We start from the raw sequence: 48897 nt of genomic DNA, 5'->3' as shown, positions 1-48897 counted from the left end.
CACCCGCTACGCCAAACGGGCATCCCTCTACCGAGCCAGCCTGGTCCTCGTCGCCGCTGTCATCTGGCTTCCATGATCGACAGGACAGGCCCTAGGCGTCGCGCCCGCCGGGGCAACCGTCGTGTCGGTTCGGCGCGTAGATGAGGTGCAGGCCCGACGGAGGAGGACGGTTGGCCGACCGCACCGAGTACGACCAGTTCGTGGTCGACCGATCGCCCCGGTTGCTGCGCGTCGCCTATCTGCTCACCGGCGACTGGGCGGCGGCCGAGGACCTGTTGCAGACCGCCCTGGTCAAGGTCTGGTTCGCGTGGCCGCGGGTACGCGGCGACGCCGAGGCGTACGTCCGCCGGACCATCGTCAACACCTACCTGTCATGGCGTCGCCGTCGCTGGACCGGTGAGATCCCGCAGGCGGTGCCGGAGCGCGTCGAGGCGGCCGACCGGGTCACGCAGTACGTCGAGCGGGACGCACTGTGGCGGATGCTCGCCGAGCTTCCCCGGCGGCAGCGAGCGGTGCTCGTGCTGCGCTACTTCGAGGATCTCACCGAGGCGCAGATCGCCGAGACGCTCGGCATCAGCGTCGGCACCGTCAAGAGCCAGGCCAGCAAGGGCCTGGCGAAGCTGCGGACGCACCCCGCACTGACCGCCAGCCGGGACGAGAAGGAGTTCATCCATTGACCGCCGAAGAGGAGCACCTCCGCCGTCTCCTGACGGCGACGAGCGCCGAGGGTCCGACCGGTGAGGACCGCCTGGTGGTGCTGCACCGTCGCATCGCCAGGCAGCGGCGGGTACGCGCCGTCGGCGTCGCCGCCGCCGTGGTGCTGGCGAGCACCGCGACCTCGGTGGGCCTGGTCGTCCGTCAGCCCGCCGACTCGACGCCGTCGCCGCTCGGCAGCACGTCCTCGACGGCGCCGGCCCCGACCGTCGCCCCGGCTCCGACACCGACCGCCGCCGGTGACCTGCTCCCCGAGTACCTGCGCGGGCATCGTCGCGTGCTGGTGCGGGAGATGGTCCTGCCGAGTCGACCGACAGTCACCCTGACGTTCACCCCTGATTCGGCGGACTTCCGGCTGGGCCTCAACTGTGACGACCGCCTGCGCGCGGGCGCGGTTCCCGGTCGACCCGACCATCTGATCCAGGTCACGGTCGCCGGGAAGGTCATCGGCACCGGAGACTGCGGCTCGTCGGGTGCGCCCGGTCCGGCGCTCGTCGACGCCGGGATGAACGGGCACTACTCGCGGTGGAGCGACCTGGGGGTCCGGGCGGGGAAGCCGGTGACGGTCGTGGTCAGGATCGGCAAGCCGCTGGCGACCCCCGACGCGGATGCCCGGCCGGGCGCCGCGACCCACCTCGCCGGCGCGATGGCGGTCGGGGTCTACACGCCGGTGCCGTTCGAGAGTTTCCCGCTCCCGTCCCGGCCCGCCGAGCTGGTCGATCTGGACACCGTCGCGAAGTCGGCGACGGGGAACCCGGGTGAGCCCTTCCCGAACGAACTCGGGGAGGTCGACGCCCGCACCGCCTCGTCGCCGAACGGGTCGTACCGGCTCGACCTGGCCATGCCACTGCAGTTGGACATCGTCGTCTGCGCCGTGGCGCCCGGTCGGATCCGCGTGCTGGTGGACGGGAAGGAGGTGGAGCGGCGGGCGTTCTACGACTGGTCCGGCGAGTGCGGGACGGGAGGCGCGCTGGCCTCCGAATACGATCTTCCGCCCAGGTTCAAGGTGCCGGTCCACACCGGCGAACGGGTCACGGTCACGGTGGTCACGGACAGCTTCACCGTGGCCGGTTGGCGGGTCGGCTTCGCGCCGGGCCCCGGTTGACCGATGAGTCCGGGCCGGTCGCCCGGTCCATCTCGGTGACAGCCTGTTCCGCACAGACCTGGAGTTGCCGCCATGGCCGATCCGACCGTGACAGTCAGCCTGCCGATCGCCGACCGGGTGACGTCACACCGCTTCTACGTCGACGCCCTCGGCTGGACGGCGTTCGGCGAGCCGGCGGCGGACGGGATTCCCGAGCCGCTCCAGTTCGCCGTGAACGACGGCCTGCGGCTGATGCTGGTGCCGAGCGGGGGGTTCGGGTGGGTGATCGGCGACCACGAGGTGGCCGAGCGGGGGCGCAGCGAGTGCGTGCTCAGCTGGGACGCCGGGGATCCCGCCGAGGTGCGGCGGATCGTCGAGCGGGCCCGAACCGCGGGCGCCCGGGTGGTGACGCCGCCGGCCGAGCAGCCGTGGGGCTACACCGCCACGTTCGCCGACCCGGACGGCCACCTCTGGATGGTCACGGCGTCCTGACCCCGATCCGGGGTTCCCGGACGAAGAGGGCCCGGCGGGCACGACCGCATCGGTCGGCCCGCCGGGCCCACTCCGGCAGGGAGGCAGGTCTAGCGGGGCGGTGCGTACTCGGGTTCGGTCTCCGGCGGCGGTTCCTCGTCGGTGTCCGCGCGGTGCCGGGCCACCGGCTCCGGCAGGACGGCGTCCACGGACGGGTCGGGGATGCCGCCGGGGGCGATCGTGCCGCGCCAGCCGCCCGACTCCACCTGCCGACCCTCGATGAAGTCCTTGAACCGCTTCAGATCCGACTCGGCCTGGTGGTTCACCAGGTTCAGCCGGTCGCCGGCCTGCTCGACCAGTCCCTCCGGCTCGTACTCCAGCAGGAGCTGGACCTGGGTGTGGCCGGCGTCGATCGGCGCGAAGCGGACCATGCCGGCATTGGGGGTGCCGCCGGTGGCCGCCCACGCCACCTGCCGGTCCGGCACCTGCTCGACGATTGTGGCGTCCCACTCGCGCTGCACGCCGGCTATCTCGGCCACCCAGTGCATCCGCCTGTCGTCGAGCTGGCGCACCTCCCGCACGCCGCCCATGAACCGCGGAAAGTCCTCGAACTGGGTCCACTGGTTGTAGGCGGTGCTGACCGGCACGTCGACGTCGATGGACTTCTCGACCTTCCTGGTCATGACCACTCCTTGTCTTCCCGTCGTCTGCACCGGAACCGGTACCCCGCCGGAACCGGCCTAACCGGGCGTCGCTCAGACGTAGAGCTTCTTGGCGTAGTCGGGGCCGTAGTGCCGCTCCAGGTCGGCCAGGCTCTCCGCCGGGGCCTCCACCTCCTTGACCAGCCGGGGCCGCGGCGGCAGCACGTCCGGCCGCCAGGTCTCCGGCTGCCACAGCTCGGAGCGGAGGAACGCCTTCGCGCAGTGGTAGAAGATCTGCTCGACGGCCACCTCGACGGCGAGCACCGGGCGGTGACCCTTGACCTCCATGTCGGCGAACCAGGGCGCGTCGCGGAGCAGCCGGGCCCGGCCGTTGATCCGCAGCGTGTCGGTGCGACCGGGGATCAGGAAGACCAGGCCGACGTGCGGGTTGGCCAGGATGTTGCGGTAGCCGTCGGCGCGCCGGTTGCCGGGCCGTTCCGGGATGGCGATGGTGGTGTCGTCCAGCACCAGCGCGAAGCCGGGCGGGTCGCCCTTGGGGGAGACGTCGCAGCGGCCGTCCGCGTCGGCGGTGGCGACCAGGCAGAACGGCGAGGCGGCGAGCCACTCCCGGTCGCGCTGGTGCAGCGTGCGGCGTTCCTTGGCCACCGCCCGGCCGGTCGGTGCGCCCAGCAGGTCGCGTAGCTCCTCCGGGCTGGTGATCTCGTGTGTCGTCACGTCTGCCTCCCCCGTCCGTTGACCTTGACGACGGTTCCGGCCCGCGACGGCTCCGGATCCGTCATGGTCAGTGTAGGAGAGCGCCGGTCGCCGGGTTTGCCCCCGATGACGGCGGGTAGGGACCGGATCGCGGCGCGTGTCCGGACACGACGGTTGGAGGCGGAGATGGAGAGCCGACTCAAGGTGCTCGGCCATCCCGTGCACCCGATGCTGGTGATGTTCCCGGTGGCGCTGCTGGTCACCGCGGTGATCTTCGATCTGGTCGACACCGTCGGCGGGCCGGACTTCCTCGGCGAGGTCGCCTACTGGAACATCACCGTCGGCCTGATCGGCGGTCTGCTGGCCGCCGCGGCCGGCGCGTTCGACCTGCTCGCCCTGCCGGCCGGCACCCGCGCCAAGCGGGTCGGGCTCCTCCACGCCGCCGCGAACATCGCGGTGATCCTGCTCTTCGCCGCCGTCTGGGTGGTGCGGCTCAACGCCGAGTCGCGGGCCGCCGGCGGCGCGCTGATCGCCATCGAGGTGGTCGCCGTGGCGATCCTCGGGATCAGCGCCTGGCTCGGCGGCGAACTGGTGGACCGGCTCGGCGTCGGCGTCGACCCGGAACACGACCTCGACGCGCCCAGCTCGCTGCGACCCGGGCCCCAGCGGATCGGAGACGCGCGATGACGGACCCGAAGGGCTGGCGGGGCCGCCAGCAGGGCTGGGACCCGATGGGCGAGCTGCAGTCGCTGCGTGCCGAGCTGAGCCGCCTGGTCGGCGGTCGCTCCGGCACCCCCGACGTGGAGGTGTCCGAGGTGGCCGACGGCTGGGAGGTGCTGGTCCGGCTGCCCGGCGTGGCGCCGGAGGAGGTGGCCGTCGAGCTGGACGACCGGGAACTGTGCGTGCGAGCCCGGTCGGAGGCCGAGGTCAACGCCGACCACGGCATCCCCGGCGGGTTCACCACCCGGGGCTTCGAGTACCGCGTCGACCTGCCGTCGCGCGTCGACCCCGAGCGGATCGACGCGGTGATGGACCACGGCCTGCTCCGGGTGCGGCTGCCCCGGGCGGTCCGGCCCGCGCCGCGCACCATCACCGTCGGCCGCACCGGCCCGCGCGCCGCCACCGGTCGTACGCCGAGTCAGGCCGACCCGGCCGCGGACCGGGAGCTGCACCACCCGGACACCACGGCCGACGAGATCGACCGTCCGTAGTCCCGGTGACCATCCCGTCTCACGACTCCAGCTCGGCGCGTCCGTCGTCGTCGGCGCTCGGCCCGATCGGCGAGCGCGTCGCCGACGTCGAGCGGATCGCCGTGCTGCGGGCCAACGCGCTCGGCGACTTCATCTTCGTGCTGCCCGCGCTGGAGGCGCTGCGGGCCGCGTACCCGGTGGCGGAGATCGTGCTGCTCGGCGCGCCGTGGCACGCGGCGCTCTGGCGCGACCGGCCCGGCCCGGTGGACCGGGTGCTCGTGGTGCCGCCGGGCCCCGGCATCCGCGAACCCGGCCCGGACGAGTCGCCGGGCGACCCGGCCGACTTCCTGGCCGCCGCCCGCGCCGAACGGTTCGACCTGGCGGTGCAGGTGCACGGCGGCGGCGCCAACTCCAACCCGTTCGTCGCCGGTCTCGGCGCCCGGGTCACCGCCGGTCTGCGGGCCGACGACGCGCCGCCGCTGGACCGCTGGCTGCGCTACGTCTACTACCAGCACGAGGTGATCCGCTATCTGGAGGTGGTCGCCCTGGTCGGCGCGCCGGCCACCACGATCACCCCGGCGCTGGCGGTGACCGACGCCGACCGGGCCGAGGCCGCCGCCGTGCTCGGCGCGCCCACCCGGCCCCGGGTGGCGCTGCACCCGGGCGCCACCGACACCCGGCGACGCTGGCCGGCGGAGAGCTTCGCCGAGGTGGCCCGCGCGCTCGTCGCCGACGGGTACGAGGTGCTGGTGACCGGCACGCCTGTCGAGCGGGAGACGGTCGACGCGGTGGTCGCCGCCGCCGGCGTGCCGGTCCGTCCGCAGGTCGGCACGCTGGGTCTCGGTGCGCTCGCCGCCGCGTACGCGGACTGCGCGCTGGTGGTCTCCAACGACACCGGGCCGTTGCACCTGGCCGCCGCGGTCGGCGCGCCCACGGTGGGGATCTTCTGGGTCGGCAACCTGATCAACGGGGCGTCGCCGCTGCGTGGCCGGCACCGGCCGATCGCGGCCTGGACCACCCGGTGCCCGGTCTGCGGCGTCGACTGCACGCCCGGGATCTATCCGCACCGGCCCGGCGACGGCAACTGCCCGCACCGGGTGTCGTTCGTGGCCGACGTGCCCGCCGTCGAGGTGGTGGAGGCGGCCCGCGAGCTGCTCACACCTCCGCGTTCGACTCGCTGAGCACGACCTCCCACGCCTCCACGTCCCGTTCGGTGACGGTGGTCGGCGACTCCAGGTGGTAGGCCCCGCTGGGCAGCACGCCGGCGCCGCCGTGGCGCTCCAGCACGGCGAGCTGGGCGGCCACGTCCTCGCCCTGGTGCCGCTCGGGCAGCCGCTCCCAGAAGTCGAAGCCGCCGGCGTCGACCAGCTTGGCCCGGTCGTAGAGCACGCAGCCGCCGATCCAGGACACCTTGTACGCCCGCCACGCGCCGGCCGGCAGGTCCAGCTTCTCGGTGACGTGCAACAGGTTCGCCGCCGGGTGGATCGACGCCCGGTGCCACTCCGGCGTGCCGGGGCGGATCCGCTCCGGCTCCGGCCGGCCCGGCCACTCCTCGTAGTGCCGGTGCGTGTCCGGGCGCACGTCGTCGGTGTAGGAGAGGCCGTGCACCGCGTTGCCGACGAACCCGCAGCCCAGCTCGTCGAGCGCGCCGACCAGCCGGGACAGGCTGCCCGGCTCCAGCCACACGTCGTCGTCGAGGCAGAGCACCGCGTCGGCGGCCGACCGGCCCAGCAGGTAGGACCGGTGCTCGGCCAGCCCGCGCCGGGGCAGCCGACGGGTCAGCAGCACCGGGTGTCCCCGGTGGCGCAGCGCCCGGACCATGGTGGCGGCCGCCGGGTGCGCGTACGCGGGCTCGCCGTCGGACTGGTCGCTGACCACCACCCCGAACCCGGGTACGCCCTCCTGGGCGGCCAGCCCGGACAGCGTGACCGCCAGCTCCGCCGGCCGGTTGCGGGTGGGGATGAGCACGTCCACCCGCCGGGGGCGGCGGAACTCGTCGGGGGTGCCGGGGTCGAGCGGTCGGGTCACGCGGGCCTGCTCTCAGTGACCGACTGGGCGCGGATCCGGTCGATGATCGCCGAGGTGGACCGGTCCGGCACGTAGCCGAGCGTGCGCACCTGACCGCCGAGGCGGCGGACCAGCGGCGCCTCCGGCACCATCTCCGGCGGGTAGTCGCCGCCCTTGACGTAGACGTCCGGGCGGACCGCCTCGATCAGCCGGGCCGGCGAGTCCTCCTCGAAGATCACCACGTGGTCCACGCAGGCCAGCGCCGCCAGCAGCGCGGTGCGGTCCTCGACCGGGTTGACCGGCCGGTCCGCGCCCTTGAGCCGCCGGACGCTGCCGTCCGAGTTGACCGCCACGATCAGCAGGTCGCCGAGCGCGCGGGCCTGGGTCAGATAGCGGACGTGCCCCGGGTGCAGCACGTCGAAGCAGCCGTTGGTGAACACCACCGACCGGCCCGCCGCGCGGTGCTCGGCGACCAGCGCGGTCAGCTCGTCCGCGCCGACCAGGGCCGGGTGCCCGGCCTCCTCGCCACCGGCGCCCAGCGCGACCAGCAGGTCCTCGCGCCGGCAGACGCAGGTGCCGGTGTCGGCGACGGTGATGGTGGCGGCGAGCTGGGCGAGCTGCGCGGCGGTGGGCAGGTTCGCCTCGGCGGCGAGCGCCAGCGTCATGGCCGCCAGGTACGCGTCCCCGGCGCCGACGGCATGGCTGGCCGGGACCGGGGTGCTGTGGCTGCGCCGGGGCGAGCCGTCGACGCCGCCGACCACCGCGCCCTCGGTGTCCAGCGTCACCGCGACCACGTCCGCGCCGGTGTGCGCCCGCAGCTCGGACAGGCGCGACTCGGCCAGCACGGCCCGGTCCACGCCCTCGCCGGCCGCCGCGCTCACGGTCACCCCGGTGCCGGTGACGCTGAGCCCGTTCCCGGTCAGCGCCACCCGCTCCTCGCCGGGGGTCGGCTCGCCGGTCGGCCCGGACGTCGCCGCGGGCCCGGCCGCCCCGCCGGTGGGCGCCCCGGACGCCGGATGCGGGGTGCCCGCGACCCGCCCGCCGGCCGGGTCGCCGGTCACGCCCGCCGGGCGCTCGCCGGACCCGCCGGGCGCGGCGCCGACCACCAGCTCGGACGGGCCGTCGGGGTCTGCCTGACGGTCCAGGTGCAGGTCGCCGCCGCCGCGGACGGTGCCGCGCTCGGCGTGCGCGAAGCCGGCGGCGGCGCGGGCCAGCAACCGGGTCGCCTCGGCGAAACTCGGGGTCACCACGGTCGGGTTGAGTCCACGCCAGTCGGCCAGGTCATGCGCGTCCAACGCGACGGTGCCGTACCGGTCGCGGTTGGCGACCAGCCAGGCGCGCACCGCCGAGGGCAGCGCGCCCAGGCCGTAGTCGCAGACCACAAGCGTGACCGGCCCCCCGGCGGCGACGGCCCGCAGCTCCTCGGTGGCGCAGTGCAGCGCGGTCAGCAGGCGGGCCACCCCGTCGGAGTCGAGCGGGTCGTCCGGGCCGCCGGAGTCCTCCCGGAGCAGGATCTGGTTGCCGGCGAGCATCCGCCGTTTGACCGGGGTGGGCCGGCCGGGCTGGCTGACCGTCCGGTCCCAGACCGAGGCCCGGTCCAGGCAGTCGTGCAGCTCGTCGCCGGCGACGTCCGCGCCGACCGGGGCGACAAGCGCGGCCCGGCCGCCGAGGGCGGCGACGTTGACCGCGGTGTTCGCGGCGCCGCCGGCGGCGGAGATCCGGCGGCGCAGGGTGAGGACCGGCGCGGGCGCCTCCCGGCAGAGCCGCTCCGACTCGGCGAACCGCCACTCGTCGAGCATGGCGTCGCCGACGACAAGCACGGGACGTTCCTGCCAGCTCGCCACCACGGTGGCCAGCCGGCGCTCTTCCGCCGCTGCTCCTGCCATGCCCCTCCGGGTCCCCCGGCGCCGACCCGCCAAACCTGGCCGCGGGGCGGCCAGGTGGGACGGGGACCACCCGGCACGTCCGGTTTCGGGGCATCCGCCGGGGGAACCGTCCAGACACACCCCGGAGAGGAGAAGCAGCATGGCAGCGACACTTCAGGGCAAGCGGATCGCCTTCCTGGCCGCCGACGGCGTCGAGGAGGTCGAGTACACCAAGCCCCGCGAGGCGGTGGAGAACGCCGGTGCCCAGGTGGAGCTGGTCTCCATCGAGTCCGGCTCGATCCAGGCGTTCAACCACCTGGACCACGGCAAGCAGTACCAGGTCGACGTCACCACCAAGGAGGCGGACGCCGGGGCGTACGACGGGTTGGTGCTGCCCGGCGGCGTGGCGAACCCGGACTTCCTGCGGGCCGACCCGGACGCGGTCCGGTTCGTGAAGTCGTTCTTCGACGCCGGCAAGCCGGTCGGGGTGATCTGCCACGGCCCGTGGACGCTCGTCGAGGCGGACGTGGTGCGCGGCCGCACGATCACCTCCTGGCCGAGCCTGCGCACCGACCTCACCAACGCCGGCGCCAACTGGGTGGACCAGGAGGTCGTCACGGACAACGGGCTGGTCAGCAGCCGCAAGCCGGACGACCTGCCGGCGTTCTGCGCCAAGATCGTCGAGGAGTTCGCCGAGGGGCGGCACACCGCCGGCTAGAAAACTCATCCGCCCACCGGGGGCATGATCCGCCCCCGGTGGGATAGGAAGCGGGATGACCGCCCAGGCCGCCCGTCCCGCCCTGCCCGCCCGCCAGATCCGCCTGCTGATGTTCGGTCTGATGACCGGCATGCTGCTGGCCGCGCTCGACCAGACCATCGTCGGCACCGCGCTGCCCACCATCGTCGGTGAGCTGGGCGGGATCGACCACTACTCGTGGGTGGTCACCGCCTACCTGCTGGCGTCGACAGCCTCCACGCCGCTCTACGGCAAGATGGCCGACCTGTACGGCCGGCGGCCGGTCTTCCTCTTCTCGATCGGCGCGTTCCTGCTGGGCTCGCTGCTGGCCGGGTTGTCGCAGGACATGACCCAGTTGATCGTCACCCGGGGCGTGCAGGGCCTCGGCGCGGGCGGCCTGATGACGCTGGCGTTCACCATCATCTCGGACGTGGTGCCGCCCCGGGAGCGGGGCCGCTACCAGGGCCTGTTCGGCGCGGTGTTCGGCCTCTCGTCGGTGGCCGGGCCGCTCGTCGGCGGCTACTTCGCGGAGACGAACTGGCGCTGGATCTTCTACATCAACGTGCCGCTGGCGATCCTCGCCATCGTGGTCTGCTGGCACGTCATGCGGCTGGTGCCGTTCCAGCGCCGCGAGCACACGGTGGACTGGCTCGGCGCCGCGCTGCTGGTGGCCGGCGTGAGCTGCCTGCTGCTGGGGCTGAGCTGGGGCGGCACCTCGTACGCCTGGGGCTCCGCGGTGATCGTCGGGCTGTTCGTGGCCGGCGCGGTGCTGGGCGTGGCGTTCCTGCTCCAGGAGGCCCGGACCCGGGAGCCGATCCTGCCGCTGCGGCTGTTCCGCAGCCGCACGTTCGCGCTGGCCAACTCCGCCGGCTTCGTGCTCGGTCTGGTGATGTTCGGGTCGATCATCTTCATCCCGCTCTACCTGCAGATCGTCAAGGGCGCGTCGCCGACCCGCAGCGGTCTGCTGATGCTGCCGATGATGGCCGGCATCATCGTCACGTCGATCCTGACCGGCCGGGCGATGAGCCGGATCGGCCGGTACAAGTGGTTCCCGGTGGCCGGCTCGGCGGTGCTGGTGGCCGGCATGCTGCTGTTCCGCCAGCTCCAGGTGACGACGTCGCTCTGGCTCGCGTTCGGCTACATGGTGGTGATCGGCGTCGGGCTGGGCCTGTGCATGCAGTCGCTGATCCTGGCGGTGCAGAACGCGGTGGACGTCCGCGACCTCGGCGCGGGCACCTCGTCGGCGACGTTCTTCCGGTCGCTGGGCGGCTCGTTCGGGGTGGCGATCCTGGGCGCGGTGCTGTCCACCCGGCTCAGCTCCGCGCTGGCGGACCGGCTGCCCGGCGCGCTCGCCCAGCTCCCGCCGCAGCAGCGGGCGGCGGTGGCGGCCGGCGGCACCGAGAACATCTCGATCAACGATCCGGCGACCATCCTCGCCCTGCCCGGGCCGGTGCGCGCCGCGATCCAGTCCTCGTTCGTCGAGGCGCTGCACCTGGTCTTCCTGACCACCGGGCTGGTCGCGGTGCTGGCGGTGCTGGTCACCCTGCTCATGCCGAACCACCAGTTGCGTGGCGCCGGCCCGCAGGGCGCCACCGGCGGGGCCGACCCGCTGGGCGGGAAGGCCGCCGCGCCGGGCGGCAAGCCGCTGCCGAAGGAGTCGAAGGACGAGGCCGCCGCCGAGATGGAGGCGAAGTCGCAGACGATGCTCTGAGCCGGCCCGCTCGGGATGCCGCCGGCGGAGCCGGCCTATTTCAGGATCAGGCGGTTGGTCTGCTCGAAGACGTCCAGGTCGGCGAGCGTCTCGTGCACGCTGGACGAGAGCGGGGCGGGGAACTCCTCCGGGTGGAAGAAGCCCGCGTCGGTGGTCTCGTCGGTGAACCGGGACAGCTCGCCGTCCCACTCGTCGACCCGGAACGCGGTGGTGAAGACCTGGTAGGTGTGCCCGTACATGTTGGTGTGGGTGCGATCCGGGCCGGTGTAGAGCGCGAACGCGCTGACCCGCAGCGCGCGCAGGCCGGTCTCCTCGCGCACCTCGCGGACGGCGCAGTCGGCGATCGACTCGCCCAGTTCCATGGCGCCGGCCGGCAGTGCCCACTGGCCGTTGTCGGAGCGCTGGATCAGCAGCACCCGGGCGGCGTTGTCGCGCACCACGGCGCGGGCGCCGACGAACATCAGGGTGCGGTCGCCGGCCAGCGCGCGCAGTTGGCCGACGTACGAGTCTGCCCACGAGATGCTCACCCGGACAATCTACGCAGCAATGCCGGGCCTCTCGGCCGTTCCGGGGGTTCCGCTGGTGTGAACGGCGACACTACGTTGTTACCCATGCGTAGCACGATGATGGACGCCCCACTCCAGGTCTCCCGGATCCTCGAACACGGCGCCACCGTGCACGGCGCGGCGGAGGTGGTCACCTGGACCGGCGCCGAACCCCGCCGGATGACGTACGCGGAGGTGGGCCGCACCGCCGCCCGGCTGGCGCACGCGCTGCGCGACGAGTGCGGCGTGACCGGCGACGAGCGGGTCGCCACCTTCATGTGGAACAACAACGAGCACCTGGTGGCCTACTTCGCCGTGCCGAGCATGGGCGCGGTGCTGCACACGCTCAACCTCCGGCTCTTCCCGGACCAGGTCGCCTACATCGCCAACCACGCCGAGGACCGGGTGGTGCTCGTCGACAGCACGCTCATCCCGCTGCTCGCGCGCGTGATCGGCGAGCTGGCCACGGTGCGCCACGTGGTGGTGGTGGGCGGCGGCGACCCGGCCCCGCTGGTGGCCGCCGCCGGCGACCGGATCACCGTGCACCACTGGGACGCGCTGCTGGCCGACCGGCCGGACGTCTTCGACTGGCCGGAGGTGGACGAGCGGGACGCGGCGGCGCTCTGCTACACGTCCGGCACCACCGGGAACCCCAAGGGCGTGGCCTACTCGCACCGCTCGATCTATCTGCACTCGCTCCAGGTCTGCATGCCGGAAGGCTTCGGCCTCGGCCCGAAGGACCGGGAGCTGGCCATCGTGCCGATGTTCCACGCCATGTCCTGGGGCCTGCCCTACGCGGCGTTCCTCTCCGGCGCCTCGCTGATCATGCCGGACCGCTTCCTCCAGGCCGAGCCGATCGCCGCGATGATCGCCGCCGAGCGGCCCACCCTGGCCGGCGCCGTGCCGACCATCTGGACCGACCTGCTGGCCTACCTGGACAGCCACGACGTGGACACGTCCTCCCTGACCGAGGTGATCGTCGGCGGCTCGGCCTGCCCGCCGGCGCTGATGCACGCGTTCCACGACCGGCACGGCATCGAGGTCATCCACGCCTGGGGGATGACCGAGATGTCTCCGCTGGGCTCGGTGTCGCGGGCCCCGGCCGGCGCCACCGGTGACGACGCCTGGCGCTACCGCTACACCCAGGGCCGCGTGCCGGCCGGGGTGGCCGCGCGCATCGTCGGCCCGCTGGGCGAGCCGCTGCCCGCCGACGGCACGTCCGTGGGTGAGCTGGAGGTCCGCGGACCGTGGGTCACCGCACGGTACGTCGGGGACGACGTCGGAGACCCCGAGAAGTTCCGGGACGGCTGGCTGCGGACCGGGGACGTCGGCACGCTCTCCCCGGACGGCTACATCACGCTCACCGACCGCGCCAAGGACGTGATCAAGTCGGGCGGGGAGTGGATCTCCTCGGTCGAGCTGGAGAACGCCCTGATGGCCCATCCGGCGGTGCTGGAGGCGTGCGTGGTGGGCGTGCCGGACGAGCGCTGGGACGAGCGGCCGCTGGCCACCGTGGTGGTCCGCGAGGGCGCCTCGGTCACCGCCGAGGAACTGCGCGACTTCCTGGCCGGCTCGGTGGCCCGCTGGCAGTTGCCGGAGCGCTGGGCGTTCATCGACGCGGTGCCGAAGACGAGCGTCGGCAAGTTCGACAAGAAGGTGGTGCGCTCCCGGTATGCCGACGGCGGCCTTGAGGTGCGGGAACTGACCGCGCCGTAACACTTTCCGGCGTACCGTCGCCTACACGGGTAGGAACACGATCCAACGGACATTCCTCCCCAGAGGGCGGCCCCGGCGTTCGCACCGCGCCGGGGCCGCCCGTCCGTTACGGGGTGACCCGCACCGTCATTGTCGCGAAACTTGTTCGCCTCTGTCCTGATGTCGGGGAAATCGCCTACTCGTCGGCGGTGGTGACCAGCACCTTGCCCACCGCGCCGTCCCGTACCGCCTGCTGCGCCGCCGCGGTCTCGGCCAGCGGACGCCGGTGCAGTGGCAGGCCGGCCTCCTCACCGACCCGGATCGCGCCCTGCGCCACCGCCGCCGCGATGTCGGTGACCGCCTGCGCCTTTGCCACCTTCGGCGCGGTGTAGACCAGCACGAACTGCCAGCGCGCGTTCGGGCCCATCAGCGGCCGGATCGGCAGGGTCACCTCGTCGCCGCCGTCGTCGGCGTAGACGCAGACCGCGCCGCCGGTGCGCAGGATCCGCACGTCGGCGGCGGCGTTGCGGGCGGCGGAGACCTCCACGACGGTGTGCACGCCGTCCGGCGCGACCTTGCGGACCTCCTCCACCACGTCCTGCTCGCGGTAGTTGATCACGAAGTCGGCGCCGGCCGCGGCGGCGAGCTGCGCCTTCTCCGGCGTGCTCACCGTGGTGATCACGCAGGCGTCGGCCCAGCGGGCGAGCTGGATCGCCGCGTTGCCCACCGCGCCCGCACCGCCCTGCACCAGCACCACGTGGTCGCTCAACGCACCGGCGTGCAGCTTGTCCGGCATGAACTCGCCGGCGGTCAGGCACCGGTGCGCGGTCATGAACGGGATGCCGAGCGCCGCGCCCAGGTCGAACGAGGCCGAGCCCAGCGACACCGCGTGCCGGACCGGGACCACGGTGTATTCCGCTGCGGTGCCCCACGGGCGCTGCCAGGCCGCCTCCCACAACCAGACCCGCTCACCGATCATGGTCTGGTCGACGCCCTCACCGACCGCCTCGACCACCCCGGCGCCGTCCTGGTGCGGGATCTGCCAACCGGCCGGCAGCGGCCACGCCTCGCGGGCCTTCCAGTCCGTCGGGTTCACCCCCGAGACGGCCATCCGCACCAGCACCTCGCCGGGACCGGGCTCCGGCGCCGGCCGCTCCACCAACTGGAGCACCGAGGCGTCCCCGCTGCGCTCGTACACGATCGCCTTCATCGCCGTCCCTCCGCCGTCGTCGCGCAATGCGCTACCCGAACCCCGCACGAACATGCCGCGCCGGCCTCAGCCCAACCCCGTCAGCAGCTCCGGGGTGAGCGCGTCGATCGAGGGGAGCAGCACGGCGGCGAGCGCCTCGGCGTCCGGATCCAACGGGTACGAACCGTGCGGCACCGCCACCACCCGGCACCCGGCGGCCGCCGCCGAGCGGACCCCGTTCGACGAGTCCTCCACCGCCACGCAGCGCGCCGGGTCGACACCCAGCCGGGCCGCCACCGCCAGCCACACGTCCGGCGCCGGCTTGCCCCGGGCCGTCTCCTCGGTCGACAACGTCGCCCCGAACGCGTCGGCCAGGCCTGTCGCGTCCAGCGCCGCCGCGATCAGCCGGGTCGGCGACGAGCTGGCCAACCCCAGCGGCCACCGCGCGGCCACCCCGCGCACCACCGCGTCGGCCCGGTCGATCAGGGGTACGCGCTCCGCGTACCGCCGGGCCATCTCGGCCACCACCTCGGTGGCGACCTGCTCGGCCGACCGGTCGACGCCCAGCTCGCCGCTCAGGTAGGCGGCCCACTCACCGGTGCTCATGCCCATCAGCCGGCGCTGCGTGTCGGGCTGCCAGGTGCCCCCGTGCGCGGCCACGTACGCCCGCCGGACCTCCTCCCAGACCGGCTCCGAGTCCACGATCACGCCATCCAGGTCGAAGAGCACCGCGTCCACCATGCCGCCATCCTGCCCCAACCGGTGGCCCGGTTCAGCCCGGCAGCGTCGCCCCGGCCGACTGCTGCGCCGGCAGGCCGATCGGAGCCTTCGGCGGGATGATCGTGCGGCAGCGGGTCGCGATCGGTTCGAGCAACTCCCGCAGCCGCGCCGTACGCTCCGCGCCCAGCGCCCGCCACGGGCCCGACGCGGCCCGGTCGGTGGCCTCCTCGACGGCCCGGAACGCCGCGGTGGAGTGCGCGGTCGGGCCGTGGTCGTCGGTCAGCCAACCCCGGTCCACCAGCCGCTCCTCGGCGGCGGACCACTCCTCGTCGGTCCACCCCCGGGCCGGCTGGTGGAACTCGCGGAACTGGTCGACCCGGCACCGCCAGGCCACCACCTCCACCGGGTCCAGCCCGGTGCCGACGAGCGCGGCGACGTGCCCGTCACCCCGGTGCTCGCGCAGCGTGGCGGCGGCCTGCCAGAGCCGGGCCAGCGGGTATTCGCCCCGGGGCAGGGCGGCGTTGACGGCGCCGAGCACCCGCCCGGCCGTGTCCACCCGGCCGGCCGCCTCCTCCAGCAGGCCGGCGACCTCCACGAGGTGCGACTCGGGCAGCTCGTAGGTGAACTCGGCGAGCGCCTGCACGGCACCGGTGAGCCGGGCGCGCAACGCCTCCTCCGGGGAGGCCAGCCGCCACACCGACGGCAACGCCCGAGCCACCATGCCCGGCGCGAAGCTGAAGAACGCCGCGGTCACCGTGGGCGCGTCGACCGGTCCGAGCGGCGCGGCCCGGCCGGCGAAGTAGCCGCGCCAGTAGCCGCGCAGCCCGACCGCCTCGAACGCGGCCCGCGCCCGCGGGTGGAAGTAGGTGACCGCGTGGACCGGCTCGAAGAGCGTCCACATCTGCCGGGCCACCCGGGGTTCGTCCAGCGCCGCCACGTGCACCTCCGCGTCGGTATGCAGTCACCGCGAGCGGTCGGGCCGCTCGCGGTGACCATGAACCTACTGCCGGTGGGTGACCGGGCGGAAGCCTGGAGTGATCTACTGCGCAGCCAGTACGTCGACGACGAAGCGCAGCGGCCCGGCCGGACGGCCGCCCTCGGCCTTGTCGCCGTACGCCAGCGCGGCCGGCAGGTCGAGCTGCACCCGGCTGCCCACCGGCACCCCGACCAGGCCCTGGTCCCAGCCCTTGATGACCTGGCCCACACCGATCGGGAAGGTGGCCGGCTGGCCGTTGTCCCACGACGCGTCGAACTGCTTGCCGTCCTTGTAGAAGACGCCCACGTAGTTCGTGGTGATGGTCTGCCCGGCCTTGACCGCCGGGCCGGTGCCCTTGACCAGGGTGGTGACGGTGAGCTTCTTCAGCTCGCCGGTGCCGGCCTTGACGGTCGGCTTGGTCTTCAGCGCCGGGTCGACGTTCGCGGGCAGCTCCGGGGCGGGCGGCGCGGTCGGCTCGACCGGAGCGCTGGGGCTGGCCGAGGTGGCGCTGGAGGTCGACTTGTCGTCGTCCCCGCTGTTCAGCCAGACGAGGCCGCCGACCAGGGCCACCACGGCGAGGACACCGACCGCCGCGCCCAGCATCGACTGCCGGCGCCGGCGCGCCTCGGCGGCCTTCTTCTCCGCCAACTGGGCGGCCAGTCGCCGCCCTGCCTTGGTGGCCGGGGCGGCCTGGTCCTCCGACCGGTTCTCCACACGCTCGCTCACGTCGACTCCCTGCAGGTGGGTGGATGCGCGCAAACGGTACCCGCCCACACCCCCACCGTGATGAAAGGCGGGGGCCCTTCTTAACGCATTCGGTATAGGCGGGGCCCCCGGTTAACAGCTCAAGCCGTACCGGGGGCGGCCGTCAACGCATCGAGGTACGTTCTCGACCATGGCGATCCTCACCGAAGAAGACCTGGCCCTGCTCGGCGAGCCGCAGCTCGCGCACGTGGCCACCATCGAGTCCGACGGCACCCCGCACGTCACCCCGGTCTGGGTGGACACGGACGGTGAGCACATCCTGTTCAACACCGCCAAGGGCCGGCAGAAATACCTGAACATGGCCCGTAACCCGGTGGTCGCGGTGTCGGTGGCGGACAAGGCCGACGACTTCCGCACGCTCTGGGTCAAGGGGACCGCCGAGTTCGTCACCGAGGGCGCCGACGAGCACATCGACCGGATGGCGAAGAAGTATCTCGGCCAGGACACCTACCCGTGGCGGCGCCCCGGCGAGGAACGCGTCATCGTCCGGATCACGCCCACGGAGAAGCTCGGCCGCGGCTGACAAGCGGGGCCCCCGCCTTGCACCTCAGGCGGATTTCTTGCGGGCGGGGGCCTTCTTCGCTGCCTTCTTCGCCGGCTCGGCCTTCTTCGCGGCGGTCTTCTTCGCCGGCTCGGCCTTCTTCGCCGGCGCCTTCTTGGCCGGGGTCTTCTTCGCGGCGGTCTTCTTCGCCGAGCGCGCCGACGAGATCGGCGTCGGCTCCGCCCCGCCGCCGGACGGCGCCTCACCCCGGGCCGCCCGGGCCCGCTCGACCGACGCCTTCAGCGCGGCCATCAGGTCCACCGCGGCGGCCGGCGCGGCCTCTTCCTCCTCCGGCTGCACCACCTCGCGGCCCTCGACCTTCGCGTCGATGACCTCCTGCAACGCGGCCCGGTAGTCGTCGGTGAACGCGTCCGGCTCGAACTCGCCGGCCATCGAGTCGATGAGCGAGCTGGCCATGGCCAGCTCCGGCGGGCGGACCTTCAGGTCCTCGTCCAGGAAGCCGAAGTCGGGCCGGCGGATCTCGTCCGGCCAGAGCATGGTGTTGAGCAGCAGCACGCCCTCGCGGACCCGCAGGGTGGCCAGCTGTTCCCGCTGGCGCAGCGCCACCTTGACGATCGCCACCCGCTCCGAGTCGCTGAGCGCGTCGCGCAGCAGCACGTACGGCTTGGTGGCGGTGCCCTCCGGCTCCAGGAAGTAGGCCTTGTTGTAGAGGATCGGGTCGACCTGCTCGGCCGGCACGAACTCCAGCACGTCGATCGCGTGCGAGGTGCTCAGCGGCAGGTCGGCGAAGTCCTCGTCGGTCAGGATGACCATCTCGCCGCCGCCGATGTCGTAGCCCTTGGCGATGTCGTCGTAGGTGACCTCCTCGCCGCAGACCGAGCAGGTGCGCTTGTAGCGGATGCGCCCGCCGTCCTCGCGGTGCACCTGGTGGAACCGGATGTCCTTCTCCTCGGTGGCCGAGTAGACCTTCACCCCGATCGACACCAGGCCGAACGACACCGCCCCCTTCCAGATGGCCCGCATCCCCGTGCTCCTCTCCCCGGCTGAACACCAGAATCGCAAACGATCGAACTCCACGCACGCCCTTCGGCGTGCAACTACAGTCAGGAGGTGCCCGGCGCGCCGCTGAAGCCGATGCTCGCGATGACCGGGCAGCTCCCGGCCGGTGCCGCCTGGGCGTACGAGTTCAAGTGGGACGGCATCCGCGCGCTCGCCGACCTCTCCCACGGCAGCCGGCACTTCTACGCCCGGTCCGGGGTCGAGGTGACCACCGCGTACCCGGAGCTGCTCAACCTGGCCGAGCAGGTCGACGATGCGCTGCTCGACGGCGAGGTGGTGCTCTTCACCGACGGGCAGCCGTCGTTCACCGCGCTGGCCGAGCGGATGCACGTGCGCAACCCGGCCAAGGCGGCCCGGCTGGCGGCGACCGCCCCCGTCACGTACATGATCTTCGACCTGTTGCGGCTCGACGGCGTGGACCTGACCGCCCGGCCGTGGCGGGAGCGGCGGGCGGCGCTGGAGTCGCTCGGGCTCGGCGCCGCCCGCTGGGCGGTGCCGCCGGTCTTCACCGACGGGGCGGCCACCTGGGCGGCGGCCGGCGAGCACGGGCTGGAGGGGGTGATGGCGAAGCGGGCCGACTCGCTCTACCGGCCCGGGGTGCGCTCGCCGGACTGGGTGAAGGTGAAGTTGGAGGTCACCGGCGACTTCGTGGTCGGCGGCTGGCGGCCCGGCGCGCGCCGGATCGGCGGGCTGCTGGTCGGCGTGCCGGGACCGGACGGGCGGCTGGTCTACCGGGGGCGGGTCGGCGGCGGGATCGGCGCGACGATCGAGCGGGAGCTGCTGCGCGAGCTGGAGCCGCTGCGCGCCGACGCCTCGCCGTTCGCCGCGGGGGTGCCGCGCGAGGATGCCCGGGGCGCGATCTGGGTATCCCCCCGGGTCGTGGTGGAGGTCAAGTACGGCCAGCGCACGCCGGACGGCCGGCTGCGCTTCCCGCGGATCCTGCGCCTGCGCCCGGACAAGCCGCCCGAGGAGGTCGACGATGCCGGCTGACCGGTTCAAGGTCGAGGTCGAGGGGCGCGCGCTGGAGCTGTCCAACCTGGACAAGGTGCTCTTCCCGCAGGCCGGCTTCACCAAGGGCGAGGTGATCGACTACTACACCCGGATCGCGCCGGTGCTGCTGCCGCACCTGGCCGATCGCGCGCTGACCCGGATCCGCTTTCCCAACGGCGTCGACGGCGGCTCGTTCTTCGAGAAGAACGCACCCGCCGCGACCCCCGGCTGGGTACGCACCGAGAACCTGCCCGCCCCCGGGTCCAGCAAGGGGCGGGAGACCATCGACTACGTGGTCTGCGACGACCTGCCCACGCTGGTCTGGCTTGCCAACCTGGCCGCGCTGGAGCTGCACACGCCGCAGTGGAAGATCGGCGCGCACCCGGACGTGATGGTGGTCGACCTGGACCCGGGCGCGCCGGCCGCCCTCAGGCAGTGCTGCCAGGTGGCGCTGCTGATGCGCGACCGGCTCGCCGACGACGGGATCGACGCCCACCCGAAGACGTCCGGGAAGAAGGGCATGCAGCTCTGCTGCCCGATCGCCGGCACGCAGGACGCCGAGGTGGTGTCCGACTACGCGCGGCGGATCGCCCGGGAGCTGGAGCAGGCGCACCCGAAGCTGGTCGTGTCGAAGATGGCGAAGAACCTGCGGCCGGGCAAGGTCTTCATCGACTGGAGTCAGAACAACGCGGCGAAGACGACCGTGGCGCCCTACTCGCTGCGCGCCCAGCCGGTGCCGGCCGTGTCCACGCCGCTGACCTGGGACGAGGTGGAGGCCGGCGCGGCCGGGAAGCGCCCGTCGAGCCGGCCGTACACCGCGGCCGAGGTGCTCAGGCGGGTGGCGAAGCAGGGTGATCTGCTGGCGCCGCTGCTCGCCGGTGGCCCCGAGCTTCCCGCCTGACCCGCCACCACGCGCCGCCGACCAGGAGTGCCACGATCCCGCTGATCGCCACGTCGCCCACCAGGTCCGCCGCCGGGCTCGACGGGGAGTAGGTCGGCACGTCGTACGCGGAGGCGGCCGCCGCGAGCACGCTCGCCGAACCGGCGGCGAGCACGTGCAACTGTCCCCAGCCGACCCGGCGGGACCAGCGGGTGAGCAGGACCGCGGTGATGGTCGCGAGCGCGAGCGCCAGCCCGATCCCGGCCCAACCCGGCACGATCGCGGCGCCCAGATAGGCGACCAGCACCACCGCCCCCGGCCAGACCGGCCAGGGTGCGGCCGGCGGCTGGTGGGCCACCGTGGGCTTCGACCCGGTGCCGGCCGACCGCGCCGCGTCGACGTCCGGGCCGGTCGCGCCGGCTGTGGCGAGGTGCGAATCGGCCGCGCCACTGAAGCCGGGGCGCGGCCCGCCGGCGGTCCGGCCGGCGGGGCGCCGGGCACGCCGTAGGGCGACGGCGGTCAGGGCCAGCGCCACCCCGGTGGCGAACAGGAGCTGCGCCGGCGAGGCCAGGAAGCCCTTGCGGCCGCCGTCGTCGGCGAAGACCAGCAGGCTGCCGCCGATCCAGAGCAGCCCGGCCACGGTCAGCCCCGGACGGCCCAGCCAGGGCCGCGACCGGCGGCCCGCACCGAGGTACGACTCGACCAGCGCGATCGCGGCGCAGATGGTCAACGCCACGTGGTTGCCCACGTAGTCGACCGCCTGCCGGGCGCTGAACCCGAGGCCGGGCACCAGCGTCGCCTCGGCGGCGGCGCGGGAGTCGGCGAACTGGGTGTCGTCCAGGAAGTCGGGGTTGAACAGCGACTGGTCGACCAGGCCGGCCTGGACCACGCCGAAGGCGGCGGCGAGCAGGACGATCCCCGGCCAGCCCAGCCCGAGGCGTCGCGCGGTCTCCCGGATCAGCAGCGCGGCGCCGCCGTACATGGGGGCGAGCAGGACCACGACGAACGGCATGCCGGGGAGCGTGAAGCCGCCCCAGACGCACTCCGCGGTCCACGGCGCGAGCAGCAGCAGCGCGATCGCCGGGGCGAGCCGACGGCGTAACGGTTCGGTCGTCATGTCGGCACCGTGCCGTAGCCGTCCGGCTCGTCGATACGGCCATCGGCCGGCCGGGTACGCGACCAAAGTCGACTGTCGCGGACCCGGCCGGCGGCTCGGCCCTAGAGGGCGAACAGCAGGGCGGCGTCGAGGAGCACGACCACGGCGGTGGCGAAGTGGATGCCGAAGGCGACGGCCCGGGTGCCGCCGTGGCGGAGCACGATGACCGTGTCGCCCAGCGGGGCCAGCGCGACGACCAGCATGAACCAGGCGATCGCCTCGGCGCTGGTGAACGCGATCAGGGCGAGGCCGACCAGCCCGTAGGTGAGGTCGCGGACGCCCTTGACCGTCAGATAGGCGGGATCGCCGCCGTGCTCCGCCGCCGGTACGCCGTAGCCGGCGGCGGAGGCGCGCGGCGCCACCAGGAAGCGGACGCCGATGAAGGCGATGAACAGGCTGAGGACGATGGCGAGCCCGTAGGCGAGGGGGCTGAGCATGACCGGCTCCAATTGCTAGCGCTGCTAGATGTAAAAGCGACGCTAGCAGAGCATGGGCAGGATGGCTAGCAGTGCTAGGATCGTGGTCATGTCGATTCAGGCGCGTCGGGAGCGGGAGCGGGCGGAACGCGAGCGGGCGATCATCGCCGCCGCCCGGGACCTGGCCGAGTCGGAGGGCTGGGACGCGGTCACCACCCGCCGCCTCGCCGCCGAGATCGAGTACAGCCAGCCGGTCCTCTACAGCCACTTCAGGGGCAAGGACGCGATCATGGCGGCGGTCGCCGTGGAGGGCTCCGGCGACCTCGCCGCCGACCTCGCCGCCGCCCGGGCCGCCGCGGCCGACCCGAGGGCGGCGGTGGCCGGCATCGCCACCGCGTACGCCACGTTCGCCGCCCGGCGGCCCGCGCTCTACGACGCGATCTTCACGCTCCCGGTCGCCCTCTCCTTCGCCAGTCAGGACACCCCGGTGGAGCTGGCCCGGGCCTTCGCCGAGCTGGCCGAGACGCTACGTCCGTTCGCCGGCGACGACGACCTGGAGGCGTTCACCGAGACGTTCTGGAGCGGCCTGCACGGCCTGGTCACGCTGATGCGCGACGGCCGGCTGCGGCAGGCCGAACACGACCGCCGCGTGGCCCTCCTGGTCGACCGGTTCACCCGGCTAGGGTGAGCTGACCGCCAGACAGGAGCCCACCGATGGCAGCCTCCGGACCCGTCGCGGCGACCACCGACGCGCCGCTGTTCAGCTATCGCGACGACGCGACAGGTGAGCGCACCGACCTGGACCCGGCCCAGCTCGGGGCCTGGGCGGCCCGCACCGCGGGCCTGCTGCGCGACGGCTGCGGGCTGCGCTCCGGCGACCGGGTGGCCGTGCTGCTGCCGCCGCACTGGCGCACCGCGGCGGTGCTGCTCGGGGCGTGGTCGGTCGGGCTGACCGTCTCCTTCCGACCCCGGGCCCTGGCCGGCCTGCCGGTGCTGGAGCCGGGCGCGGACCGGCCATACGACGCGGTGTTCGTGACGCCGGCCCGCCTCGACGACTGGCTGGAGGACGTGCCCGACGGCACCCACCGCTACCTCGTCGGCACCGCGCCCGGCCCGCTCGACGAGACGCCGCCGGGCTGGCTGGACTGGTCGACCGAGGTGCTGCGGCACCCGGCCGACCCGCCGGACTACACCGCCGTGGACCCGGCCGACCCGGCCACCCCGGACGGCACCAGCTTCGGCGCGTGGCGGCGGCTCGCCGCGGAGATCGCCGGGCAGCTCGACCTGCGCGCCGGCGACCGGCTGCTGGTCGACGCGGCCGAGCACGAACAGCCCCTGACGTGGCTGCTGGCCCCGCTCGCTGCCGGCGCCACCGTCGTCGTCCACGCCCACCTCGACCGCTCCCGGTTGGACGCCCACCTCACCGCCGACGGGGCCACCCGCGTCCTCTGAGTCGCTGATCGGGGGCACCCCGGGGCGCAGCCGTTCGCCTACGATGCCCGGGGAGCGCACCGGGAGGGCAGCATGGCCGACTTCACCGTGGATCCGGACGACGTCCGCATCCATGGGCGGACGCTGGGCCGCACCGTCGCCGAGGACTACGCGCAGCGGGCGGAGGAGATCTCCCGGGACAGCGTCATCGATCCGCCCGGGTTCGGCATCGCTCTGTCACCGTTCGAGGCGCTCTACATCCAGCACGTCGGGTTCCTGATCGACGACGTGCGCGGCGCGGCCGACGTGTGCCGGCAGATCGGCGCGAAGCTCGGGGTCGTCGCCGACCAGTACGAGCGCGCGGAGGACCTGCACGTCAGCGGCTTCGGCGGCACGCCGGCCCCGATGGGCTCCTACGGCGACGCGTACGGCCGGACGGGCACCGCGCAACTCGCCACCGACCCGGCGGCGCTCGGCGCCGCCGTCACCGTCGGCGCCACGATCACGCTGGCCGAGATCGGCGGGATCGTGGGTGGCATGGCGGCCTGCGCCGCGCTCTGCCCCACCTTCGTCATCGGCCTGGCCGGGGCCGTGCTCTTCGTCGCCAACCCGATGGGCATCGCCCAGGCCGGCGCCGACCTGATCCGCCACGGCGACCAGCTCCAGAAGGCGTTGAACGCCAACTTCGACAAGATCTGCTCCGCCGCCACCGGCACCTGGAAGGGCGAGGGCAAGGACAGCTTCGTCATCATGGCCACCAAGCTCAAGGCACACCTGGACGAACTCGGCGCGTACATCCGGATCCTCGGCGAGGCGCTGCACTCCCTGGAGATCGCCCTCAGCGGCCTGTGGATCGCCCTGGGCGCGATGACCGTGCCGTTCCTGACCTGGCTGATCGCCATGCGCGCCGCCGAGCTCATCCCTGGCGCCGCCGTCGCCCTCGAACCGCTCATCCAGGCGGCCGGGGCGGCCGTGGCCAGCTCGGTCACCTCGATGGTGGCGGCCGTCGGCGCGGTGGGCGGGCTGGCCCTGGCGCTGGTCAACGGCCTCGCCAAGGACTTCCTCAAGCTGATGACGCTGCCGGACGACGGCACGGCCGGCACTCCGGACCTGACCGAGTTCCGCGTCGGCGAGAACTTCGCCTGAGCCACGGGAGAGGAGACGTCGTGATCGACCCGGACGCGCGGCGCCGCATCGAGGGTATGGCCGAGCAGGCCAACCGGTTCGCCGCCACCATGTCGGACCTCACCGGCGAGGGCAGCGACGACGCGGGGCTGGTGCGGGCGACGTGCGCGGCGAGCGGTCGACTCGTCGACATCGAGCTGGCCGCGGAGACCCGACGGATGCAGACGTACGAGTTGCGTGAGGCGATCCTGGCCGCCACCGGCCGGGCCGCCGACTCGGCCGCCGCGAAGCTCGCCGAGGTGGTCGCGCAGATGACCGGCGGCGCCGACGTGTACGGCGGCGACGCCGTCCGCCAGGCCCGCGAACAGGTGGCCCAGTACCAGCGGCTCGTCGACGCGCAGCGGGAGAAGCTCGAACAGCTCCGCGCCGACCTCGGCCGGTCATGAGCCGCGCGACCGCGGAACTGCGCCTGCGTCGCCCGCTGCTGCGGTCGCTCGGCGCGCTGCGCCCGGTCCCCGCCGGCTACCAGATGCGCCCGGCGATCGTGCTGCCGCTCCTCGCCCTCGCCGCGGTCGCGTTCGTGCTGCTCGTCATCGTCGGCGCGCCGCTGGGCCGGCGCGGCTCGGCGTTGCCCTACGTCCTCGCGTTCGTGGTGGCGGCGGGGATCGCGCTGCCGTACCCGGTCCTGACCCTCGCCGCGGTCACCTGGTACGCCTACGGCGCCGGGCACCCGATGCTCTCGGTCGCGGACGGGGAGGTCCGGGGCCGGCTGCGTGGCGTGTGGGCCGGCGAGGTCGCCGCCGCCGACCCGACCGACCCCTCCTGGTGGGACCTGCGGTTGCCGATCGCCGCGCTCGCCGGCGTGCGGGTGGAACGCGACCGCCCCGGTGGCCCGCTGCTGATCCTCGACCTGCCGCCCGAGTCGGCGGCGGCGCTGCTCGCCGACGAGGACTCCGGCACGCTGGCTCGACACTGGAACGAGCGGGTGGACAGTCCGGCCGCCTGGCAGGTCGGCCTCTACGTCGGCCGCCTCCGCCGCGAACGCCAGCTCCGCGCCCTGCTCGCCGCGCTCGGCGTGCAAGGCGGGGCGCAAGGAGGGGCCCCCTCTTAACGCCTCCGGTATAGGCGGGGCCCCCTTCTAACACTCGGGAGAACAGTGGACGGGTTGACCTGGCGGGAGTTGGGCGAGGCGGACCTGCCGGCGCTGGCCGGGCTGGCCGAGGCGGCCCTCGCCGCCGACGGCGGGCTGCCGCTGCTCACCACCACACCGCTGCTACGGGCGCGACTGCTGCAACCGCGTACCCTCGGCGCCTGGCGCGGCGGCGACCTGGTCGCCGCCGTGAGCGTCGACGCGGACCGCACGCCGGCCACCGCCACCGGGCTGGTGCATCCGGCCTGGCGAGGGCGGGAGTTCGGCGCCCGGCTGCTGGACTGGGCCGAGGAGCAGGCGGCCGACGCGGACCTGCTGCTCACCACCGAGACATGGACCGCCGGCGCGGAGGCGCTGTTCACCGCGCGCGGCTACTCACGGACGTTCCTCGAGTGGGTGCTGCGGCACGACCTCGACGCGCCGCCCGACGTGCCCGCGCCGGACGGCGTGACGGTGCGGCCGGCGACGCTCGGGCCGGAGCTGTTCGGCGCCTACCGCGCGTCGTTCGCCGACCGGCCCGGGTTCGTCGAGCCGGCGGTGGACGAGTGGCTGGGTGACCTGCGGGACGACGAGGACTTCCGGCCGGAGCTGTCGCTGATCGCGCGAGGGCCGGACGGGGACGCGGTCGGTTTCGTCACCGTGCTCGGCGACTGGATCGACCAGGTCGGCGTGGTGCCCGACTGGCGTGGCCGGCGGATCGGCGCGTACCTGGTGGCGCACGTGCTGGGTGGCCTGGCCGAGGCGGGCGTGGACGGCGCGTGGCTCTGCGTCAACGACGACAATCCGGCGGCCGGGTTGTACCGCCGGCTCGGGTTTCACGACGCCGGTCGGAGGGCCCGCTACCTGCGCCGCTGACCGTGCCCGGGCCGGGTCGTCGGTGCGCGACTACGGGCGCGTGGGGTGTGCTGGTGGGCCGCCCGGGCCGAGGCGTGTTCGTCGCCGAGTCCGATCACCGCTGACCGTGCGAGATCTTGGTATGAATCGGCCCCCGGAGGGGCCATTTCTTGCCAAGATCTCCGCGCTGTCCAGGGTCTGGAACGCGAATCTTCCTAGGTGGGAGCGGCGCCTGATCGGTGACCGGTGAGTCATCCGTGCCATCACGTTCGTAGGGACGAGAGGCAGTGCCGTCGCGCCGCGTCCGGGGGTGTTGTGAACGCCGTTGACGTGGTCTTATGTCGGGACGACGACGTCATCGATCCGCAGCTTTGACAACCCCGCGTCGGTGTTCCTTCCTGCCTCTCGAAAGGTGCAGCGATGCACAGGAAACCGACAATCCACCTGGCAGTGCTCGCCGCTGCCGCCGCCATGTTCCTCACCGCCGGAGGCGCGCCCGCCACGGCCTCCGCCACCCCGGCGGCGACCTGCGCGCCGGGCGCCGACACGCACAGCGCCGCCCGGGTCAGCGCGGGCGCCACCGCCCAGGAGCCGGAGCTCTACTCGAAGAACGAGGCGAACGCCTACGGCGTGATCAAGGACTCGCCGCGCCTGGCCAACGGCAGCGTCACCGTCCCGACCGTCTTCCACATGGTCTCCGACCACGAGCTGAGCGCGGCCGAGAAGGCCCGGTGGAACACCCTGATCGCGGCCCAGATGACCGTGCTCAACGACTCGTACGCCGGCCGGACCGCGGCCGACGCGTCGGACACGCCGTTCCGCTTCTCGCTGGTCGACACCACGTGGACCGTGAACAGCGCCTGGTACACGGTGGTGCCGGGCAAGAACGAGCGGGACATGAAGAAGGCGCTCTACACCGGCGACTCCCGCACGCTCAACGTCTACGCGGCGAACATCGGCGGCGGGCTGCTCGGCTGGGCGTACTTCCCGAAGGGCTACAACAACGGCCATGACTACATCGACGGCGTGGTGATGCTCGACGAGTCGATGCCGGGCGGCACGGCCGGCAAGTACGCCGAGGGCGACACGCTCACCCACGAGGTGGGGCACTGGCTGATGCTGGAGCACACGTTCGCGCACGGCTGCTCCGCCTCCGGCGACTTCGTCGCCGACACGCCGCGTGAGGCGGCGCCGCAGTTCAACTGCCCGGTCGGCGCGGACACCTGCACCGCACCCGGGCTCGACCCGATCCACAACTTCATGGACTACACGCAGGACTCCTGCATGAACATGTTTACCGCTGGCCAGGCCGACCGGATGAGCGACGCCTGGGTCGCGTTCCGCGCCAGCGGCAAGGGCTGACCGGAGGACCGGGCGGGCCTCGACACCGGGCCCGCCCGGCCGGACAGAACGCTCAGTCGACCGTCGGCAGCGGAGGGCCGAGCACGTCGTCGGCGTCCACGATGGTGTACGCGTACCCCTGCTCGGCGAGGAAACGCTGGCGGTGCGCGGCGTACTCGGTGTCGATGGTGTCCCGCGACACGACCGTGTAGAAGTGCGCCTGCCGCCCGTCGGCCTTCGGCCGCAGCACCCGGCCCAGCCGCTGCGCCTCCTCCTGCCGCGACCCGAACGTGCCGGACACCTGGATCGCCACCGCCGCCTCCGGCAGGTCGATGGAGAAGTTCCCCACCTTCGAGATCACCAGCGTGCGGATCTCACCGGACCGGAACGCGTCGAACAGCCGCTCCCGCTCCTTGTTCGTGGTGGAACCCTGCACGATCGGCGCGTCCAGGTATTCGCCGAGCTGGTGCAACTGGTCGAGGAAGCCACCGATGACGAGGACCTGCTCCTGCGGGTGGCGCTCCACCAACGCGCGGACCACCGGCAGCTTGGTGCGGGCGGTCGCCGCCATCCGGTAGCGCTCCTCCGCCTCCGCCGTCGCGTACGCCAGCCGCTCCGCGTCGGTGAGCGTCACCCGTACCTCTGTGCACTCCGCCGGGGCGATCCAGCCCTGCTGCTCGATGTCCTTCCACGGAGCGTCGTACCGCTTCGGGCCGATCAGGCTGAACACGTCGCCCTCGCGGCCGTCCTCGCGTACCAGCGTCGCGGTGAGGCCGAGCCGGCGGCGGGCCTGGAGGTCCGCCGTGAAGCGGAAGATCGGTGCGGGCAGCAGGTGCACCTCGTCGTAGACGACCAGGCCCCAGTCGCGGGCGCCGAACAGGTCCAGGTGGGTGAACGCGCCGCCGCGCCGCGAGGTGAGCACCTGGTACGTGGCGATGGTGACCGGGCGGATCTCCTTGCGCTCGCCCGAGTACTCGCCGATCTCCTCCTCGGTCAGCGACGTGCGGGCGATCAGCTCCCGCTTCCACTGCCGGCCCGCGACCGTGTTGGTGACCAGGATCAGCGTGGTCGCCTTCGCCTCCGCCATCGCCGCCGCCCCGACGAGCGTCTTGCCGGCGCCACAGGGCAGCACCACCACGCCGGAGCCCCCGGCCCAGAACGCCTCCACCGCCTCCCGCTGGTAGGACCGCAGCGTCCACGGCCTGCCGCCGTCCTTGCCGGACTCGGCCAGCTCGATCGGGTGCGCCTCGCCGTCGACGTAGCCGGCCAGGTCCTCCGCCGGCCAGCCCAGCTTCAGCAGCGCCTGCTTGAGCCGGCCCCGCTCGGACGGGTGCACCGCGATCGTGTCGTCGTCGAGCTTCGCGCCGAGCATGCCGGCGAGCTTCTTGCTCTTCGCCACCTCGATCAGCACCACCCGGTCCAGCGCGCGCAGCACCAGCCCGTGCGCCGGGTCGTTGGCGAGTTGCAGGCGGCCGTACCGGTCCATCGTCTCGGCCACGTCCACCAGCAGGCCGTGCGGCACCGGGTAGCGGGAGTACTTGATCAGGGAGTCGACCACGCCCTCGGCGTCGTGCCCGGCGGCCCGCGCGTTCCACAGGCCCAGCGGGGTGAGCCGGTAGGTGTGCACGTGCTCGGGGGAGCGCTCCAGCTCGGCGAAGGGCGCGATGGCCATCCGGCACGCCTGCGCGTCCGGGTGGTCGATCTCCAGCAGCAGCGTCTTGTCCGACTGCACGATCAGTGGTCCACCGCTCACGCCAGCGTCCTCTCGCATCGCCCGGAATCTCTGCCCGCGCCACATCTGACCTGCCGAAGGCGGACCATCCAGTGTTGCACGCCGGGGACGGTCCGAAAAAAGTCCGGCTGGACAGGCAACGTCATACTCGCCCCACACGTCTAGCAAGCGGGACAACTGACCAGGGAGGGCCCATGCAGCGTGTCCGGATATTCGCCCGGGTCGCCGGCCTGGCGGTGGTCGTGCTGGTCGGCGTCGGGGCGTGCGCGCTCGATCCGCAGACGGAGGGCACCGGGGGCACCACCCCCGCGCCGGTCGGGCTGACGGAGAGAGCATCGGGGGCGAGCGCGCCGCCCACGTCCGAGCGGCCGGCGACGTCCCCGTCGGCGCAGCCGAGCCGGACGGCCACGCCGAAACCCTCCCGGTCGCCGTCGGCGACCACCTCCCCGAAGCCCCGGGCCACGCCGAAGCCGAGCCGGTCCGCCGGGTGCCCGCAGGGGGAGCACCAGCGGGCCGTGGAGAGCTACCTGAGCCGGCTGGGCGGTTTCGGGACGCTGACCGTGGACGGCGCGCAGTCCGCCGCCGACTGCGCCGCGATCAAGAAGTTCCAGATCCGGTACGGCATCAGCCCGGCCTCCGGTCGCGCCGGCCCCACCACGTACGACGTGGCGAAGCGGCTGGCCGGCACGGACGTGTCCCGGTGCCGGGCCGGCTCCCGCCTCACCTTCTGCGTCGACCTGACCCGGCAGACCGTGTGGGCGATGCGCGGTGGCAAGGTGGTGCTCGGCCCGACGGTCACCCGCACCGGCATGTCCGGCTACGCCACCCCGGCCGGCACCTACTCCGTCGGCGGCCGGAACCCGCGCGAGTGGTCCAACCCGTACGAGGTGTGGCTGCCCTACTGGCAGCAGTTCAACGGCGGCATCGGCTTCCACGAGACCACCACCTACCTGCACAACGGCGCGATCGGCTCGCACGGCTGCGTGAACCTGCTGCACCGCGACGCGGTGCGCCTCTGGGAGCTGGGCTCGATCGGCACCCGTGTCGTGGTGATCGGCCGCCGCCCCGGCACCTGAGCCCGCCCGCCCCGTGACCGGACCGCCCGGATCAGGGTTTTAACCCCTGTCCGCGCGGTTCGGTCGGTGCCACTCTGGAAGCCGGGTCCACCACGGGGCGGGGAGGGGCTGGCATGACCGTCGATCAGGACGTGCTCGGGGAGGACGAGCGCACGCAGCACCAGGTGTCCACGGCGGCGATGGTCGGCTACGCGTTCGCCGCCGTGGCCGTGTTCGGTTGGTTCCTGTTCGGGCTGCTGGTGCAGCGTCAGGGCTTCGTCGACTCGGTCGGTGAGTCCGCCGGGGCGGCGTTCGCGCTGCTGCTGGCCGTCTCGGTGGTCGGCACGTTGCGGCGCAACGGGGAATAGGCGTCACTCCTCCAGCACGGCCGCCGTGATCCGGTGCAACGCGAACGTGTGCAGCATCTCGGTGCGGTCGTCCTCGGCACGCAGGTAGCCGGCGCCGATCGAGACCGGCCGGACCAGCCGGGACGCGGTCGCCCCGTGCGCGTCGACGTAACCCACCCAGACCAGCGCCTTGTCGCGTACCGCCTGCTGGAGCACGGCCAGCGCGTCCCCGTGCCCGCTCACCGGCGTCGGGCCGGTGGGCGCCGCCCCCCGGACCACGGCCGGGGCCCGGCGCGCCGCCCGGGCCGCCGCGTCGCCCCGGCGGATCTGCTCCACCACGCCGAGCAGGCGGGGCATCGGCAGTCGCGGCGCGGCCAGCGGATCGACGACCCGGCCGGTGACCGGGGTCCGGGCCGGCGCGCGGCGGGTCTTCGGCCGGGCCAGCACCGTCGCGCCGCTGGCGTCCTCGGGGACCGGCGCGTAGCCGGCGTCGCGCAACGCGAGCAGCATCCGGTTGACCTGGTACGGGGTGACCAGCACCGTCGGGGCCAGCCGGCGGAACGCCAGCGACTCCAGTCGCCGGTCCGCCTGCACCTCGGTGAGCAGCGCCTCGTCGTCGCTGCGCACGTAGCCGCCGGCCGAGCCGACCCGCAGGCCGCCGTGCTTGCGGGCCACGTCGTCGACCAGGTAGGTCAGCCCCTGCGGCACCGGGGTCCGGGACCGGCGGCGGAACAACGTGTGGAGGTCGTCGGCGGTGTAGCCGGCGTCCAGGGCGCGCCGGATACTCGCCGTGGTGACCCGGTGCACGCTCGCGCCGCCCGCCGACTCGTGCTCGGCCACCACGTCCAGCTCGGCGGCGAGCGCCGGGTCGGGCGGGCCGGGCACCACCACGCTCAGGTCGGCCTGCACGAGCACGTGGTCGACCGGGGCGGGGAGCAGCCCGTCGAGCGCGCGTACCGCCGTGGACGGGTCGCCCGACTCGGCGTCGGAGCGCAACCCGAGCGGGTCGTCGCCCCGCTCGTCGGCGTCGGTCAGCTCGGCCAGCACCAGCCGCCCGTACGAGGTGAGCGCGCCCAGCCCGGTCACGCCGAGCCGGGCCGCCTCGGCCAGCACCTCGCGGTGCGCCGCCTCCCGCCCACGGGCCCGGCGGGGGGCCCGCCAGTCCAGCAGGGCCAGCACCTCGTCCGGCGTCGGCGCGCTGCCCTGCGGCAGGTCGGCCAGCACGGCGAGGACCGCCCGGCGGGCGGTGGGCGCGCCGGCGCGTTCGGCCTCGGGCGAGAGCACCGAGATCGGCCGGTCCCGGTCGTCCCGCTGGCCGACCAGGCCCACCTGGCGGGGCATCGCCAGCCACGCCCGGGCGAGCTGCTCCCAGCGTTGGGCCAGCGACGCCGCGCGCCACACCTCGTAGCCGCCGGTGGGCAGGATCTGCTGGTCGCCGCCGTAGCGGGTGGTGGCCGCGCCGGTCAGCTCCAGCTCACCGGTCAGCCCCGCCGCGTATGCGACCTCGAAGATCAGCGCGGTGGTCGGCTCGTCCAGCCCGAGACCGCGGGCGATCCGGCGCAGGTCCCGCACCCCGACGCCGCCGGACCGCAGCACCGGCGCCGGTTCGACGACGAGCGCCTCCAGCAGCGCCTCGGTGTGCCGGACGACCTCCATGGTCTGCCCGGCGCCGGCCGAGTCGACGGCCTTGACCTCCCGGGGCGGGCTGGACACCGCCGGCGGGCCGGTGTGCAGCGGGCCGAGCGGTCCGGCGTCGCGGCGCAGCACCAGCCCCACCTCGCGGGGTAGTTCGACGGTGCCGTGCGGACCGCCGGACATCCGCACCAGCAGGTGGTGCTCGACCAGCCAGCGGATCGGGGAGCCGGTGGGCGCGCCGCCGTTGACCAGGTCGGGCGGGAGCACGTCCTCGGCGCCGCTGGCCGGCGCGTCGAGCGCGCCCGGGGTCACCGTGCCGACCGGCGGCCCGGCGGCGAGCCGGTCCAGCACCGCCCGCGCCGAGGGCGGCGCGGCGAGCAGCGTCCGCCGCAGCTTGGCCGGGTCCGCGCAGAGGGCCGCCGCGCGGGCGTCCAGCTCCGCCGCCGGCCGGCCCAGTCCCGCGGGGTACGGGGAGACCTCGTCGACGCCGCCGACCACGTACAGGTCGTGTTCGGGGCCGTAGAGCAGGAACCGGGCCCGGAGCCGGTCGACGGCGGCGCGGATCGCGGTCGGGGCCGGCGGGTGCGGGCCGGCGGTGGCCATGGCGAGGATCTGGTCGGTGGAGGTGCCGCCCTCGGGGCCGCGGGTGAGCCGGGCGGCGTCGAGGACCTGGAGGGTGAACTGGTCGAGCCCGTCGAGCGCCCGGGCCACGGAGACCCGGGACTGGGCGCGCAGGGCGAGGGCGGACACATCGGCCGGCACCGGCACGACGAGGTCCGGCCGCAGTTGGAGCAGGGCGGCCAGCGAGTCGTCGGGGAGGGCCCGCAGGTGGTCGGCGAGTGAGGTGGTCATCGTCGTACCACGCTAGCCCGCTGGGTAGGTTCTCGGCATGTCTCCGCTGATGGTCGGCTTCGACCTCGACATGACCCTGGTCGACTCCCGCCCCGGCATCGCCGCCGCCTACCGGGCGTTGACCGAGCGTACGGGCGTTCCGGTGGACGCGGATCTGGCCGTGTCCCGGCTGGGCCCGCCGCTGCGTACAGAGTTGGCGCACTGGTTCCCGCCGGAGCGGATCGAGGAGGCGGTGACGCTCTACCGGGAGCTGTATCCGGCGTACGCGATCACCCCGACGGTGCCGATGCCCGGCGCGGAGGCGGCGGTGCGCGCGGTGCACGAGCGCGGTGGACGGGTGATGGTGGTGACCTCCAAGATCGGGCGGTTGGCGAAGCTGCACCTGGACCACCTGGGGTTGGCCGTCGACGAGTTGGCCGGGGACCTGTTCGCCGAGGAGAAGGCGACCGCGCTGCGGGAGCACGGCGCGACGCTCTACGTGGGCGACCACGTGGCCGACATGGCGGCGGCGCGGGCGGCCGGAATCCCGGGCGTGGGAGTGGCGACCGGTCCCTGCCCGGTGGCGGAGTTGAGCGCGGCCGGCGCGTCGCTGGTACTTAATGATCTTGTCGAATTCCCAGGGGCGGTCGACCGGATCATCGGGCTAGCCTGGAAGGGGTAGACGGTTCGAGTGGAGCGGGGTTCGACAGGTGCCGACGGGTCGAGTGAAGTGGTACGACGCGGCCAAGGGATACGGGTTCGTCACCAGTGACGAGGGTGGCGACGTGTTCCTGCCCAAGGGCGCGCTACCGGCGGGTGTCGCCGACCTCAAGGGTGGCCAGCGGGTCGATTTCAGCGTGGTGGACAGCCGGCGGGGCGCCCAGGCCATGGGCGTCAAGCTGCTGGAGGCGCCGCCGTCCGTGGCGGAGCTGCGTCGCCGGCCGGCCGAGGAACTGCACGGCCTGGTCGAAGACATGATCAAGGTGCTGGAGGCGAAGGTGCAGCCGGACCTGCGCCGGGGTCGCTTCCCGGATCGCAAGGCCGCGCAGAAGATCGCTCAGCTGGTCCACGCGGTGGCGCGCGAGCTGGAGGTCTGAGGGACGAGCCCGGCGTCGGCGGCCCGGCCCAGCAGTGCCTCCACGGCGGCGAAGCCGGCCTCACCCAGGTCGGCGGTGAACTCGTTGACGTAGAGGCCGATGTGTCGGTCCACCACGTCGGGCTCCATCTCCTGCGCGTGCGCGAGGACGTACTCCCGGCTGGCCTCCGGGTCGGCCCAGGCCTGCCGCACCGACTCACGGATCCACGCGGTGGCCTCGACCGGGTCGACCGCGCCGCGTCGGGCCAGGATCGCGCCGAGCGGGATCGGCAGCCCGGTGTCGCCCTCCCACCACTCGCCCAGGTCCACCAGGGCGGTCAGCCCGTGCCGCGGATAGGTGAAGCGGGCCTCGTGGATCACCAGGCCGGCGTCGTACCGGCCGGCCGCCACTCCGGGCATGATCTCGTGGAACGGCACCACCTCGATCCGGGCCGGCGCCTGCTCGGCGGCCCAGAGCCGGAACAGCAGGTACGCCGTGGTCCGCTCGCCCGGCACCGCCACGGTCGCGCCGGACAGGTCGGCGCGGTCGCCCCGGGTCAGCACCAGCGGGCCGCAGCCCCGGCCCAGCGCGCCCCCGCAGGGCAGCAGGTGGTAGTCGTCGAGCAGCCACGGCAGCGCCGCGTAACTGACCTTCACCAGGTCGAACGCGCTCCGCTCGGCGGCGGTGTTGGTGACGTCCACGTCCGCGTAGGTCACCTCGACGGTCGGTGCCCCGGGCACCCGCCCGTGCACCAGGGCGTCGAAGACGAACGTGTCGTTGGGGCAGGGGGAGATCGCCAGGGAGAGCGCCACGCCCCCACCGTAACTCCGCCCGCCGCACCACCCGCCACCCACTGCACCCCCCCGCCGTCCGCTGCCCCCGCTTACGGTTCACCGTCCTTCACCCAGCGACCTACGACCTGGGTGGCCGCCGGTGATCGCCGTGCCGGTCGTGCCGGTCGTGCCGGCCGTGCCGGTCGTGCCGGCCGTGCCGGTCGTGCCGGCCGTGCCGGTCGTGCCGGTCGTGACCGGGTTGTCGCCGTGATCGCCGTGATGGCCGTGATCGCCGTGATGGCCGTGATCGCCGTGATCGCCGTGACGGCCGTGACGGCCGTGACGGCCGTGACGGCCGTGAGAGGAGATGCTGTCCGGCTGCCTAGAAACTTGATGACGTGGATGGATCAGTCTCGACCGGGCCTCGGGTGGGCCTCGGACTGGCCACGGGTGGGCCTTGGACCAGACATGAACCGGCATCGGGCCGGTCTTGTCCGGCTTACGGGACCCGGCTGCGATTCATGTCTCGGACGGAGCCGCCGGGGCCCGCAACGGGGGGAGGATCTGCGGTCGGCTTCGTTCAGATCTTCGTTGCGTTCGCGTCGACCCCGGCCTCATGCCCGGCGGCGGACCGAGTCGTTCACGTCATCAAGTTTCTAGGCAGCCGGACAACATCTCCTCGTCCCCAGCGGAGCAGCTTTTCCACAGGGTTGTCCACAGGTGGACGAGCGGGGTGGAGAGGTTGCCGGTGGCGGTCGAGCATGGCGTGGTGACCGACCTCGAGCACGCCATCGACCTGGGGGTCGTGCTGCGCGCGCTACGCCGGGCGGCCGATCTCAGCCAGCGCGAGCTGGCGGCCAGGTCCGGGGTGCCCCAGGCCACGCTGGCGCGCATCGAGTCCGGGCGGTCGGCCGGTCCGAGCTTCCGCACGATCGAGCGTCTGATCGCCGGCACGGGTGGTCGGCTCACCGTCGCGCCGCCGCCGACCGGCGGCACCGGTCCGCCGTTCGACGGGCAGCGCCCGGGCGAGCGACCGCGCCCGGTCGGCGGACCAGAGCCGGCCGTTTGCGCGGCCACGGTCGTGGGGGCGGTGGCGCCGGGAGGAGGGTCGCCCGGTGTAGGGCTGCCCGGCGTGGGGGTGCCCGGCGTACGGCTGCCCGGCGTAGGGCTGCCCGACGGAGGGCTGCCGGTGGCGCCCCAGGAGGAGCTGCGGGACGCGGCGGGGCGGCACTGCCCGGCGCACCTGGACGCCCGTGAGGTGCGGGAGCCCAAGGACTGGCCGGGGGCCTGGTGGGCGCACTGGCCGAGCCTGTCCGCCGGATACTGGACCGCCCTGCCGGCGGTGACCTACCGCCTCGACCGTGAGCTGCGGGACCGCGACCGGATCAGGGAGCGGGTGCGTCAGGGTTTTCGGGTCCGTCGACATCTGGCCCCGGAGCTGCCGACGACGTCCTGGCGGTTCGTCGCCGAACTGCCCGACGGCGAGCTGGTGGGCGAGTTGCGCGCGCACGAGCGCAGCAAGGAGTTGCTGGTCGGGTACCTGGTGCCCGACCAGGACCAGATCGTGCTGGACGGGATCCTGGTGGCACCGGCATACCGGCGGCTCGGCATCGGGCGACGGCTGGTGACCGCGCTGACCGCCGAGATGGTCCGGTGCGGCGTCCGGTCGGCGCACGGCGTCGCCGACGGCTGGGCGACGCGTTTCCTGTGGGTCTGCGGCTTCCGGGTCGAGACGGTGAGGGCGGTGGGGATGCGGCTCGACGTGCCGGTCAGCGGAGTGCGGCAGCGGCGGTGGTGAGCGCGGCGAACGCCTCGCGCATGCGCCACGCGTCGCGGTCGCGTGGGCCGATCGGGTTGGAGACGGTGCGCAGCTCGACGAAGGGCACGTCGGCCTGGGCGGCGGCAACGGCCACGCCGTACCCCTCCATGGCCTCGGCCACGGCGTCCGGGTGCCGGTCGGCGAGCGCGGCCGTGCTCGCGGCGGTGCCGGTCACCGTGCCGACCGTCAGCACCGTGCCGACGGTGGCCGCCGGCAGGGCGGCGCGCAGGGCGACGAGCAGGGTCGGGTCGGCCGGTACGGTCCGGCCGACGCCCAGCAGCTCGGGGGCCATGCCCAGCTCCTCGACCGGGATGAAGCCGGCCGGTGACTCGGCGCCGAGGTCGGCGGCGACGCTCAGGTCGGCCAGCACCGTGCCGCCCACCGCGACCCGCCCGACGAAGCCGCCGGCGATGCCGGCGCTGACCACCGCGCGGTAGGGCCGGCCCGCGGCCTCGGCCAGCGCCAGCAGCCGGGCGGTGGCGGCGGCGGCGACGGCCGGGCCGACCCCGACCGGTCGTACCGTCACGCTCGGGTCGGTGAGGCCGGCCCGCACCGCCTCGGCCTCGGCGGGCACCGCCGTGACCACCAGCAGACCGCTCACGCCACCGGCCCCCGGGGGTCGCGCCGGTTCTCGTCCTCGACGGCGCCGGGGCCGCCGACCGACGAGGAGGGGCGGTAGATGTGGAAGCCGGGCGGGGCGAGGTCGTCGTCGTGCGGCGCCGGCGCGTCGACGCGCTGCGGCGCCGGCGAGGTGGGCGCCGGGTCGTCGAACGAGGTGACCGGCGGCTCGTCGCCGCCCAGCGGCCGGCCGGTGGCCAGCTCGCCGTCGTCCAGGGGACGGCCACTGCGTAGCTCGTCGTCGTCCAAGGGACGGCCGACCAACTGCTCGCCGCGCAGCCGACCGGCGACCAGCACCCCGCGCAGGGCCACCAACGCGGCCACGCCGGCCGCCACCGCCACCCCGATCAGGCCGGTGAACGGCACCAGCCCCAGCCCGCCGCCGGCCACGAAGGCGAGCATCAGGGCGGTCTCCGAGTGCGCGAAGGAACTGGCCCGCAGCCGCTCCGGGATCCGCTCCTGGATCGAGGCGTCCACCGCCAGCTTGGCGATCCCGCTCATCAGCGCGGCCACCAGGCAGAGCAGCGCCACCATGGGCAGCGAGAACTTGATCGCGGCGAGCAGCGCCACACCGGCCACGATGACCGTGCCGCTGGACTGGATCGCGGTCGGCCGGTGGATCCGCAGCCGGGTGCCGAGCGCGGTGGCCAGGAACGTGCCCACCGCCAGCGCGCCGCCGACCAGGCCCAGCGCGCCCTGGGCGCCCAGGGTGCGGCCGAAGAAGTCGGTGGTCAGGTCGCCGGACTTGATGGCGAAGGCGAGGAAGAGCAGCAGGAAGCCGTAGAGCCCGCGCAGCGCCGCGGCACCGATCAACGTGGCGATCACCAGGCGACCGGCGGGACGGCCCCGGCCCAGCGGGCGCTCGCCGTCGCGGCGGCGCATCGCGCGCAACGGGTGGGGCATCCGCTCCGGCGGCTCCGAGTCGGCCTTCGGCGGCAGTCGGAGGGCGATCACCATGCCGAGCAGGAAGATCACCGAGGCGACCCGGAGCGGCCACTGCGGCCCGAGCCAGAACGCGGCCAGCCCGATCGGGGCGACGAGCGCACCGGCCACCGTGCCGTAGACGCTGGCCCGCGCGCCCACCTGGGACAACCCGAGCCCGTCGGGGAGCAGCCGGGGCACCGCCGCGGATCGGGCCACCCCGTAGGCGCGGGAGAGGGCGAGCACCCCGAACGCCGCCGGATAGAGCCCGAGCCCGCCCATGTAGTCGGAGATCAGCCAGGCCAGGAACGCCCGGCCGAGCATCGTGGTGGCCAGGGCGTAGCGGCGGCCGTGGCGGAAGTGGTCGAGCAGCGGGCCGACCACCGGGGCGAGCATGGCGAACGGAACCATGGTCACCAGCAGGTAGAGCGCCACCTTGTTGCGGGCCTCGCCCAGCGGGACGTCGAAGAAGATCGTCCCGGCCAGGCCGATGGCGATCAGCGTGTCCCCGGCGCAGGAGAGCGCGTGCAGGTCGAACAGGCGGACCATGCCCACCTCGTTGCCGGCGCTGCGGGCCCGGGCGGTGCCGGCCCGGCGGGTCATCCAGCGCCCGCCGTGCAGGGAACCCCGCAGCAGCAGCCGCGTGGCGCGGATGCCGGTGCCGACGGTCCGCCCGAGAAAGGAGCGGCCGGAGCGGGAGGACAGCGCCATGTGTCCCATCCTCGCCCATCCGCCCCGCGCGCGCCGCATCACCCGGAGAGAACCCGCCTACGGGCATGGGGAACAATGGAACAGTGACCAGGCCCGTATCCGCCCGCGCTCCCCGGCTCGACCAGGTCTGCGCCGCCGCCGTCGAGGTGGCCCGCGACGCCATCACCGAGGTGGAGCCGACCGACGTCGGCGACCACCTCCAGGCCGTCGCCGAGGGCGATCGGCTCGTCACCCACTACTTCGAATGCCGGCTGGCCGGCTACCGCGGCTGGCGCTGGGCCGTCACGGTGACCCGGGTGCCCCGCAGCAAGCACGTCACGATCTGCGAGACCGTCCTGCTGCCCGGCCCGGACGCGCTCCTCGCCCCCGGTTGGCTGCCCTGGCAGGAGCGGCTCCAACCCGGCGACCTCGGCCCCGGTGACCTGCTGACCACCCCGGCCGACGACGAGCGGCTCGCCCCCGGCTACCTGCTCTCGGACGACCCGGCCGTCGAGGAGACCGCCTGGGAGCTGGGCCTCGGCCGGGCCCGGGTGATGTCCCGGGAGGGGCGCGCCGACACCGCCCAGCGCTGGTACGACGGCGACCACGGGCCGGACGCCGCCATCTCGACCGCCGCGCCGGCCGCCGCCCGCTGCGGGAGCTGCGGGTTCTACCTGCCGCTGGCCGGCTCGATGCGGCAGTCCTTCGGGGCGTGCGGAAACTTCTTCGCCCCCGACGACGGCCGGGTGGTGAGCGCCGACCACGGCTGCGGCGCGCACTCGGAGACGCTCGTCGGCGCGGTCGAGACGCCCGTCGACGAACTGCCCACGGTCTACGACGACAGCGCGGTCGAGGCGATGTCGGTCAGCCGCGCGCCGGGTTCGGTGGAGTCGACCGAGCCGGCGGAGCCGTACGGCCACTCCTGACCGGTCAGGGCTGACGCGCGGCGGCCGCCCGGCGGCGGCGCCGGTTGGCGTCGTGCCGCATCATCGTGGCCAGGCCGGGAAAGCCCCACAGAAAACCGGCGAGGCAGGTCCAGAGCCAGTTCTGGTGGCCGTGCGCGGTGAGCCAGTCACGGAAGAAGACCAGCAGCACCAGGCCGGCCACCGCCCAGGCGATCAGCCCGGCGACGGCGAACGGCACCATCGGCGGGTCGAGCGGCTCGGGCCGCGGCTGTTGCTCCTGGGGCACCGGACCAGCGTACGTGATCGTCCTTCCCTGTCCGCCGGGTGATCTGGCACGATGCGCGCGACGAGACCGGTCGATCAACCAGATGAGGACCCGATGTCCATTGCCCCGCCGGCGGACCACGGCACACCGCCCGATCCCGCGCACCCGCGCAACGCGTTCGACCGCTTCTTCGAGATCTCCGCCCGCCGGTCGACGACCGGACGGGAGATCCGTGGCGGCTTCGCCACGTTCTTCACGATGGCGTACATCGTGGTGTTGAACCCGCTGATCCTCGGCGGCGCGGAGGACGCCGACGGCCGTACGCTCGCCATTCCCGCGCTGGCCGCGGCGACCGCGCTGGTCGCGGGCCTGATGACCATCCTGATGGGGGTGGTGGCCCGGTTCCCGATCGCGCTTGCCGCCGGGCTGGGCGTGAACGCGCTCGTCGCGTTCGAGATCGCGCCGCAGATGACCTGGGCGGACGCGATGGGCCTGGTGGTCATCGAGGGTGTGCTGATCGGCATCCTGGTGCTCACCGGCCTGCGGACCGCCGTGTTCCGTTCGGTGCCGACCCAGCTCAAGACCGCCATCGGCGTCGGTATCGGGCTGTTCCTGACCATCATCGGCCTGGTCGACGCCGGGTTCGTCCGGCGGGTGCCGGACGCGGCGAACAGCACGGTGCCGGTCGGGCTCGGCATCAACGGCAAGATCGTCAGTTGGCCGATGCTGGTGTTCGTGGTGGGCCTGCTGGTCACCGTGGTGCTCGTGGTACGTCGGGTGCGCGGGGCGATCCTGATCGGCATCCTGGCCTCCACCGTGCTGGCCGTGGTGGTCGAGGCGATCGGCAACATCGGCCCGTCGTTCGTCGACGGGAAGCCGAACCCGAAGGGCTGGGCGCTCAACGTGCCCGAGCTGCCGAAGCAGGTGGTGGACCTGCCGGACCTGTCGCTGCTGGGCAACTTCAACGTGCTGGACTCGTGGACCCGGGTGGGTTGGCTGGTCCCGCTGATGTTCGTCTTCACGCTGTTGATCACGGACTTCTTCGACACCATGGGCACGATGGTCGCGATCGGCCAGGAGGGGGACATGCTCGACGAGCAGGGCACCCCGCCGCGGGCCAAGGAGATCCTGCTCGTCGACTCGATCGCCGCCGCCGCGGGTGGCGCGGCGTCGGTGTCGAGCAACACCTCGTACATCGAGAGTGCCGCAGGTGTCGGTGAGGGTGCCCGGACCGGGGTGGCCAACCTGGTCACCGGCGGGTTGTTCCTGCTGGCGATGTTCCTGGCGCCGCTGTCGGCGATCGTGCCGTTCGAGGCCGCGTCGACCGCGCTGGTGGTGGTCGGCTTCCTGATGATGACGGCGGTCCGGACCATCGACTGGACCGACTACGAGATCGCGATCCCGGCGTTCCTCACCATCGTGCTGATGCCGTTCACCTACTCGATCTCGAACGGCATCGGGGCGGGCGTGATCAGCTATGTGCTGGTGAAGCTGGCGAAGGGCAAGGCCCGCGAGGTCCACCCCCTGCTGTACGGCGTGGCGGCGCTCTTCGTCCTCTACTTCCTGCGCGGGCCGATCGAGTCCGTGCTGCTCTGACGCTGGTGAGCCTGGTCATAACGCGTGTCGTTAGCCAGGCTCATTAGTTAGGCTAACTAGTGTGACGGAGCGGACGGTGACGGCGAGACGCGTGCCACCGGCGCAGTTGGCCCCCCAACTGCGAGATGCGATCACCCGGCTCAACCGGCGGGTCCGACAGGCCCGACCGGTCGGCGACCTCACGGTCACCCAGCTGTCGGCGCTCACCAGCCTCAAACTGGCGGGCGCCCTCACGCCACGGGAACTGGCCGACGTGGAACGGGTGCAGCCACCGACGATGACCAAGATCGTCGCGAAGTTGGAGGAGCGCGGTCTCGTGCAGCGCACCCCCCACCCGACCGACGGACGGCAGGTCATCCTGGCGGCGACCGAAGGGGGACGGGCCGTGCTCGAGCAGTTCGAGCGGGCCCGCAACGAATGGCTGGCCAGTCGGCTGGCCGCGCTCACCGAGGAGGAACGCGACACGCTACGGCGGGCCGCGGACATCCTCCAGGGGATCGCACGCGCCTGACACCGGGTCGCGCGGTCCGCTTCGTCCGTTGTGGATGCGGCGTACCCGACGCGAGGAGGCGCACCTAGAGTGCAGGCCAAGCTGAGCACGATGTTCCAGTCCCTACGAGTCCGTAACTACCGACTCTTCGCCACCGGACAGCTGATCAAACTGATCGGCGTCTGGATGATGTTCATCGCCCAGGACTGGCTCGTCCTCGAGCTCAGCGACAACTCCGCGACCGCGCTCGGCGTGGTCACCGCGTTGCAGTTCACCCCCGTACTCCTGCTCACGCTGCTCTCCGGCCGCCTCGCCGACCGGTACGACAAGCGGATGCTGCTCTTCGTCGCCAACGCGTTCTGGACCGTGCTGGCGCTCGGCATGAGCCTGCTCGTCGTCACCGGCCTGGTGCAGCTCTGGCACGTCTTCGCGTTCGCCGCCCTGCTCGGCGTCGCCAACGCGGTGGAGACCCCGGTGCGGCAGGCGTTCGTCTCCGAACTGGTCGGCGTGCCGCTGCTGCCGAACGCGCTGTCGCTCAACGCGGCGGTGTTCAACTCGGCCCGGATCGTCGGCCCCGCCGTCGCCGGCCTCGCCATCGCCGCCGTCGACGTCGGCCCGGTCTTCCTGGTCACCGCGCTCAGCTCGATCGCCCCGCTGGTCAACGTGGTGCGGATGCGCCCGGCCGAACTGCACCGCAAGGACCTGCCGCCGGCCGGCGAACGGGACCAGGCCCGGGTGGTGGACGGCCTGCGCTACGTCGCCCGCCGCCCCGACCTGCTGCTGCCCATGGTCGTCATGTCGGTGATCGGGATGAGCCTGTTCAACTTCCAGCTCACCCTCGCCGCGCTGGCCAAGACCGTGTTCCAGACCGGCGCCGCCTCGTTCGGCCTGTTCAGCACCGCGCTGGCGGTCGGCGCGCTGGTCGGCGCGCTCGCCGGGACCGGCCGGCGCAGCCGGCCCTCGGTCTGGCTGGTGCTCGGTGCGGCGATCGGCTGCGCCAGCTTCGGCACGCTCGTCGGGCTCGCGCCCGCGTACTGGATGGTGGTGTCGCTCCTGCTGCCCACCGGCTTCTTCATGGTCTTCTTCGCCCAGGCCGCCAACCAGCGGGTGCAGCTCGGCGTCGACGCCTCCTTCCGGGGACGGGTGATGGCGCTGTGGGTGCTGGTGTTCCTGGGCACCAACCCGGTCGGCGCGCCGATCATCGGATGGGTGGCCGAGCGGTTCGGCGCCGGCGCGAGCATCTGGATCGGTGGCCTGATCTCGCTGGCCGCCGCGCTGCTGGCGCTCACCTGGCAACTGCGCCGCTCCGGTGCGCGCCTGCGGATGCGGGTGCTGCCGATGCCCCGCTTCTACGTGGTGTCCGCCTCCGCCGAGTGAAAGGCGGGGCCCCCTGTTAACGCATTCTGCATAGCAGGGGGCCCCGCTTAACACCCAGGTCTGTTTTGGCAATCGGGTGGCGGGTGGGTGCGGCAGGGCTTAGCGTCGATGTGTGGGATTGGGGCAGGGGCTGCTGCTGGCGTTGGCGATCCTCGCCGTCTGCTGCCTGCCCGCCCTCTTCGCGCTGATCTTCTGCGCCGACGAGATCATCGACCGGGTCGCCTGCGGCTGGGCCGAATGGCGGGAGCAGCGCCGCGAGCGCCGCACCATCGCCCGGCTCGACCGGGCCATCGAGGCCGAGGCGCTCACCCGCGACATCGACCTCACCCAGTTCGAGCGGGAGGGCCGCCGCCCGCTGGAGCAACTCGCCACCGACCTGCGCCGGCTCGGCGGCCACCGGCTGGCCGCCGCCGACCGCTCGGTGGTGTGGCACGGCGCGGTCATCGAGGCGTACGACGAGCGGCTGCGCGCCGCCTGCCACGCCCTCGGCATCGCCGAGCACCTGGCCGAGCTGGACGGCGTCGACCGGGAGATCGAACGGGTACGCGTCGAGGGGCTGCTGCACGCCGCCGGGCTGACCCTGCCGGCCGCCCGGGCGGCGCACCACCAGCGGCACCGCTGACCGGGTGCGGCTCTTCGCGGCGGTCTACCCGCCCGCGTCGGCGGTCGCCGACCTGACCGCGCGGGCCGCCGAGCTACGGATCGCCACCGGCGCCGACGCGCGGCTCGCCGACCCGGCGCACCTCCACCTCACGCTGGCGTTCCTCGGCGAGGTGCCGGACGACCGGCTGGTCGACGTGGAGAGCACGCTCGGGCTTGCCGCGCAGGCGTTCCGGGACGGCCGGGGCAGTTCGCCCTGGCTGCGCCTCGGTGGCGGGGGCAGCTTCGGCCAGGGGCGGTCCACCGTGCTCTGGGTGGACGTCGGGGGTGAGACCGAGGCGCTGGACACGCTCGCCCGGCTGGTGCGTGACGGGTTGCGCCGGGCCGAGCTGCCGTACGACGAGAAGCCGTTCCGGGCCCACCTGACCATCGCGCGTCCCGGCGACCGGGTGCCCGGCGCCGACGTGCGGGCCGACCGGGAGGCGTTGCACGGCTACGCCGGCCCGAACTGGCCGGCCGACGAGCTGGTGCTGGTCCGCAGCCACCTCGGCCGGCGCCCTCGCTACCGCCGTCTCGCCGCCTGGCCGCTCTGACTCCGCCGCAGGGTTGTTAACAGGGGCCCCCTCCTATACCTGAGGCGTTAACAGGGGGCCCCTCCTTACACACACACCTACCAGGCCCAGGCCTCGGGACCGGGGCCGCCGTTGCCGATCGGGGGGAACAGCTCGTCGAGACGGGTCAGGGTGGCCTCGTCCAGGTCGACGTCGAGCGCGCCCAGGTTGCGGTCGAGCTGGTCCATGGTGCGCGGACCGACGATCGGGGCGGTCACGCCCGGTCGGGAGAGCAGCCAGGCCAGCGCCACGTCCGCCGGGTCCTGCCCCAGGTCGGCGCAGAGCTTCTCGTACGCCTCGATGGTGGCCCGGTGCTCGGCCAGCGCGTCGGCCGAGCGGCCGGACGTGCCGCGGGCCGCGCTGCCGTCGGCCATCTTCCGGATGATCCCGGAGAGCAGCCCGCCGTGCAGCGGCGACCAGGGGATGATGCCCAGCCCGTAGTGCTGCGCGGCCGGGATCACCTCCAGCTCGACGTGCCGGGTGAGCAGGTTGTAGATGGACTGCTCGGAGACGAGGCCGAGGAAGTTGCGCCGGCCGGCGGCGGCCTGGGCCTGGGCGATGTGCCAACCGGCGAAGTTGGACGACCCGACGTAGAGCACCTTGCCCTGCGCGACGAGCGTCTCCATCGCCTGCCAGATCTCCTCCCACGGCGTGGTCCGGGAGACGTGGTGCATCTGGTAGAGGTCGATGGTGTCGGTCTGGAGCCGGCGCAGCGAGTCCTCGCAGGCCCGGATGATGTGCCGCGCGCTCAGGCCCTGGTCGTTGGGCCACTCGCTCATCTTGCCGTACACCTTGGTGGCCAGCACGACCTTGTCGCGGCGGCCGCCGCCCTGCGCGAACCAGCGGCCGACGATCTGCTCGGTGACGCCCTCGCCGAGCTTCCAGCCGTAGACGTTCGCGGTGTCGAAGAAGTTGATCCCGTGTTCCAGCGCCCGGTCCATGATGGCGAAGCTGTCCGGCTCGTCCGTCTGCGGCCCGAAGTTCATCGTGCCGAGGCAGAGCCGGCTCACCGACAGACCGGTGCGTCCCAGGTTCGTGTACTCCATGGGTCCACCCTGGCACGCGCGCACTTCGAGTGCCTCACTTCACGTGAGCGTGCCAGGGTGGATCGGACGGTCAGGAGGACTCGCGCGCCGCCGGGCCGCTGCCGAAGAGGACGTCGTCCCAGCTCGGCAGCCGCTTGCGCGGCTTGCCGCCGGCCTCGCCGGACTCGGTGCCGGCAGCGCCGGACGCCGGCGGGTTGCCGGTGCGCCGGGGCCGGAGCACCGCGAGCGAGGGTACGGCCGGAATCTCCTTCGGCGCGTCCGAGTCGTCGTCGAACGCCGAGCCCTGGCCGCCACCGAGCAGCGCGGCGGCGCCCCCGGCGACGGCCCGCTGCCGGGGCGCGTCCGAACCGGCCAGCGCGGCCGGGGAACGGGTGTCGAGCCCGCGCCCGGACGTGCCGCCGAGTGGACGGTCGAGCGAGGCGAGCAGCGCGTCCCGGCCGGCGCGGATCGGGTCCCGCCCCGGGCGGGCCTGCTCCACCCCGGACGGCAGGCCGTGGCCGCCCCGGCTCGGCTCGCCGCGCGACGGGCCGGGCAGCGCGTGGCCGCCCCGCTCCGGCGCCGGCTCCTGGCCGAGGATCGGCGTGGGACGCTCGGCGCACAGGTATTGCGCCATGTCGTCGTGCGCGACCACGTTCTGCCGGGACTTGTCGAGATCCCACACCGCCTGCGCGGTGGCCTTGCCGGACGGCCAGGTCGCGATGATCCGCCAGGTGCCGTCGTCGCGGCGGTAGGCGTCCCAGGAGATCTTTTCGGTGTCGATGCCGTGCTGGGCCAGCCGGCCGTTGACCACCTCGGCCAGCGGGGTCGGCTTCTCGGCGCCCTTGAGCCGGGTGCGGCGGGCGTGCTGGGCCAGCATGGCCCGCTCCTGGAGCACCGGGCCGGCGTAGCGCAGCACCCGGTCGACCGGGACGCCGGCGATGCGGGCGACGTCCTCCGCGGACTCGCCGGAACGGATCCGGGCCTGGATGTCGCGCGGGGACAGCGACGGGGTGGGGTCGGTGGAGGCGGGCACCACCGCGAGCGGGGCCCCCCCCGGCTCGGCGTGCAGCACCGAGGCGACACGCTCGTCGATGGGCAGCGCGAGCAGGCGGCCCACCTCGTCGGTGAGCACCAGGGCCTGGCCGTCCTCGGAGAGAGCGACGAAGCGTACTGGGCGCATCGGCTTGCCTCCGTCCCGCTTCGCTGGCCGTCACACGCCACGAGCCGGCCACCCGGGCGTCTCGAACCACCGTACGCTCACTTTCCCAGCGGTGGGGAGAGCGACACCCCGGCATGTCGCGACTGAGCTGCGGCGATGGTCACGGTGGGTGGTCGCCGGAGCCCCGACGACCACCCAGCGTCACGACGTGATCAGAGTCGCTCGACCACGTGGTCGATGCACGCGGTGAGCGCCTCGACGTCGGCCGGTTCGACCGCCGGGAAGAGCGCGACCCGGAGCTGGTTGCGGCCCAACTTGCGGTAGGGCTCGGTGTCCACGATGCCGTTGGCGCGCAGCACCTTGGCGATCGCGGTCGCGTCCACCCCGTCGGCGAAGTCGACGGTGGCGACCACGTTGGAGCGCAGCGCCGGGTCCGACACGAACGGGTCGGCGAACGACGAGCGCTCGGCCCAGCCGTACACGGTCGCGGCGCTCTCGGCGGTGCGCTTCGCCGCCCAGGCCAGCCCGCCCTGGGAGTTCATCCAGTCGGTCTGCTCGGCGGCCAGGAAGATGGTGGCCAGCGCCGGCGTGTTGTAGGTCTGCTCCAGCCGCGAGTTGTCGATCGCGGTGACCAGGTCGAGGAAGGCCGGGATGTAGCGACCCGACTGCTTGACCTCGGTGGCCCGGGCCAGCGCGGCCGGCGACATCAGGGCGAGCCAGAGGCCGCCGTCGGAGCCGAAGCACTTCTGCGGGGCGAAGTAGTAGACGTCGGTCTCGGCGACGTCGACGTCCAGCCCGCCGGCGCCGGAGGTGGCGTCGACGAGCAGCAGCGAGCCCTCGTCGGCGCCCGGCACCCGGCTGATCGGCACCGCCACGCCGGTGGAGGTCTCGTTGTGCGGGGTGGCGTAGACGTCCACGCCGGCCTCGGCGACCAGCGACGGCGCGCTGCCCGCCGCGGACTTGCGGACGGTCGGCTCGCCCAGGAACGGCGCGTCGGAGACCGACTTGGCGAACTTCGCGCCGAACTCGCCGAAGCTGGCGAACTGGGCCCGGTCGCGGATCAGGCCGAACGTGGCGACCTCCCAGAACGCGGTGGTGCCGCCGTTGCCGATCACCACCTCGTAGCCCTCCGGGAGGGCGAAGAACTCGGCGAGGCCGCGCCGCAGCCGGGCGACCTGGTCGCGGACCGTCTTCTGCCGGTGCGACGTGCCCAGGTAGCTGGTGGCGACGTCGGCGAGCGCGGAGACCGCCGCCGGACGGACCTTGGACGGGCCGCAGCCGAAACGGCCGTCGGCGGGCTTGAGGTCGTCGGGAATCCGGATGGTCGGTGCGTCAGCCACGGTTGTCTCGATCCTTCCGCATGGGCGAGGGCGGGCCCTTTTCCTGCGGGCGCGGACCGACGACCGGCTCGTGCGCCGGGCGCACGGGACGGCCGGGATCCGAACCCGGCCGGCAGCGCTGCCGG

At 73.6% G+C, this 48897-nt stretch carries 50 protein-coding genes and 1 pseudogene; 30 read left to right on the top strand and 21 right to left on the bottom strand.

Going from position 1 to position 48897, the window contains the following annotated elements; genetic code table 11:
* Window positions 1–170 precede the first annotated feature (170 nt).
* The 3 genes from ACIA5A_RS17960 (at window position 171) to ACIA5A_RS17950 (ending at window position 2290) form a co-directional block, all read left to right on the top strand.
* A complete protein-coding gene (locus tag ACIA5A_RS17960; RefSeq protein ID WP_396763093.1) occupies window positions 171–677 on the top strand; it encodes a SigE family RNA polymerase sigma factor in 507 nt (168 codons plus the stop codon).
* Window positions 674–1819: a hypothetical protein gene (locus tag ACIA5A_RS17955; RefSeq protein ID WP_396763090.1), complete on the top strand. Its 1146-nt coding sequence runs from the start codon at window positions 674–676 to the stop codon at window positions 1817–1819. Before ACIA5A_RS17960 ends, ACIA5A_RS17955 begins: the two co-directional genes overlap by 4 nt.
* A 72-nt stretch (window positions 1820–1891) precedes the next feature.
* Window positions 1892–2290, top strand: coding sequence for a VOC family protein (locus ACIA5A_RS17950; protein ID WP_396763087.1), 399 nt, complete (start codon window positions 1892–1894; stop codon window positions 2288–2290).
* A 215-nt stretch (window positions 2291–2505) separates the two neighbouring features.
* Here ACIA5A_RS17950 and ACIA5A_RS17945 read toward each other — a convergent pair.
* Window positions 2506–2952 (bottom strand): annotated as a pseudogene (locus tag ACIA5A_RS17945) (SRPBCC family protein); the annotation flags it as partial.
* Window positions 2953–3024: 72 nt separating this feature from the next.
* The gene (locus ACIA5A_RS17940) at window positions 3025–3645 is read right to left on the bottom strand and encodes a pyridoxamine 5'-phosphate oxidase family protein (RefSeq protein ID WP_396763084.1); all 621 of its coding nucleotides are present in this window, start codon (window positions 3643–3645) and stop codon (window positions 3025–3027) included.
* Window positions 3646–3810: 165 nt separating this feature from the next.
* Between ACIA5A_RS17940 and ACIA5A_RS17935 the strand changes: the two genes are divergently transcribed.
* From ACIA5A_RS17935 to ACIA5A_RS17925, 3 genes are read left to right on the top strand one after another with little or no spacing between them, the layout of a single operon-like run.
* Window positions 3811–4311, top strand: coding sequence for a DUF2231 domain-containing protein (locus tag ACIA5A_RS17935; protein WP_396763082.1), 501 nt, complete (start codon window positions 3811–3813; stop codon window positions 4309–4311).
* Entirely contained in the window at window positions 4308–4835 is a 528-nt protein-coding gene (locus ACIA5A_RS17930) for an Hsp20/alpha crystallin family protein (RefSeq protein ID WP_396763079.1), read from the top strand. Before ACIA5A_RS17935 ends, ACIA5A_RS17930 begins: the two co-directional genes overlap by 4 nt.
* A 5-nt stretch (window positions 4836–4840) precedes the next feature.
* Entirely contained in the window at window positions 4841–5995 is a 1155-nt protein-coding gene (locus tag ACIA5A_RS17925) for a glycosyltransferase family 9 protein (protein ID WP_396763077.1), read from the top strand.
* Here the strand turns inward: ACIA5A_RS17925 and ACIA5A_RS17920 are convergent.
* Together ACIA5A_RS17920 and rfaE2 are read right to left on the bottom strand one after the other, a co-directional pair.
* The gene (locus ACIA5A_RS17920) at window positions 5970–6842 is read right to left on the bottom strand and encodes a glycosyltransferase (RefSeq protein ID WP_396763074.1); all 873 of its coding nucleotides are present in this window, start codon (window positions 6840–6842) and stop codon (window positions 5970–5972) included. The genes ACIA5A_RS17925 and ACIA5A_RS17920 overlap by 26 nt on opposite strands.
* Window positions 6839–8707 (bottom strand): D-glycero-beta-D-manno-heptose 1-phosphate adenylyltransferase, encoded by a 1869-nt coding sequence (rfaE2, locus tag ACIA5A_RS17915; protein WP_396763071.1) that lies wholly within the window; start codon window positions 8705–8707, stop codon window positions 6839–6841. Before rfaE2 ends, ACIA5A_RS17920 begins: the two co-directional genes overlap by 4 nt.
* Window positions 8708–8846: 139 nt before the next feature.
* On the opposite strand from rfaE2, the gene ACIA5A_RS17910 reads away from it, so the two are divergent.
* Together ACIA5A_RS17910 and ACIA5A_RS17905 are read left to right on the top strand one after the other, a co-directional pair.
* Window positions 8847–9404, top strand: a complete 558-nt coding sequence (locus ACIA5A_RS17910) for a type 1 glutamine amidotransferase domain-containing protein (RefSeq protein ID WP_396763068.1) — start codon at window positions 8847–8849, stop codon at window positions 9402–9404.
* 55 nt (window positions 9405–9459) lie between these two features.
* The gene (locus tag ACIA5A_RS17905) at window positions 9460–11133 is read left to right on the top strand and encodes an MDR family MFS transporter (RefSeq protein ID WP_396763065.1); all 1674 of its coding nucleotides are present in this window, start codon (window positions 9460–9462) and stop codon (window positions 11131–11133) included.
* A gap of 35 nt (window positions 11134–11168) precedes the next feature.
* On the opposite strand, the gene ACIA5A_RS17900 is transcribed toward ACIA5A_RS17905, so the two are convergent.
* Window positions 11169–11660: an NUDIX domain-containing protein gene (locus ACIA5A_RS17900; protein WP_181571379.1), complete on the bottom strand. Its 492-nt coding sequence runs from the start codon at window positions 11658–11660 to the stop codon at window positions 11169–11171.
* An 84-nt stretch (window positions 11661–11744) separates the two neighbouring features.
* On the opposite strand from ACIA5A_RS17900, the gene ACIA5A_RS17895 reads away from it, so the two are divergent.
* The gene (locus tag ACIA5A_RS17895) at window positions 11745–13394 is read left to right on the top strand and encodes a fatty acid--CoA ligase (protein ID WP_396763063.1); all 1650 of its coding nucleotides are present in this window, start codon (window positions 11745–11747) and stop codon (window positions 13392–13394) included.
* A 175-nt stretch (window positions 13395–13569) separates the two neighbouring features.
* On the opposite strand, the gene ACIA5A_RS17890 is transcribed toward ACIA5A_RS17895, so the two are convergent.
* The 4 genes from ACIA5A_RS17890 to ACIA5A_RS17875 form a co-directional block, all read right to left on the bottom strand.
* Entirely contained in the window at window positions 13570–14583 is a 1014-nt protein-coding gene (locus ACIA5A_RS17890) for an NADPH:quinone reductase (RefSeq protein ID WP_396763060.1), read from the bottom strand.
* Window positions 14584–14649: 66 nt separating this feature from the next.
* Entirely contained in the window at window positions 14650–15303 is a 654-nt protein-coding gene (locus tag ACIA5A_RS17885; RefSeq protein ID WP_396763057.1) for an HAD family hydrolase, read from the bottom strand.
* Between the two features lie 31 nt (window positions 15304–15334).
* Window positions 15335–16183, bottom strand: a complete 849-nt coding sequence (locus tag ACIA5A_RS17880; protein ID WP_396763106.1) for a hypothetical protein — start codon at window positions 16181–16183, stop codon at window positions 15335–15337.
* Window positions 16184–16321: 138 nt separating this feature from the next.
* A complete protein-coding gene (locus ACIA5A_RS17875; protein ID WP_396763104.1) occupies window positions 16322–17017 on the bottom strand; it encodes an FKBP-type peptidyl-prolyl cis-trans isomerase in 696 nt (231 codons plus the stop codon).
* Between the two features lie 136 nt (window positions 17018–17153).
* On the opposite strand from ACIA5A_RS17875, the gene ACIA5A_RS17870 reads away from it, so the two are divergent.
* A complete protein-coding gene (locus tag ACIA5A_RS17870) occupies window positions 17154–17546 on the top strand; it encodes a PPOX class F420-dependent oxidoreductase (protein ID WP_396763054.1) in 393 nt (130 codons plus the stop codon).
* 24 nt (window positions 17547–17570) lie between these two features.
* Here the strand turns inward: ACIA5A_RS17870 and ACIA5A_RS17865 are convergent, their stop codons facing one another.
* The gene (locus tag ACIA5A_RS17865) at window positions 17571–18548 is read right to left on the bottom strand and encodes a Ku protein (RefSeq protein WP_396763051.1); all 978 of its coding nucleotides are present in this window, start codon (window positions 18546–18548) and stop codon (window positions 17571–17573) included.
* 87 nt (window positions 18549–18635) lie between these two features.
* On the opposite strand from ACIA5A_RS17865, the gene ligD (ACIA5A_RS17860) reads away from it, so the two are divergent.
* Window positions 18636–19574, top strand: coding sequence for a non-homologous end-joining DNA ligase (gene ligD / locus ACIA5A_RS17860; RefSeq protein WP_396763048.1), 939 nt, complete (start codon window positions 18636–18638; stop codon window positions 19572–19574).
* Window positions 19564–20475 (top strand): non-homologous end-joining DNA ligase, encoded by a 912-nt coding sequence (gene ligD, locus ACIA5A_RS17855; protein ID WP_396763046.1) that lies wholly within the window; start codon window positions 19564–19566, stop codon window positions 20473–20475. Before ligD (ACIA5A_RS17860) ends, ligD (ACIA5A_RS17855) begins: the two co-directional genes overlap by 11 nt.
* On the opposite strand, the gene ACIA5A_RS17850 is transcribed toward ligD (ACIA5A_RS17855), so the two are convergent.
* Window positions 20405–21571 (bottom strand): hypothetical protein, encoded by a 1167-nt coding sequence (locus tag ACIA5A_RS17850; RefSeq protein WP_396763043.1) that lies wholly within the window; start codon window positions 21569–21571, stop codon window positions 20405–20407. The genes ligD (ACIA5A_RS17855) and ACIA5A_RS17850 overlap by 71 nt on opposite strands.
* Before the next feature lie 101 nt (window positions 21572–21672).
* Window positions 21673–22047 carry a DUF4267 domain-containing protein gene (locus ACIA5A_RS17845; RefSeq protein ID WP_396763040.1) on the bottom strand — a complete coding sequence of 125 codons (375 nt, stop codon included), beginning with the start codon at window positions 22045–22047 and terminating at the stop codon, window positions 21673–21675.
* 88 nt (window positions 22048–22135) lie between these two features.
* Between ACIA5A_RS17845 and ACIA5A_RS17840 the strand changes: the two genes are divergently transcribed.
* The 7 genes from ACIA5A_RS17840 (at window position 22136) to ACIA5A_RS17810 (ending at window position 27928) form a co-directional block, all read left to right on the top strand.
* Window positions 22136–22714 carry a TetR/AcrR family transcriptional regulator gene (locus ACIA5A_RS17840; RefSeq protein ID WP_396763038.1) on the top strand — a complete coding sequence of 193 codons (579 nt, stop codon included), beginning with the start codon at window positions 22136–22138 and terminating at the stop codon, window positions 22712–22714.
* Between the two features lie 26 nt (window positions 22715–22740).
* The gene (locus ACIA5A_RS17835) at window positions 22741–23478 is read left to right on the top strand and encodes a TIGR03089 family protein (RefSeq protein ID WP_396763036.1); all 738 of its coding nucleotides are present in this window, start codon (window positions 22741–22743) and stop codon (window positions 23476–23478) included.
* 72 nt (window positions 23479–23550) lie between these two features.
* A complete protein-coding gene (locus ACIA5A_RS17830) occupies window positions 23551–24603 on the top strand; it encodes a hypothetical protein (protein WP_396763033.1) in 1053 nt (350 codons plus the stop codon).
* Window positions 24604–24623: 20 nt separating this feature from the next.
* Window positions 24624–25028, top strand: coding sequence for a YbaB/EbfC family nucleoid-associated protein (locus ACIA5A_RS17825; protein WP_396763031.1), 405 nt, complete (start codon window positions 24624–24626; stop codon window positions 25026–25028).
* Complete coding sequence (locus tag ACIA5A_RS17820; protein ID WP_396763028.1) at window positions 25025–25693, top strand: hypothetical protein; 669 nt, start codon at window positions 25025–25027, stop codon at window positions 25691–25693. Before ACIA5A_RS17825 ends, ACIA5A_RS17820 begins: the two co-directional genes overlap by 4 nt.
* A gap of 45 nt (window positions 25694–25738) precedes the next feature.
* Window positions 25739–26587, top strand: coding sequence for a GNAT family N-acetyltransferase (locus ACIA5A_RS17815; protein ID WP_396763025.1), 849 nt, complete (start codon window positions 25739–25741; stop codon window positions 26585–26587).
* 399 nt (window positions 26588–26986) lie between these two features.
* Window positions 26987–27928, top strand: coding sequence for a zinc metalloprotease (locus ACIA5A_RS17810; RefSeq protein ID WP_396763022.1), 942 nt, complete (start codon window positions 26987–26989; stop codon window positions 27926–27928).
* A 52-nt stretch (window positions 27929–27980) separates the two neighbouring features.
* Here ACIA5A_RS17810 and ACIA5A_RS17805 read toward each other — a convergent pair whose 3' ends face one another.
* On the bottom strand, window positions 27981–29660 hold the full coding sequence (locus tag ACIA5A_RS17805) for a DNA repair helicase XPB (RefSeq protein WP_396763019.1): 1680 nt from the start codon (window positions 29658–29660) through the stop codon (window positions 27981–27983).
* 173 nt (window positions 29661–29833) lie between these two features.
* Here ACIA5A_RS17805 and ACIA5A_RS17800 point away from each other — a divergent pair, with 173 nt between their 5' ends.
* The gene (locus tag ACIA5A_RS17800) at window positions 29834–30715 is read left to right on the top strand and encodes a L,D-transpeptidase family protein (RefSeq protein WP_396763017.1); all 882 of its coding nucleotides are present in this window, start codon (window positions 29834–29836) and stop codon (window positions 30713–30715) included.
* Between the two features lie 113 nt (window positions 30716–30828).
* Window positions 30829–31062, top strand: coding sequence for a hypothetical protein (locus ACIA5A_RS17795; RefSeq protein WP_396763014.1), 234 nt, complete (start codon window positions 30829–30831; stop codon window positions 31060–31062).
* 3 nt (window positions 31063–31065) lie between these two features.
* Here ACIA5A_RS17795 and ACIA5A_RS17790 read toward each other — a convergent pair whose 3' ends face one another.
* Window positions 31066–33528, bottom strand: coding sequence for a helicase-associated domain-containing protein (locus ACIA5A_RS17790; protein ID WP_396763011.1), 2463 nt, complete (start codon window positions 33526–33528; stop codon window positions 31066–31068).
* Between the two features lie 37 nt (window positions 33529–33565).
* On the opposite strand from ACIA5A_RS17790, the gene ACIA5A_RS17785 reads away from it, so the two are divergent.
* Both ACIA5A_RS17785 and ACIA5A_RS17780 read left to right on the top strand, forming a co-directional pair.
* Window positions 33566–34189 (top strand): HAD family hydrolase, encoded by a 624-nt coding sequence (locus ACIA5A_RS17785; protein WP_396763008.1) that lies wholly within the window; start codon window positions 33566–33568, stop codon window positions 34187–34189.
* Window positions 34190–34217: 28 nt separating this feature from the next.
* The gene (locus ACIA5A_RS17780) at window positions 34218–34604 is read left to right on the top strand and encodes a cold-shock protein (protein ID WP_073826071.1); all 387 of its coding nucleotides are present in this window, start codon (window positions 34218–34220) and stop codon (window positions 34602–34604) included.
* Here ACIA5A_RS17780 and ACIA5A_RS17775 read toward each other — a convergent pair.
* Complete coding sequence (locus tag ACIA5A_RS17775) at window positions 34565–35395, bottom strand: 1,4-dihydroxy-6-naphthoate synthase (RefSeq protein ID WP_396763004.1); 831 nt, start codon at window positions 35393–35395, stop codon at window positions 34565–34567. The two genes, ACIA5A_RS17780 and ACIA5A_RS17775, sit on opposite strands and share 40 nt — an antisense overlap.
* A 730-nt stretch (window positions 35396–36125) precedes the next feature.
* Here ACIA5A_RS17775 and ACIA5A_RS17770 point away from each other — a divergent pair.
* Window positions 36126–37154, top strand: coding sequence for a GNAT family N-acetyltransferase (locus tag ACIA5A_RS17770; RefSeq protein ID WP_396763002.1), 1029 nt, complete (start codon window positions 36126–36128; stop codon window positions 37152–37154).
* Here ACIA5A_RS17770 and ACIA5A_RS17765 read toward each other — a convergent pair.
* On the bottom strand, window positions 37126–37776 hold the full coding sequence (locus ACIA5A_RS17765) for a futalosine hydrolase (RefSeq protein ID WP_396763000.1): 651 nt from the start codon (window positions 37774–37776) through the stop codon (window positions 37126–37128). The two genes, ACIA5A_RS17770 and ACIA5A_RS17765, sit on opposite strands and share 29 nt — an antisense overlap.
* A complete protein-coding gene (locus ACIA5A_RS17760) occupies window positions 37773–39425 on the bottom strand; it encodes an MFS transporter (protein ID WP_396762998.1) in 1653 nt (550 codons plus the stop codon). The genes ACIA5A_RS17765 and ACIA5A_RS17760 overlap by 4 nt, the downstream gene beginning before the upstream one ends.
* 65 nt (window positions 39426–39490) lie before the next feature.
* Here ACIA5A_RS17760 and ACIA5A_RS17755 point away from each other — a divergent pair, with 65 nt between their 5' ends.
* The gene (locus ACIA5A_RS17755) at window positions 39491–40330 is read left to right on the top strand and encodes a DUF3027 domain-containing protein (RefSeq protein WP_396762996.1); all 840 of its coding nucleotides are present in this window, start codon (window positions 39491–39493) and stop codon (window positions 40328–40330) included.
* 4 nt (window positions 40331–40334) lie between these two features.
* On the opposite strand, the gene ACIA5A_RS17750 is transcribed toward ACIA5A_RS17755, so the two are convergent.
* Window positions 40335–40550 carry a DUF2530 domain-containing protein gene (locus tag ACIA5A_RS17750; RefSeq protein ID WP_396763101.1) on the bottom strand — a complete coding sequence of 72 codons (216 nt, stop codon included), beginning with the start codon at window positions 40548–40550 and terminating at the stop codon, window positions 40335–40337.
* Between the two features lie 138 nt (window positions 40551–40688).
* Between ACIA5A_RS17750 and ACIA5A_RS17745 the strand changes: the two genes are divergently transcribed.
* The 5 genes from ACIA5A_RS17745 to thpR all read left to right on the top strand — a co-directional run bounded on the left by ACIA5A_RS17745 (window position 40689) and on the right by thpR (window position 45230).
* Window positions 40689–42170 (top strand): NCS2 family permease, encoded by a 1482-nt coding sequence (locus tag ACIA5A_RS17745; protein ID WP_396762993.1) that lies wholly within the window; start codon window positions 40689–40691, stop codon window positions 42168–42170.
* Between the two features lie 61 nt (window positions 42171–42231).
* On the top strand, window positions 42232–42681 hold the full coding sequence (locus tag ACIA5A_RS17740; protein ID WP_396762991.1) for a MarR family winged helix-turn-helix transcriptional regulator: 450 nt from the start codon (window positions 42232–42234) through the stop codon (window positions 42679–42681).
* Between the two features lie 69 nt (window positions 42682–42750).
* A complete protein-coding gene (locus ACIA5A_RS17735; RefSeq protein WP_396762988.1) occupies window positions 42751–44037 on the top strand; it encodes an MFS transporter in 1287 nt (428 codons plus the stop codon).
* A 112-nt stretch (window positions 44038–44149) separates the two neighbouring features.
* Entirely contained in the window at window positions 44150–44659 is a 510-nt protein-coding gene (locus ACIA5A_RS17730; RefSeq protein WP_396762985.1) for a hypothetical protein, read from the top strand.
* A 4-nt stretch (window positions 44660–44663) separates the two neighbouring features.
* On the top strand, window positions 44664–45230 hold the full coding sequence (thpR, locus tag ACIA5A_RS17725; protein WP_396762982.1) for an RNA 2',3'-cyclic phosphodiesterase: 567 nt from the start codon (window positions 44664–44666) through the stop codon (window positions 45228–45230).
* Between the two features lie 77 nt (window positions 45231–45307).
* Here thpR and ACIA5A_RS17720 read toward each other — a convergent pair whose 3' ends face one another.
* From ACIA5A_RS17720 to serC, 3 genes are all read right to left on the bottom strand, one after another.
* A complete protein-coding gene (locus tag ACIA5A_RS17720) occupies window positions 45308–46294 on the bottom strand; it encodes an aldo/keto reductase (protein ID WP_396762979.1) in 987 nt (328 codons plus the stop codon).
* A 70-nt stretch (window positions 46295–46364) separates the two neighbouring features.
* Entirely contained in the window at window positions 46365–47453 is a 1089-nt protein-coding gene (gene sepH / locus ACIA5A_RS17715; protein ID WP_396762976.1) for a septation protein SepH, read from the bottom strand.
* 191 nt (window positions 47454–47644) lie between these two features.
* Complete coding sequence (serC, locus tag ACIA5A_RS17710; RefSeq protein ID WP_396762975.1) at window positions 47645–48772, bottom strand: phosphoserine transaminase; 1128 nt, start codon at window positions 48770–48772, stop codon at window positions 47645–47647.
* Window positions 48773–48897: the final 125 nt, after the last annotated feature.

The organism is Micromonospora sp. NPDC051300, from assembly GCF_044455315.1.
In the GTDB taxonomy this organism is placed as follows: domain Bacteria; phylum Actinomycetota; class Actinomycetes; order Mycobacteriales; family Micromonosporaceae; genus Micromonospora; species Micromonospora robiginosa.
The sequence above is the reverse complement of the archived record's forward strand: the minus strand, read 5'-3'. Positions and strand labels throughout refer to the sequence as shown.

What these genes read in the sequence shown, in the direction of transcription:
- ACIA5A_RS17950 (WP_396763087.1), top strand. Translation starts at nt 1,892, where the DNA reads ATGGCCGATCCGACCGTGACAGTCAGCCTGCCGATCGCCGACCGGGTG.
- ACIA5A_RS17935 (WP_396763082.1), top strand. Translation starts at nt 3,811, where the DNA reads ATGGAGAGCCGACTCAAGGTGCTCGGCCATCCCGTGCACCCGATGCTG.
- ACIA5A_RS17930 (WP_396763079.1), top strand. Translation starts at nt 4,308, where the DNA reads ATGACGGACCCGAAGGGCTGGCGGGGCCGCCAGCAGGGCTGGGACCCG.
- rfaE2 (WP_396763071.1), bottom strand. Translation starts at nt 8,707, where the DNA reads ATGGCAGGAGCAGCGGCGGAAGAGCGCCGGCTGGCCACCGTGGTGGCG.
- ACIA5A_RS17910 (WP_396763068.1), top strand. Translation starts at nt 8,847, where the DNA reads ATGGCAGCGACACTTCAGGGCAAGCGGATCGCCTTCCTGGCCGCCGAC.
- ACIA5A_RS17905 (WP_396763065.1), top strand. Translation starts at nt 9,460, where the DNA reads ATGACCGCCCAGGCCGCCCGTCCCGCCCTGCCCGCCCGCCAGATCCGC.
- ACIA5A_RS17895 (WP_396763063.1), top strand. Translation starts at nt 11,745, where the DNA reads ATGCGTAGCACGATGATGGACGCCCCACTCCAGGTCTCCCGGATCCTC.
- ACIA5A_RS17890 (WP_396763060.1), bottom strand. Translation starts at nt 14,583, where the DNA reads ATGAAGGCGATCGTGTACGAGCGCAGCGGGGACGCCTCGGTGCTCCAG.
- ACIA5A_RS17885 (WP_396763057.1), bottom strand. Translation starts at nt 15,303, where the DNA reads ATGGTGGACGCGGTGCTCTTCGACCTGGATGGCGTGATCGTGGACTCG.
- ACIA5A_RS17880 (WP_396763106.1), bottom strand. Translation starts at nt 16,183, where the DNA reads ATGTGGACGCTCTTCGAGCCGGTCCACGCGGTCACCTACTTCCACCCG.
- ACIA5A_RS17870 (WP_396763054.1), top strand. Translation starts at nt 17,154, where the DNA reads ATGGCGATCCTCACCGAAGAAGACCTGGCCCTGCTCGGCGAGCCGCAG.
- ACIA5A_RS17865 (WP_396763051.1), bottom strand. Translation starts at nt 18,548, where the DNA reads ATGCGGGCCATCTGGAAGGGGGCGGTGTCGTTCGGCCTGGTGTCGATC.
- ligD (WP_396763046.1), top strand. Translation starts at nt 19,564, where the DNA reads ATGCCGGCTGACCGGTTCAAGGTCGAGGTCGAGGGGCGCGCGCTGGAG.
- ACIA5A_RS17850 (WP_396763043.1), bottom strand. Translation starts at nt 21,571, where the DNA reads ATGACGACCGAACCGTTACGCCGTCGGCTCGCCCCGGCGATCGCGCTG.
- ACIA5A_RS17845 (WP_396763040.1), bottom strand. Translation starts at nt 22,047, where the DNA reads ATGCTCAGCCCCCTCGCCTACGGGCTCGCCATCGTCCTCAGCCTGTTC.
- ACIA5A_RS17840 (WP_396763038.1), top strand. Translation starts at nt 22,136, where the DNA reads ATGTCGATTCAGGCGCGTCGGGAGCGGGAGCGGGCGGAACGCGAGCGG.
- ACIA5A_RS17835 (WP_396763036.1), top strand. Translation starts at nt 22,741, where the DNA reads ATGGCAGCCTCCGGACCCGTCGCGGCGACCACCGACGCGCCGCTGTTC.
- ACIA5A_RS17830 (WP_396763033.1), top strand. Translation starts at nt 23,551, where the DNA reads ATGGCCGACTTCACCGTGGATCCGGACGACGTCCGCATCCATGGGCGG.
- ACIA5A_RS17820 (WP_396763028.1), top strand. Translation starts at nt 25,025, where the DNA reads ATGAGCCGCGCGACCGCGGAACTGCGCCTGCGTCGCCCGCTGCTGCGG.
- ACIA5A_RS17810 (WP_396763022.1), top strand. Translation starts at nt 26,987, where the DNA reads ATGCACAGGAAACCGACAATCCACCTGGCAGTGCTCGCCGCTGCCGCC.
- ACIA5A_RS17800 (WP_396763017.1), top strand. Translation starts at nt 29,834, where the DNA reads ATGCAGCGTGTCCGGATATTCGCCCGGGTCGCCGGCCTGGCGGTGGTC.
- ACIA5A_RS17795 (WP_396763014.1), top strand. Translation starts at nt 30,829, where the DNA reads ATGACCGTCGATCAGGACGTGCTCGGGGAGGACGAGCGCACGCAGCAC.
- ACIA5A_RS17790 (WP_396763011.1), bottom strand. Translation starts at nt 33,528, where the DNA reads ATGACCACCTCACTCGCCGACCACCTGCGGGCCCTCCCCGACGACTCG.
- ACIA5A_RS17785 (WP_396763008.1), top strand. Translation starts at nt 33,566, where the DNA reads ATGTCTCCGCTGATGGTCGGCTTCGACCTCGACATGACCCTGGTCGAC.
- ACIA5A_RS17760 (WP_396762998.1), bottom strand. Translation starts at nt 39,425, where the DNA reads ATGGCGCTGTCCTCCCGCTCCGGCCGCTCCTTTCTCGGGCGGACCGTC.
- ACIA5A_RS17755 (WP_396762996.1), top strand. Translation starts at nt 39,491, where the DNA reads ATGGGGAACAATGGAACAGTGACCAGGCCCGTATCCGCCCGCGCTCCC.
- ACIA5A_RS17750 (WP_396763101.1), bottom strand. Translation starts at nt 40,550, where the DNA reads ATGGTGCCGTTCGCCGTCGCCGGGCTGATCGCCTGGGCGGTGGCCGGC.
- ACIA5A_RS17745 (WP_396762993.1), top strand. Translation starts at nt 40,689, where the DNA reads ATGTCCATTGCCCCGCCGGCGGACCACGGCACACCGCCCGATCCCGCG.
- ACIA5A_RS17720 (WP_396762979.1), bottom strand. Translation starts at nt 46,294, where the DNA reads ATGGAGTACACGAACCTGGGACGCACCGGTCTGTCGGTGAGCCGGCTC.
- sepH (WP_396762976.1), bottom strand. Translation starts at nt 47,453, where the DNA reads ATGCGCCCAGTACGCTTCGTCGCTCTCTCCGAGGACGGCCAGGCCCTG.